Source organism: Streptomyces sp. NPDC058872, from assembly GCF_042743065.1.
In the GTDB taxonomy this organism is placed as follows: Bacteria; Actinomycetota; Actinomycetes; order Streptomycetales; family Streptomycetaceae; genus Streptomyces.
In genome coordinates this window covers 1-54,907 of sequence record NZ_JBHYMK010000037.1, presented here as the reverse complement: position 1 = coordinate 54,907, position 54,907 = coordinate 1, and the positions used below count along the sequence as shown (strand labels likewise).

Below are 54,907 nucleotides of genomic sequence, written 5' to 3'. Positions count from 1 at the left end.
GAACCAATGTAGTTGGCGGGCGAGGTGCCCGTGGCGAGGGCGAAGCGGCCGGCGATCTGCTCGCCGAGCGCGCGCGAGGGGGCGACGATCTCCGCCGTGTCGGCGGAGCCGCCCCGCACCCGTGCGGGCAGGATCACATGGAATCCGCGGTTCCCGACGGCCGAGCCGTCCGCGTGGACGGAGACGACGGCGTCGGCGCGGGCCGCATTGCCGATCCTGGCCCGTTCGTCGATGCAGGGGCCCCACGGGCGGTCGCCGTCGTGGGTGAGGACCACCTCGGCGCCGCGTGCGGCGAGGAGGTCCCGCAGGCGGTGGGAGACGTCGAGGGTGAAGGAGGCTTCGGTGTAGTCCGCTCCGGTGGAGGTGCCGGTGGTGTCGCACTCCTTGCGGTTCGTGCCGATGTCGACCTTCTGGTTGATTTCCTTGGTGTGCTGGAAATTGCCGGAATTGTGACCCGGGTCGATGACGACGGTCCGTCCGGCCAGGGAGTCGCTCGACGGCGTGCCGCTGGTGGCGTCGGCGGGGAGGGGCGGCCGGGACCGCGTCCCGCTCTCGGTCCGGGGCGTCGGGTCCGCGCTCGACGACCGGAGGGAGGTCTCGGACTTCCCGTCCGGGGGTGCGGAGGCCTGGGAGGCCGCGCAGCCGGTGAGCGCGGCGCAGCAGCCCATGGCGGCGAGGGCGAGGGCACGGCGGGAGGTGTTCCGGTGGTGGTACGGCACCCCGCGACTTTAGGCCCTGTGCGGGGCGAAACGTCGCAGGGGTGCGTCGCAGGTCCGTCACCGTTCTGGAACGGCGACCTGCACCGCGTGCGTCAGCGGCGGCGCAGGACCCGCAAGGAGTCGGTGACCGAGACCTCCTCGAAGTCGCCCGACTCCAGGGCGCGGAGGTAGATCCGGTAGGGGGCCTGACCGCCGTCCTCCGGGTGGGGGAAGACGTCGTGGATGACGAGCAGTCCCCCGGGGGCGACCTTCGGCGCCCAGCCCTCGTAGTCACGGGTGGCGTGCTCGTCGGTGTGCCCGCCGTCGACGAACACCAGGCCGAGCTGCCCGCCCCAGGTCTTCGCGACCAGCGGCGAGCGGCCCACGACGGCGATGACGTGCTCCTCCAGGCCCGCGCCGTGGAGCGTCCGGCGGAAGGTGGGCAGCGTGTCCATGAGCCCCACCTCGGGATCCACCACGGTCGGGTCGTGGTACTCCCAGCCCGGTTGCTGTTCCTCGCTGCCCCGGTGGTGGTCCACGGTCACCGCGACCGTCCCCGCCCGCCGGGCGGCGTCGGCCAGCAGGATCGTGGACCGTCCGCAGTAGGTGCCGACCTCCAGGAGGGGCAGGCCCAGCCGGGCGGCCTCGGTGGCCGCGTCGTACAGCGCGAGCCCCTCCACGACGGGCATGAAGCCCTTGGCCGCCTCGAAGGCGGCAAGGACCTCGGGAGTGGGTTCGGCGGGCATGGCGGTTCCTCCTACTGGCGGGTACGCGGGTACGGGCGCCCATCGTGCCCTACCCCTCGCACCGGAACCACACCGTCCTCCCCTCCGAGTGCCCTCTCGGTGCTATGCGCCCGAAAGCACCGCGCGCAGTCGCTGCACGCCCGCCTTCCACTCGCCCACCGCACGGGTCTCGCCCCACAACTCCAGCAGCTCCGAGGGCTCGGTGAGTATCCGGTCGAGGGCCTCCACCGCCACCGGGCGCAGTTCCACGGGGAGGGCGGGCAGCGGTTCCTTCGGCCCGTACGCGCTCGTCACCGGATCTCCGCCCGGACACTGTGCCGCGACGAGGGCCGCCGCGGCGACCGCTTGCACGGCCTCGTCCGAGTCGAGGTACTCCTCGCCGACCCCGGTGACCGTCCGGAAGGACGCGAGCAGGACGCCGGCGCGCTCCTCGGCCGGCGTCCCGTCGACTGCGGCCGAGAAGTCGGCTGCGGTGTCGTTGTCGAAGTGTCCGATGTCCCACGTGCCCATGAGGTGCTCGCTCTCCCCGTGCGTCGGTCGTGCGGGGGAGCCGTGCACCGGTGCGGGGCGCCCCCTCGTGCCGACAGCTTGGCAGCAACCTCTGACAACGCCCCGGCCCCGAGCGGGCGGTAGCTGCTCCGGGCCGCTGTCCCGACGGCCGTCCCGACCGCCGGGAGCCGAGGACGGAGGGGGACCCGCCGCCAGGCGCTCCGCCGGCGCCGCCGCCCTCGATGACGGTGCCCTCGATGGCGGCGGGGCCCGCCGGACGGTGCGGGTGGGGCCGCACTCCCCGAGCGTGCCGTCCGTGACGCGGGCGAGGGCTTCGGCGGTGCGGTCGAGCAGACGGCCGACGGGTTCGGGCTCCCTGCGGGACTCTTCCGGGCGGCGAGGGTTCCGCCCGGTGTCTTCGGCGTCCGGCTCCGAGGGCGGGCCCCCTTCCGCCTCCCGGGGGCCTCCTGCGCCCCGCGGGCTTTTCCGGGGTTTCTGACCTTCCGTCAGAATGAAACGTGTTCTAGTCTGCGGCCCATGGGCATCGCCATCACGCACGAACAGCGGGAGCTGGCCCGATCGGTTCGAGGCTGGCTCGCCCGCGTCGTACCCCCCGAGGAAGTCCGCAAGCACCTGGACGTCCCCGACACCGCCACCGGTCGCCCCGTCTATTGGGACGCAGCCGCCGAGCAGGGACTCCTGGGGCTGCACCTGCCCGAGGAGCACGGCGGCGGTGGCGGCGACCTCGGAGACCTCGCCGTCGTGGTGGAAGAGGCGGCCCGGGCCCTGCTCCCCGGGCCGTACCTCCCCTCCGTGCTCGCCGCCGAGGTCCTCCACCGGGTCGGGCAGCACGAGTCGGCGTCCGCGCTCGCGGCCGGTGAGCGGATCGGAGCCGTCGCGCTCGGCGGCACCGGCGGCCTCACCGCCGTCCGCACCGCGAGCGGGTACCTGCTCGACGGCACCCCACCCCCCGTCCTCGGCGGAGCCCAGGCCGACCTGCTGCTCCTCCGCGCCGCCACCGCCGACGGTTCCGTCTGGCTCGCCGTCGACGCCGAGACCCTTGCCGTCAGGCCCCACGAGAGCGCCGACCCGACGCGGCCCACCGCCGCGATCACCGCCCGCGCCGTCCACGTCCCGGCAGAACGCGAACTCACCGCAGCCTCCACCACCGCCCTCGTCCGGGACCTGGCCGCCGTCCTCTTCGCCGCCGACGCCTGCGGCACCGCGGCCCGCGCCGTCGAGACCGCCGCCGCACACGCCCGCACCCGCGAACAGTTCGGCCGCCCCATCGGACACTTCCAAGGCGTCAAGCACCTCTGCGCCGACATGCTCGTACGGCTCGAACAGTCCCGCGCCCTCACCTGGGACGCCGTCCGCGCCAGCCACGACGAGGCCCGTTCCCTCACCGCGGCGCTCGCCGCCGCCACCGCCCTCGACAGCGCCTACGGCTGCGCCAAGGACTGCATCCAGATCCTCGGCGGCACCGGCTTCACCTGGGAACACCACGCCCATCTGCTGCTCCGCCGGGCCCTCGTCGCCCGCCAACTCCTCGGCACCGGCGACCACCACCGGCTCGCCGCCCTCCGGTACGCCGCCGACGGCGTCCGGCGCGCCCTCCGGACGGACCTGCCGCCCGAGGCCGCTGCGTACCGGAGGGCCGCCCGCGCGGCCGTCGCCCCCGCCGTCGGGCTCGACCCGGCCGCCGCCCGGCGCGCCCTCGCCCCCACCGGCTACGCGGCCCCGCACCTCCCGGAGCCGTACGGGCTCGGCGCGGGCCCGCTCCAACAGCTCGCCGTCCAGAGGGAGCTGGACGAGGCCGGAATCACCGTCGCCGGACTCGGCATCGCCACCTGGGTCGTCCCCTCGCTGCTCGCCCACGGCAGCCCCGAGCAACAGGCCGAGCACCTCGGCCCCACCCTGCGGGGCGAACGCCTCTGGTGCCAGCTCTTCTCCGAACCGGGCGCCGGCTCCGACCTCGCCTCCCTCCGCACCCGTGCCGAGCGCACGGAGGACGGACGCTGGCGGATCAACGGACAGAAGGTGTGGACGAGCGCCGCCCAAGGAGCCCACCACGGCATCCTGCTCGCCCGCACCGACCCCGCCGCCCCCAAGCACCGGGGGCTCACCTACTTCCTCGTCGACATGCGGAACACCCCGGGGATCGAGATCCGACCGCTGAAGGAGATCACCGGGGACTCCCTCTTCAACGAGGTCTGGTTCGACGACGCGATCCTGCCCGCCGACGCCGTCGTCGGCGAGGTCGACGACGGTTGGCGGGTCGCCCGCAACACCCTCGGCAACGAGCGCGTCCACATGGCCGACCAGGTCGCCTTCGACACCGGCCTCGAAGCGCTCATCGAGGCGTCCGGACCGCAGGACGACGCCGTGCGCGCGCGGATCGGAGCGCTCCTCGCCGAGGCGCACGCGCTCGCGTGCATCGGCCTGCGCACCACCCTGCTCCAGGTGTCCGGGCTCGAACCCGGCGCCGGCGCCAGCGTCCGCAAACTCGTCCAGACGGTCCACCAGCAGAAGCTCGCCGAGCTCGGCCTCGAACTGCACGGCCCCGAAGGCGCCGTGCGCGAAGGCCCCGCCGAGCGGGCCGTCCACGGACTGCTCATGTCCCGCTGCCTCACCATCGCGGGCGGCACCACGCAAGTCCAGCTCAACGTCGTGGCCGAGCGCCTGCTCGGCCTGCCGAAAGACTGAGACCGAGAGACCGAGGGGTACTCGCGATGACCACCAAGGCGTACATCATCGGCGTCGGCATGACGGCGTTCGAGAAGCCGGAGACCCGGGACTGGCCGTACTGGGACATGGCCCGCGAGGCGGGCACGGCCGCGCTCGCCGACGCGGGCGTCCCCTACGCGCGCGTGGAACAGGCCGCCGTCGGCTACTGCTTCCAGCCCTCCACCGCCGGTCAGCGCGCCGTCTACGAACTCGGCCTCACCGGCATCCCCGTCTACAACCTCAACAACAACTGCGCCACCGGCTCCACCGCCCTCATGACCGCACGACAGTTCGTCGAGGGCGGCACCGCCGACTGCGTCCTCGCCCTCGGCTTCGAGAAGATGACGCGGGGCGCGCTCGGCGGCGGAGCCGGGGCCGGCGACTTCACGACCTCTCCCGTCGCCCGCCACTACGGCGTCATGGCCGCCGCCCACGGCTTCGAGGCGTCCCCGCCCACCGTCCAGATCTTCGGCAACGCCGCCCGCGAGCACATGGAGCGGTACGGGACGACCGAGGTCCAGCTCGCGGCCGTCGGCGCCAAGAACCACCAGCACTCGGCGAACAACCCCAACGCCCAGTTCCAGGACGTCCACACGGTCGACGAGGTCCTCGCCGCGAAGACCGTCCACCGGCCGCTCACCAAGCTCCAGTGCTCGCCCACCTCCGACGGCGCGGCCGCCGCCGTCGTCGTCTCCGAACGCTTCGTCGACGAACACGGACTGCGGGGGAGGGCCGTGGAGATCGCCGGCCAGGCGATGACCACCGACACCGAGGAGTCCTTCGCCTCCGGCTCCTGCATCGACGCCGTCGGCCGCCCGATGTCCCGGGCCGCCGCCCGGCTGGCCTACGAACGCTCCGGCCTCGGCATCGAGGACGTCGACGTCATCGAACTCCACGACTGCTTCTCGATCAACGAGCTGCTCACCTACGAGGCCCTCGGCATGTGCGCGGAGGGAGCCTCCGGGAAGCTCGTCGAATCGGGCGCCACCACCCACGGCGGGCGCTGGGTGGTGAACCCCTCCGGCGGCCTCATCTCCAAGGGGCATCCGCTCGGCGCGACCGGGCTCGCCCAGGCGGCCGAACTGGTCTGGCAACTGCGCGGCGAGGCGGGGGCCCGCCAGGTGGCCGGGGCCCGGGTGGGGCTGGCCCACAACATCGGCCTGGGCGGGGCGGCCGTGGTGACGCTGCTGCGGAAGTCCTAGAGCCACCCCTGCTGCCGCGCCGCCCGCACCGCCTCCATCCTGTTGCGGGTGCCCGTCTTGCCGATCGCGGAGGACAGGTAGTTGCGGACGGTGGACTCCGAGAGGTGGAGGGCGGCGGCGATGTCCGCGATCGTCGCGCCGTCCACCGAGGCCGCCAGGGCGTCCCGTTCCCGGTTCGTCAGCGGGTTCGGGCCGGCGCTGAGGGCCGCCGCGGCGAGGGCCGGATCGATGACGGTCTCGCCCCGCAGCACCTGGCGGACCGCCTCGGCCAGTTCCTCCACGGGGCCGTCCTTCACCAGGAAGCCCACCGCGCCCGCCTCCATCGCCCGCCTCAGGTACCCCGGTCGGCCGAAGGTCGTGAGGATCAGCACCCGGCACTCAGGGACCTCGGTCCGCAGCTCCGCCGCCGCGTCCAGGCCCGAACGACCGGGCAGTTCGATGTCGAGCAGCGCCACGTCCGGGCGGGCGAGGAGCGCCGCGTCCACGATCCCGTCCCCCCGCCCGACCTGTGCCACGACCTCCATGTCGTGCTCCATGCCGAGCAGCAGGGCCAGCGCCCCGCGCATCATGCCCTGGTCCTCGGCGAGCAGCAGCCTGATCATTCCGTGGGCTCCCCCTGGTGCTGTACGGGGGTCTCCGCGGGGAGTTCCACGGTGACCCGGAACCCGCCCCGCGGGGCCGGTCCCGAGTCCAGGGTGCCCCCTGCGGCTGCGAGCCGCTCGCGCAGACCGCGCAGACCGCTCCCCGGCGGCCCCGCCGCGGGCCCCCGACCGTCGTCGGTGACCGTGAGGCGGACCCGCTCGGCGGAGCCGGAGAGGTCGATCACGCAGCAGGACGCGCCGCTGTGCCGTACGGCGTTGGTCGTGGATTCCCGCACCGCCCAGCTCAGCAGCGCCTCGGTCCCCGGCTCCAGCAGCGGGCCCGAGCGGCGCACCACCGGTTCGATGCCCGCGGAGGCCAGTGCGTCACGGGCCCGGTCCAGCTCGGTGCCGAGACTTCCCTCCCGGTAGCCGGTCACCGCCTCCCGGATCTCGACCAGCGCCTGCCGGCCCACCGACTCGATGTCCGCGACCTGGGTCAGGGCCGCGTCCAGGTCGCGCGGGGCGAGCCGGCGGGCGGCCTCCGACTTCACCACGATCACCGACATCGTGTGGCCGAGGAGGTCGTGCAGGTCGCGCGAGAACCGCAGCCGTTCCTTCTCGACCGCCGAGCGGGCCAGTTCCCCGCGGGTCTCGTGCAGCTTCCGGACCGTCTCGTCCAGGGAGATGATGGCCGACGTCACCATGACGGAGATGAGCGTGCCGTACACGACGCTGAAGGAGTCCCAGCCGTCGCGCCAGACGGTCACCACGCCCACGGCCACGACCAGCGGCGGGACGATGAACCGCAGCCGCTCCCGGCCCCGCACCGCCGCTCCGACCGCGAGGCCGACGAGGGGGAAGAGGAGCAGCCATTCGCGGCCGTAGCCGACGGCGAGGGCGAAGGTCAGCGCCCCGAAGACGACCAGCAGCGTCCGGGTGGCGAGGGATTCGCGCCGCCGTCGGTCGAAGGCGCGGAGGACGATCGCGACGTAGAGGGCGTTGAAGGCGAGCAGGCCGAGCCCGCCCAGCCAGGGGTGGGGGGCCGCGCCGCTGGTGAGGTGGGAGAGCGCACCGAGGCTCATGAGCACCCAGGGGATGAGGCTCAGACCGCTCGGCCCCCGTTGCCACAGGCAGCGGACCCGCTCCCCGGCCCACCGCCTCGCCCCTCCCCCGGCTCTTCCCCGGACGTCCTGCATCCCCGTGTCCCCGTTCCTGCCTGTCTATGCGGTCCGTGCCGAACGACGGTACGAGATCGCCGCGTACCCGCCGAACAGGGCCGCCCAGGCCGCGAGGACCAGAAGTGCCGCCGCGCCCGGAGCGTGTCCGCCGGAGACCGAGACGCCGAGCTCGGCGAAGCGATTGGTCGGGGTGTACGAGGAGAGGGAGCGCAGCCAGCCGGGGAAGAGCTCGACCGGGAACCAGAGGCCGCCCAGCACCGCGAGGCCCAGGTTGCAGGCGACGTTCACGACGCCCGTCGTCTGTGCGGTGAGCCGGTAACCGTTGCCGATGCCGAGGAGGGCGAAGGGGAGGGAACCGAGCCAGAGCACGCCGGCCACCGCGGCCCACTGCCAGACCGCCAGCCTGACCCCGTTGAGCAGGCCGCCGGCGAGGAGCACGGCGACGATCGCGGGGAGCACCACCACCGAGCCGGTGAGGGCCCGGCCGGTGACGACCTGGCGCGGGGTCATCGGTGTGATCCGCAGTTGGCGCAGCCAGCCGGACGACTTGTCCTCGGCGACGCCGGTGCCGACCGACAGGGCCGCGCCGAGCGCGCCGTAGGCCGCCATCCCGACCATGGCGGTCGCCTTCCAGGCGCCCCCGTCCTGGCCGCCGAGATTGGTGAAGAGCAGGTACATCATCACCGGGATGCCGACGCTGGTGAGGGCGAAGCCGGTGTCGCGCAGGGTGCGGCGGACTTCGAGGCGCACGTACTCGGTGGTCATCGGGTCGTCTCCGGGGTGCGGGCGGCGGGCGAGGTGAGGGCGAGGAAGGTGTCGTTGAGGGAGACGGGGGCGACTTCGAGGGAGCGGATCGCGTCGCGTGCGGCGAGTGCGCGGACGGTCGCGTCGGAGTCGTCGCTGCGGAGCCGGGCGCGGTCGCCGCGGATTTCGACGGACGTCACCCCGGGGAGCCGGAAGAGGTCCTCGCTGCGGGCGCCGGCCAGGTCGAAGCAGACGAGGCTGCCGCCGGCCGCGCGCTTGAGCTCCTCGCCGGTCCCGTCCGCGACGACGCGGCCCGAGTCGATGACGACGATCCGGTCGGCGTTCGCATCGGCCTCCTCCAGGTAGTGCGTGGAGAAGAGGATCGTGTTGCCGCGCCGGGCGTAGCTGCGCATCGAGTCCCAGAACGTCTGGCGGGCTTCGACGTCGAGGGCGGCCGTCGGCTCGTCCAGGACGAGCAGCTCCGGGTTCCCGACGAGGGCGACGGCGAACCGGGCCCGTTGGACCTGGCCGCCGGAGAGCCGGTCGACCCGGCGGTCCGCGAGTTCGGTCAGGTCGGCGAGGGCCAGGGCCTCGTCGACCGGCAGCGGCGCGGGGTAGGTCCGGGCGACGAAGGCGACGAGTTCGCGGACGGTGACCCGGGTGACCGCGTGGCCCTCCTGGAGCATCGCGCCGATGCGGCCGGCGGCGACGGCGCGGGCGGGGTCGCCGCCGAAGAGCCGCACCTCGCCGCCGTCCGGCTCGTCGAGGCCGAGCAGCAGGCCGATGGTGGTGGACTTGCCGGCGCCGTTGCGGCCGAGCAGGGCGACGGTCTCGCCGCGCCGGAGCGTGAGGTCGATGCCGTCGACGGCGCGGACCGGTCCGAAGGACCGGGTGACTCCGGTGCAGGCGACCACTGTCTCGTTCTTCATGGCCACGACGCTACGGAGCGGGGCCCCGGTCCGGCAGGCGCGGACGTACGGACCCGGCCGTGACAAATGTCCCGGCCGCCTTGTCTGACGTATCGTCAGTTGCGGCTCTCCCGGAGGGTTCACAACTCTTCCCGGCTGGGCTATACATGGGGTCCACCGACCTAGAACGCGTTCTAGAACGGCCGCGTACGGGACGGTCCCCGCACGGCCTCGGTGCGGCCGACGGTGCGGACGGCCGCACCGGGGTCTCCACCGCCACGAGGAGCAGCAGCCCGATGCCCATCGACCCCGCAAAGGCCGTCGAGGCCGAACCCCGGAGCGCCGAGATCTCCTGGAGCCACAAGGACGTCCAGCTCTACCACCTGGGTCTCGGGGCCGGCGTGCCCGCGACCGACCCCGACGAGCTCCGCTACACCCTGGAGTCCCGGCTCCACGTCCTGCCCAGCTTCGCCACCGTCGCGGGCGCCGGCATGGGAGTGGTCGGCGGACTCTCCGCCCCCGGCATCGACGTCGACCTCGCCGCCGTGCTGCACGGTGGCCAGTCGATCACCCTGCACCGCCCCCTCCCCACCGGTGGCCGGGCGGTCTCCACCTCCCGCGTCGCCGCCGTCTACGACAAGGGCAAGGCCGCCGTGCTCGTCCTGCGCGCCGAGGCCGCCGACGAGGACGGCCCGCTGTGGACGAGCGACGCCTCGATCTTCGTACGGGGAGAGGGCGGTTGGGGCGGCGACCGCGGTCCCTCCGAGCGCCTCGCGCTGCCGGACCGGGAGCCCGACGTCACCGTCGAGCGGCCGATCCGCGAGGAGCAGGCCCTGCTCTACCGGCTCTCCGGGGACTGGAACCCCCTCCACGCCGACCCGGAGTTCGCCGGGCTCGCCGGCTTCGACCGGCCGATCCTGCACGGACTCTGCTCGTACGGCATGACCCTCAAGGCGGTCGTCGACACGGCGCTCGGCGGTGACGTCACCCGGGTCCGCTCGTACCGCACCCGCTTCACCGGAGTGGTCTTCCCCGGCGAGACCCTGCGCATCCGGATGTGGACCGGGGACGACCGCGTCCAAGTGGCGGTGACGGCGGTGGAGCGCGACGACGCCCCGGTGCTCGCCGACACCCTCGTCGAACACTCGTAGATCCCGTCCATCCGTCCCGGAGGGAGCCGCACCATGCGCGCAGCCGTACTGCACGAGATCGGCCAGGACAAACTCGAAGTCCTCGATGACGTCGAGGCGGTGGGCTTCGGCCCCGGCAAGGTGCGGATCCGGGTGAGGGCCACCGGTCTGTGCCACTCCGACGTCTCCGCGATGAGCGGAGTCCTGCCGCAGCCCGCCCCCTTCGTGCCCGGCCACGAGGGCGCGGGCGAGGTGCTCGACGTCGGCGACGGGGTCACCGGACTCGCCCCGGGACAGCGGGTGCTGCTCTGCTGGCTGCCCGCCTGCGGCGCTTGCCCGGCCTGCAAGCGGGGCCAGACCCAGCTCTGCCTCGCCGGCTTCATGAACGCCGGCACGCCCAACTTCAAGCGCCCCGGTGGCGACGTCTTCGGTTTCGCCGGCACCGGCACCTTCGCCGAGGAGGTCGTCGTCGACGCGGGCTGCGCCGTCCCCATCCCCGACGACGTGCCCTTCGACGTCGCCGCCCTCATCGGCTGCGGCGTCACGACCGGACTCGGTGCCGCCGTCAACACGGCCAAGGTGGAGGCGGGTGCGTCGGTCGCCGTGCTCGGCTGCGGCGGCGTCGGCATCTCCGCGATCCAGGGGGCCAGGCTCCAGGGCGCCGCCCAGATCGTCGCCGTCGACCCGGTGGAGTCCCGACGCGAGGCCGCCCTCCGCTTCGGCGCCACCGAGGCGGTCGCCCCGGACGCCCTCGCCGACGCCAAGCAGCGGATCACCGGCGGCGAGGGCTTCGACTACGTCTTCGAGGTCGTCGGCAAGTCCGCCACCGCCCGCACCGCCTACGAGACAACCCGGCGCGGCGGCACCCTCTGCGTCGTCGGCGCGGGCGCCCTCGACGACTTCCTCCAGCTGAACATGTTCGAGCTGTTCTTCGACGAGAAGCGGATCCTGCCGTCCATGTACGGGGGCGGGGACGTGCTCCGCTCGTACGAGCGGGCCATCGCCCTCTGGCGGGCGGGCCGCATCGACCTGGAGTCGCTGATCACCCACCGGGTGCCCCTGGCGGGCATCAACGAAGCCCTGGAGCAGATGCGCACGGGCGCCGCCCTCCGCACCTGCATCGAGATCTGAGGAGAGCCGCGATGTCCCGTCCGCTCGAAGGACTGAGCGCGATCGTCACCGGTGCCGGGCGCGGTCTCGGCCGCGCCGAGGCCCTGGAACTGGCCCGGCTGGGCGCTTCCGTCGTGGTCAACGACTACGGGCAGCCCGGCCGCGACGGCTCGGGCGAGGCTTCCGCCGCACCCGCCGAGGAGGTCGCGGCGGAGATCCGGGCCGCGGGCGGCCGGGCGGTGGCGCACCTGGGCGACGTCTCCGACTTCGAGACGGCGGGGGCCCTGGTCGACCTGGCGGTGACCGAGTTCGGGAAGCTCGACGTGCTGGTCAACAACGCGGGCATCCTGCGCGACCGGATGGTCTTCTCGATGAGCGAGGACGAGTGGGACTCGGTCGTGCGCGTCCACCTCAAGGGCCACTTCAACACCACCCACTTCGCAGCGGTGCACTGGAGGGGGCGCGCCAAGGCGGGGGAGCCCGGGGTCTACGGACGGATCGTCAACACCTCGTCGGAGGCCTTCCTCGCAGGCTCCGCGGGCCAGCCCAACTATGCGGCCGCGAAGGGCGGCATCGTCGGTCTGACGACCTCGACGGCGGCTGCGCTGGCCCGGTACGGGGTGACGGCCAATGCGATCTGCCCGCGGGCCAGGACCCGGATGACCGAGGACGTCTTCGCCGGCTTCGGGGAGCCGGCGACGGGGGAGCTCGACCCGCTGTCCCCGGACCACGTGGCGCCGCTGGTCGGCTACCTGGCGTCCCCGGCGGCGTCCGGGGTCAACGGGCAACTGCTCGTCGTGCACGGCGGGATGGTGGCGGTCGTGGACCGGCCGAAGGTGTCGGCCAAGTTCGACGCGGCCAAGGAGGCCTTCACCTACGAGGAGTTGGACTCCCTCCTCACCCCGCACTACGCGTCCCGCCCGGCGGGCGAGACCTTTGCGGCGACGGAGGTGCTGGGCCTGAAGAAGGGGTGAGCCGGGGGAACGGTGGGGAAGGAGCAGGGCCCCGGGGACGTCCCCGGGGCCCTGCTCCTGTCCTCGTTCACCGCGCGGGGGCATCGCCCTCGCGACGGTGCCGGCCGTGCGGCGAGGACGTGGACTCCTCCGCGGGCGACGCCTCTCCACGGTGCTTTCCGGTGCCGCGCGGCTCCGTGCCTTCCGTGCTGATTTCCGACATGGTGGAACTCACCCCGTACATATCGCTCTTGCTGTGCGGCCAGTGAGTCTAACCAGCGGGCTTACTGTCCGTCAGCGGAGCCTGCTGCAAAGGCACCGGGCGGCACACCCGGGGCTCCTCCGCAGCAGCAGCAGCAGTCGGCGGCTCCGGCTCCTGGCCGGTTTCCGGTTCGGGCTCCCGGGGGACCTCCAGGCCGGCCAGCCCGCACGGCACCTCGGCCGTCGCATACGGAAGCCGCAGCACCCCCTCGGGCGTCCAGAGCCCGGATCCGGCCAGCCACCCCTGGGGCGCGGCCTGCTGGACCATCCGGCGGGACGAGGGCCGCCAGGTGCCCACCCAGCTGCCACCGGCGGCGTCGATCCGCAGCGCCACCGCGCAGCCCTCCGGCACCAGCACCTGATCCGGCTGCACCGCGAACGGCGTCACCGTCGCGTCGTCGAGCCGGAGGCAGTCCGGGAAGCGCACCGGCAGCAGGCTTCCCAGTACGCCCCAGCCGAGCCGGTCGTGCCCCGCCGACGGCGCGTCGGAGCGGATCAGGAGCAGTCCGCTGTCCGGGTCCGCGAGCAGCAGCCGGTCGTTGCTCTCCTCGGTGATCTGCAGCAGCGGCGTCACCTCACCGCCCCGCTCCAGATCGACGGCCACGGCCTTCACCGGGCCCTCGTCGAGCCGTCGGTCCAGCGCGAGCATCCGACCCGTGCGGTCGAGCCACACCCCGCCCGTGCAGCGACCCTTCACCTCCGCGATCCGCTCCGGGCCGAAGGCGCCGCCCGCGACCAGCCACAGCGTCGTCGTGTCGGGACCGACGCACATCGCATAGGCGCAGATGCCGTCCGGCGAAGGGGGGAGCAGCACCAGGTGCTCGGAGCCGGGCGCCTCCACCGCGCCGAGCGGGAGTTCACCGGTGGCCGGTCCGGTGGGGTAGAGCAGCGAAAAGGTGGTGCGCCGTCCGTCCACGCGGCGGGCGACGAGCACCCGGCCGTCGGCCAGGGGCAGCAGCTGGGCGCCGGACTCCTCCGGCTGGTCGAGGGGGAGCGGCACGGCGTACGGCTCCGGACCGTCGAGGGTCCACCTCTCCACGTACAGGGCGTCCCCGGCGCCCGCGAGCCGGGCCGCGTACGCGCCGTTCGCCGTGATCGTCAACCCCGTCGGCCGGCCGGCGTCCCCGCCGGGCTGCCCGGCGCGGTCGTCGTCCTCGGCCGTGGTCTCGATGGCACACGCTGTCATCGACTCGTCACCTCCGGCCACGAAGCTAGTTTTCGCACTTCCAGCCGAACAACACGAGCAGGGCCACTTCACACATAAGGGTGGCCCTGCGGCAGTTCGACTGAGGGGGAACGAGCAGGTGTGCTGGAGTGATCCGCGAGGGTAAGGCAAGGCGAACCTAAGGGAAGTCCGGCGCTCGGGTCGATCACGGGCGCCTCGGTCCCGGCGAGGGGCCCTCCGCTCCCTCCACCGGCGAGGACTCCACTGCCGCTCGCCGCGCGAACGCCCCCGAGGGGCCGGGGGTGGCGGCGCCCCCGTCGTGGCGCCCCGGAGGCGGTCCGCCGGCTTCGGACGCGCCGGCACTCCCCTCCCAGGGGCCTCGTCGTGCGCCGTCGGGGTTGTAGGCCGAATGGCCCCGGCAGGAGGCGCGGAAAGGCGCTGAAGGGGCCCGGGCCGGCCGCCCCGGACCCTTTTCGGACGCTTCCGGAGGGCGCGCGCTCCCCCGTGGAGGGGCTCCGGGGCCTTGCGGAGCCCCTGCGGCGGCATCGCTTCCGCTTCCCGGGGCGGCGCCCGTGCGTCGTTCCGGGGCGGTGTCCGCGCGTCGGCTCCGTGCGGATCCGCGCGCGGGGCGGTGGGGGAGGGCCGCCGGGGCGACGCCCGGCCCCGGCAGCCGGGTTATCCACAGGCCAGGACGGTGGGGCGCAGCGGGCAGGTAGCCTTTCCCCCGTGCCCCGTCTGTCTGAAGTCATCGCCGAGCTCGACGCCCTCTGGCCACCAGAGCGAGCCGAGTCGTGGGACGCCGTCGGCACCGTCTGCGGCGACCCCGACGCCGAGGTCACCCGCGTCCTCTTCGCGGTCGACCCCGTCCAGGAGATCGCCGACGAGGCCGTCGCCCTCGGCGCCGACCTGATCGTCACCCACCATCCGCTCTATCTGCGCGGCACGACGACGGTCGCCGCCGGCCACTTCAAGGGCCGGGTCGTGCACACCCTCATCAAGCAGGACATCGCCCTCCACGTGGCGCACACCAATGCCGACACGGCCGAGCCCGGAGTCTCCGACGCCCTCGCCGGCGCGCTCGACCTCCGGGTCGTCGGCCCCCTCGTCCCCGAGAACAACCTCGGTCGGATCTGCGAACTCGACCGTCCCGAGACCCTCGCTGACTTCGCCGCCCGCGCCGCGAAGCGCTTGCCGGCGACCGCACAGGGCATCCGGGTGGCCGGAGATCCGGGCATGACGGTCCGGCGCGTCGCCGTCAGCGGCGGCTCCGGCGACAGCCTCTTCGACGCCGCACGGGCCGCGGGCGTGGACGCCTTCCTCACTGCCGACCTGCGGCACCACCCGGTCTCCGAGGCCGTCCAGCGCTCTTCGCTGGGGCTGGTCGACGCCGCCCACTGGGCCACCGAATGGCCCTGGTGCGAGCAGGCCGCCGCGCAGCTCGACGAGATTTCCGACCGCCACGGCTGGGACCTCCGCGTCCACGTCTCGAAGACGGTCACCGACCCCTGGTCCTTCCACCACACCTCTCCTGGAGCCCCCAACTGAACGCCGCGCCCGCCGACCAGATCCGCCTCCTCGACGTCCAGGCCCTGGACGTCCGCTTCCAGCAGCTCGCCCACAAGCGCAAGGCCCTGCCCGAGCACGCCGAGATCGAGTCGCTCACCAAGGACCTCAGCCAGCTGCGCGACCTGCTCGTCGCCGCGCAGACCGAGGAGAGCGACTGCGGCCGCGAGCAGACCAAGGCCGAGCAGGACGTCGACCAGGTCCGCCAGCGCGCCGCGCGCGACCAGCAGCGGCTCGACTCGGGCTCCGTCTCCTCCCCTAAGGACCTGGAGAACCTCCAGCGCGAGATCGTCTCCCTCGCCAAGCGCCAGGGCGACCTGGAGGAGGTCGTCCTGGAGGTCATGGAGCGCCGCGAAGCGGTCCAGGAGCGCCTCGCCGAGCTGACCGAGCGGGTCTCCGCCGTGCAGGCCAAGGCCGACGACGCCGCCGCCCGCCGCGACGCCGCCCAGGCCGAGCTGGACGTCGAGGCCGCCTCCGTCGCCAAGGAGCGGGAGCTCGTCGCGGGTTCCGTCCCCGCCGACCTGATCAAGCTCTACGAGAAGCTGCGCGAGCAACAGGGCGGCGTCGGCGCGGCCCGGCTCTACCAGCGCAAGTGCGAGGGCTGCCACATCGAGCTCAACATCACCGAGCTGAACGAGGTCCGGGCCGCGGCCAAGGACGCGGTCGTGCGCTGCGAGAACTGCCGTCGGATCCTGGTCCGCACCGCGGAGTCCGGCCTGTAATGCGCGAACTCGTGGTCGAGGCCGACGGAGGTTCCCGGGGCAATCCGGGACCTGCCGGGTACGGGGCGGTGGTCCTCGACCCGGCGACGGGCGAGACGCTCGCGGAGGCCGCCGAGTACATCGGAGTGGCCACGAACAACGTCGCCGAGTACAAGGGGCTGGTGGCCGGTCTCAAGGCGGCGCGGGAGCTGTTCCCGGACGCCGCCGTCCACGTCCGGATGGACTCCAAGCTGGTCGTCGAGCAGATGTCCGGCCGCTGGAAGATCAAGCATCCGGACATGAAGCCGCTCGCGGCCGAGGCCGCACGGGTCTTCCCGGCCGGCCGGGTCCGCTACGAGTGGATCCCGCGTGAGCGCAACAAGCACGCGGACCGGCTCGCGAACGAAGCCATGGACGCGGGCAAGCGCGGCCGCCAGTGGGAACCGTCCGCCTCCACGGCCGCCCTGGACTCCTCCGCCGCCCGCAACGCCGCGGCCCTGCCCCCGGCGGGCCCTCCGGGCGATGCGACCGCGGGCGCGGCCCGCGCCCGCGCGGCCCTGGCCACGGCGGCCTCCGGTGCGGCGACGTCTCCGGACGGGACGGGCCGGCGCCCCGGCGGTACGGGCCCGGGCAGCTGGCCGGGCGCCGCGTCGGGACCGACGCCCCCGACCACCGATCAGGGCGAGGAACCGGACGGCGGCCCGTTCGCGGTCACGGAGACCGCCCCGATCCCGGCGGCAGGAGCCTCGGGGGACTTCGAGGCCGAGGCCGGCGTCCTGGCCCCGAAGGGGCACCCGTCCGTCGCACCGTCCGCCCGGCCCGGGGACACGGCCGCTCCCCGACAGGGCTGGAGCGGCCCCGACATGGGGGCTCCGGCGACCTTCGTGCTGCTGCGGCACGGGGAGACCGCGCTCACTCCCGAGAAGCGGTTCTCGGGGAGCGGGGGGAGCGACCCCGACCTGTCGGCCGCCGGGCTGCGCCAGGCCGAGGCCGTGGCGACGGCACTCGCCGCCCGCGGCACCGTCCAGGAGATCATCAGCTCGCCCCTCGCCCGCTGCCGCCAAACCGCCGCCGCCGTCGCCGCCCGGCTCGGCCTGGACGTGCGCGTCGAACAGGGCCTGCGGGAGACCGACTTCGGCGCCTGGGAGGGCCTCACCTTCGGCGAGGTCAGGGAGCGCTACCCGGAGGACCTGGACGCCTGGCTGGCCTCGCCGAAGGCCACCCCGACCGGTGGCGGCGAGAGCTTCGCCACCGTGGCCCGCCGCGTTGCTGCGACCCGGGACCGGCTGACCGCCGGGTACGCGGGCCGCACCGTCCTCCTCGTCACCCATGTCACGCCGATCAAGACCCTGGTCCGGCTCGCGCTCGGGGCCCCGCCGGAGTCGCTGTTCCGGATGGAGCTGTCGGCCGCCTCGATCTCCGCCGTGGCCTACTACGCCGACGGCAACGCCTCCGTGCGGCTCCTCAACGACACCTCGCACCTGCGGGGTTGAGGGGCTGAGGGGGCGAAAGGAGTGGCGAGCCGCCCCCGGTCCGTACCACCATGCCGCCATGACATGGCACTTCACCGGGGAATCCGTGGTGTTCCGCAGGGCGGCGGCACGGCACCTCGCGACGGAGGCGGTCCGTAACACCGCCGTCCTGAGCCTGTTGGACCGGCCGGGCCGGTTCGGCTGGTGGGTCGAGCCGGACGGTCGGGTCACCGGCGTGCTCGCGGTTTCGCCGTCCGGGGTCCTCGACCTCGGCGCGACGACGGAAGGGGCCGCCGGAGCCCTCCTCTTCCCGACGGGGGAGGAGCCGACGACGGTGCGCGGCGAGACGGCCGCGGTGCGGGCGTACGCGGAGGCCTCCGGCGGCCCCTGGGAGCCGGCCACCCGGATGCGTCTCTTCCGGCTCGACGGGCTGACCCCGCCGGACCCGGCCCCGGTGGGCCGGGCCAGGGTCGCTTCCGCGGCGGACGCCCCGCTGGTCACCGCCTGGACGGCGGAGTTCGCGTCGGCCATCGGTGAGCAGCCCGCGGCGGACTACACCGACTTCGTCGCCGAGCGGATCGCCGAAGGGCGGTTGTGGCTCTGGACGGAGCCGGAAGGCGGGCCGGTCTCGATGGCCGCCGTCTCCCGCACGATCGAGGGCCAGGCCCGGGTCCACCTCGTCTACACCCCGCCCGCCGAGCGCGGCAGGGGCTACGCGGCGGGGGCCACCGAGGCGGTCAGCCGCGCCGCGCTCGACGGGGGCGTCGCCCGGGTCCTGCTCTTCACGGACCTGGCCAATCCCACCAGCAACGCCCTTTACCAGCGGCTCGGCTACCGTCCGGTGACCGACCACCTCGTCGTGGAACGGTCCGCCGTGCCCGCGTGACCGGAGCGGGCGGGCAGGGCGGACCGGAGCACCGACGGGCGCGGCGTCGCCCCGTCGCCCACCGGGCTACGGGCGCAGCCCCGCGGCCCCGCGCGCGAGGGACTCCACCCGGGCCCAGTCGCGGGCCGCGAGCGCATCGGGCGGCAGCATCCACGTACCGCCGACGCAGCCCACGTTCGGCAGGGACAGATAGGCGGGGGCCGAGGTGGGGGAGACGCCGCCCGTGGGGCAGAAACGGGCTCCGGGGAGCGGTCCCGCCAAGGACTTCAGGTACGGGACGCCACCCGCCGCCTCGGCCGGGAAGAACTTCATGTCCGTCACGCCCCGTTCGAGGAGGGCCACCACCTCGGAGGCCGTCGAGACCCCCGGCAGGAACGGCACGCCCGAATGGTGCATCGCATCGAGCAACCGCCCGGTCCACCCCGGGCTCACCAGGAACCGCGCCCCGGCGGCGACCGCGTCCGCGACCCCCGTCGCCGATACCACGGTCCCCGCGCCGACGACCGCGTCCGGCACCTCGGCCGCGATCGCCCGGACGGCGTCGAGCGCCGCCGGGGTGCGCAGGGTGACCTCGATCAGCGGCAGTCCACCGGCCACCAGGGCACGGGCCAGGGGTACGGCGTCGTCGGGGTCCTCGACCACGACGACCGGGATGACGGGAACGGAGGAACGGCCGGAGGGGCTTTCCGGGGCAAGGCCGAACACGCTCGTCATGGGCGTCATCCTGCCCACCACGAGCGTCAACCGCAACGAGCGTTGCACATGTTGCAAAGCCCCTGGTGGGGATTAGTGGATCTCGTCCACCAGGAGGTCCAGGGCCCCCGCCTTGCCGCCTTCCTCCACCACGTACCCCAGGTCCCGCAGCGCCACGGCCAACTCCACCGGCGTCCCCGGCTCCGCCCCCGCCTCCAGGAGGCTCCGCACGATCCGCCCCTTCGTCGCCTTGTTGAAGTGGCTGACCACCTTCCGGGTCGGTGCGTGCAAGACCCGCACCGTCGCCGTCCGGGACGCCACCTCCCCCTTCGGCTTCCACGCCGAGGCGTACGCCGACGACCGCAGGTCCAGCACCAGCCCGTCCCCGGCGGCCTCCGGCAGCACCGACGCCATCGCCCCCCGCCAGTGCGCGCCGAGCGCACCGAGCCCCGGCAGCTTGACCCCCATCGAGCAGCGGTACGAAGGGATCCGGTCCGTCACCCTCACGGCACCCCACAGGCCCGAGAACACCAGCAGGGAGTCCCCCGCCCGCTTGCGGGCCGCCGCGTCCAGACCGGCCAGACCCAGGGCGTCGTACAGCACGCCCGTGTAGACCTCCCCGGCCGGACGCGCGCCCGCCGTCCGCAGCCCGGTGTTCTTCGCTACCTCGCCGCGCAGGCCCTCGCTCAGGCCGAGCACCTCGCGCGCCTTCTCCTCGTCGGCGACGCACAGCTCGACCAACTCGTCCAACACCGCCGCCCGTGCCCCCGCGAGCCCCGGCAGGGACAGCGACTCCGGCTTGAGCGGCGCTCCGCCCCCCGAGGGGGCCTTGCCTTCGGAGGGCGGCAACAGCACGAGCACGGTGGTTCTCCTTCGTCCGTACGGGGGTGGGGGTGCGGCCCCGGCCGTCCAGCCTACAAAGTGCCGGGCCCCCCTCCGCGCCCTACGCTCGGTCCATGCCCCGCCGCCACATCCACGTGACCGGCGCAGCCGAGGCTCCGCTGCGGGCCGCCCTGCGCGCACTCCGTACCGAGCTCGCGGTCCCCGGGGACTTCCCGCCCGCGGTCCTCGCCGAGGCCGAAGCCGCCGCGAAGGCGCCCAGGCTCCCGCCGCACGACGCCACCGACCTCCCGCTCTTCACCGTCGACCCGCCCACCTCCACCGACCTCGACCAGGCCATGCACCTGGCCCGGCGGGCCGACGGCGGCTACCGCGTCCACTACGCCATCGCCGACGTCGCCGCCTTCGTCACCCCCGGCGGTGCGATCGACGCCGAGGCCCACCGTCGCGTCCTCACCCTCTACTTCCCCGACGGCAAGGTCCCCCTCCATCCGGCCGTCCTCTCCGAGGACACCGCCAGCCTCCTTCCCGGCGAACCCCGCCCCGCCCTGCTCTGGCGCATCGACCTCGACGCCGAAGGCCGCCGCGTCGCCACCGACGTCCGCCGCGCCCTCGTCCGCAGCCGGGCCAAGTTCGCCTACGCGGACGTGCAGCGCCGGATCGACGACGGCACGGCGGAAGAGCCCCTCGCCCTGCTCCGTGCCATCGGCCGGCTCCGCGAAGCCCTTGAGGTCGAGCGCGGCGGGATCTCCCTCGACGTCCCCGAGCAGGAGATCGTCGAACGGGACCACACGTACTCCCTCGCCTACCGGGCCCCGCTCCCCGCCGAGAGCTGGAACGCCCAGATCTCCCTGCTCACGGGCATGGCCGCCGCCGACCTCATGACCGCTGCCGGCACCGGGATCCTGCGCACCCTCCCCACCGCTCCCGACGGCGCCGTCGCCCAGCTGCGCCGTTCCGCCCGGGCCCTCGGCGTCGACTGGCCGCACCACGTCTCGTACGCCGACGTCGTCCGCTCCGCCGACCCCACGAACCCGCGTCACGCCGCCTTCCTCCAGGAGTGCACCAGCCTCCTGCGCGGCGCCGGGTACACCGTCTTCACCGACGGCCACGTCCCCACCCCGGCCGTTCACGCCGCCGTCGCCGACGAGTACACCCACTGCACCGCCCCGCTGCGCCGGCTCGTCGACCGGTACGCGGGCGAACTGTGCGTGGCGGCGGTGGCCGGGAACGAGCCGCCCGAGTGGGTGAGGGCCGCGCTGCCGGCCCTGCCCGAGGAAATGGCCACCGGCGCCCGCCGCGCCAACACCGTCGAACGCGAGAGCGTCGACATCGTCGAAGCGGCGCTCCTGAAGGACCGGATCGGGGAGATCTTCGACGCGTACGTCATCGACGTGAAGGAGCGCGAGCCGTCCGTCGGCACCGTGCACCTGGAGGACCCGGCGGTCGTCGCCCGCATCGCGGGCGGGCAGACCGAACTGCCGCTGGGGGAGCGGCTCCGGGTCAAGCTGACCGAGGCGGACCCGGGGAGGGTCAAGGCGCTGTTCGCGCCTGCGTGAGCGCCCGGTACAGGGCCTTCGGATCGTCGGCGTGCACCCGGAGGACGCTCACGGCACGGGGCGCGCCGAGCAGCCGCGGTGCGTCGACCGGCTCGGCCAGTTCGATCGTGACGGAGGTCTGCGAGCCCACGGCGAGGTTCAGCTCGCCCTCCCGCTTCTCGTGCGAGAACAGGGGCTCCCGCCGGACGGTGGCGATCTGGTCGAGCGGGACGCGCACGTCGACGTGGGCGGCCTGCCGCACGCGCAGGACGCCTCCGGAGAGCGTGTGCGGGCGGGTCGCCGAGGCGGCGTGCAGACCGAGCACGAAGAACACGGTGTAGAGGTCCAGGACGAGGAGGACGGCGTGCGCGACGGGCCACTCGGCGAGCATGTACGACACGCCGATGGTCTCGACCACGCACACGAAGGCGAAGCCGTACATCAGCGCGGCCTGGTCCCGGGCGTGCGGGAACACCGCATCGGCGCCCTCGACCCCGTGCGCCCGCCGCCCGGCCCACCGCACCAGGCTGCCCAGGAGCCGCACCTCGTGGGCGAGGAGCCGCAGCACCGGCTCCGGCACCAGCACGCCGAGGGCTTCCCGGGCGGAGTGCCCCGTGCGGCGGAGCCGCAGGAAGGCGAGCCCTTCGACGGCGAACAGCGTCACCAGCAGGAGCTCGGCGGCTCCGAGGACGATGCCCGGTATCCGTACGCCGGCCACCAGGCACACGACGAGCACCGCCTCGGCGGGCAGCGCCGCGTACGCGACCCCCCGCACGACCCGCAGGGGGCGTCCGGGGCGGTCGGCCCCACCGGCCGCGCCGCGCGCCGTGCGGCCGGCGGAGGGTCCACCGACCGGGCCGCCGTGGTCGCTCGCACCGGTCACGTCGCCCGACGTGCTCATTCCGCATCCTCCCCGCGTTCCGCGACCATCCGCAGCGCGAGCCGTACGGCCGCGGCCTGGGCCGGCGCCAACTCGTCGAAGACGGTCCGGGCGAGACCGTCGTTCAGCTCGGCGTCCGACACCCGCTCGCCCAACCCGTCCGGCAGGCAGGCGGCGAGCGCCCGGGCCGCCTCTGCCACCCCGGGCGCGTCGGGCGCCGCGTCGGCGAGTCCGTCGAGCAGGGCGTACACCGCATGGGCGTCCGCCGCCACCGTGCCCATCAGCTCCATCAGACCCGCCCGTTCCGCCTCGGGTACGACGGCGTCCAGCAGGGAGAGGATCTCCCGGTCCTTCGCCGCCATCGGTGACCCGGACACCTCGCCCAACCCCGCGAGCAGCGCCGTGAGCTCCGGTGACACCGGGCCCTCGGCGGGCAGCCGGCCGGCCCGAGCGACGGCAAGGAGCGGAGCGAGGCGCTCCCTGCGTTCCCGGATCACCGCTTCCTGCCGCGCCAGGTCGTCCGCCAGTTCTTCCAGCACGTCCACGAGCCCGCGCCCCTCGTCGTCCGCGAGCGCGTCCCGCACCTCGTCGAGCCCGAGCCCCAGTTCGGTCAGCCGCCGGATCCGGGCGAGGAGTACGGCGTCCCGGACGCCGTACTCCCGGTACCCGTTGGCGCGCCGCACGGGCTCGGGCAGCAGCCCCGACTGGTGGTAGTGCCGCACGGCCCGGGGGGTGACCCCGACGAGCGCGGCGATCTCGCCGATACGCATGGCCCCAGTAGAAACCCTGACGCTGCGGCAAGGTCAAGAGGCTGTTCTCGGACTGCGGCCCCGACCGTCGGTGCGGGGAACGGGAGGGTGCCGGACGCGCCCGCATCGGCAGGTAGCATGGTCGACACGGCAGACGAGCCGGGCGGACGGCCGCGTGGAGATCTTCGGATCTTCCCGAGGAACGTCCGGGCTCCACAGAGCAGGGTGGTGGCTAACGGCCACCCGGGGTGACCCGCGGGACAGTGCCACAGAAAACAGACCGCCGGGGACCTCGGTCCTCGGTAAGGGTGAAACGGTGGTGTAAGAGACCACCAGCGCCTGAGGTGACTCAGGCGGCTAGGTAAACCCCACTCGGAGCAAGGTCAAGAGGGGACGCCCCGGCGTCCCTGCGCGGATGTTCGAGGGCTGCTCGCCCGAGTCCGCGGGTAGACCGCAGGAGGCCGGCGGCAACGCCGGTCCTAGATGGATGGCCGTCGCCCCGACGACCGCGAGGTCCCGGGGCACAGAACCCGGCGTACAGCCCGACTCGTCTGCCCCCCTCTCCTTGAACAGGGCCCCGGCCGGGTTCCCCCGTGGGCCCTCGCTGCTGCGGGGGCGTCCCCCTGCGGATCCGTGTTCTGCCGGTGCGTTCCTCCGGGTTTCGGTACGGTCGCCGGGGAAGTCCTCGCGGAGGGAACAGAGGGAGCAGCTCCATGAGTCGTCGTTTCCAGGTCACGTTCGACGCCCGTGACCCCCGGGCCCTGTCGTCCTTCTGGCGTGATGCGCTGGGCTACGTCCACCCCGGGCCGCCCGGTGTCGAACTGCCGGAGGGTGCCGACCCGTTGGCGGCCTGGGACGACTTCCTCGCGCGGGTCGGCGTGCCCGAGGACCAGCGCAACACCAGGTCGGCCATCGAGGATCCGGAAGGGCTGGGGCCCCGCGTGTTCTTCCAGCGGGTGCCGGAGGACAAGGTAGTCAAGAACCGGGTCCACCTGGACGTCCGGGCCGCGCCCGGGCTCCAGGGGGAGGAGCGGATGGCGGCCCTGGAGGCCGCGTGTGACCGGCTCGTCGGGCTGGGGGCGAAGCGACGGGAACGCTTCGAGCCCGCCCCGCCGTTCGACGCCGGCCACATCGTGATGGCCGACCCCGAGGGCAACGAGTTCTGTCTGGACTGAGCCGGTCGGTCGCGCGGCAGGGGCGGTGCGGTGCGGTGCCGGTTCCCGGTGCGCCGGGCATCCGCCCCGGCCGCTGTCCGCCCCGGCGGCCGGTCCCGGCCCGCCCGAACCGCTGTCGGAGGGACCCCACGGCCCGGGCGTCCGCCGTGAAGGCGCGCGCGGGTGTACGGGTGGGGCATGACCGTTTCCGTGAACCAGCTCAGCGACCCGGCCGTGCGCGCCTTCGTCACGGCCCTCAACGCCCAGGACGAGTCGGCCCTCTTCGACGTCCTGACGCCCGACGCGACCATGGCCGACGACGGCTCCGAGCGCGACCTGCGGCAGTGGCTCGACCGGGAGGTGTTCGCCTCGCGCGGGCACATGGACGTCGAGTCCGAGAAGGACGACGGGCGGTCGCTCGTCGCCCGCTACCGCAACGACACCTGGGGCGAGATGCGGACCGCATGGCGCTTCACCGTCCAGGACGGCAAGGTGTCCCGCTTCGAGACCGGGCAGGCCTGAGGCCGGTCGTGTCGTCGCCCCTCCGGCCGGGGGCGACGGCACGGCTCACCCCCGGCCGATGTACGGCATCGCCGTCGCCATCACCGTTGCGAACTGGACGTTGGCCTCCAGGGGCAGACCCGCCATGTGGACCACCGTCGCCGCCACGTCCGCCGCGTCCATCACCGGCTCCACCGCCAGCTCGCCGTTGGCCTGGAGGATGCCGGTCTGCATGCGGGCGGTCATCTCCGTGGCGGCGTTCCCGATGTCGAGCTGGCCGCAGGCGATCCGGTACGGGCGGCCGTCCAACGAGAGGGACTTCGTCAGACCCGTCATCGCGTGCTTCGTCGCCGTGTACGCGATCGAGTGCGGGCGCGGCACGTGTGCGGAGATCGAGCCGTTGTTGATGATCCGGCCGCCCTGCGGGTCCTGCTCCTTCATGGTCCGGAAGGCAGCCTGGGCGCAGAGGAACGCGCCCGTCAGATTGACGTCGACGACCGCCCGCCAGGTTTCCGGTGCCAGGTCCTCCACGGGAACCCCGCCGCCCGCGAACGTACCGGCGTTGTTGAAGAGGAGGTCGACCCGGCCGTGGCGGTCCCGCACCGCGGAGAAGAGGGAGGCGACTTCCCGCTCCGAGGTCACGTCCGTCGGGACGCACAGGAAGTCGCCGTCCGGGAGGGCCGCGGCCGTCTCCTCCAGGGCCCGTGCCCTGCGGCCCGCGAGGGCCACCGACCAGCCGGCCGCCGCGAGGGCCAGCGCGACGCTCCGGCCGATGCCCGAACCGGCGCCCGTCACCACTGCGATGCTCATGGGCGCGCAGCGTACGCGAGCGGTGCGCCCCGTGAACCCGTCCGTCCGATGGGTGGATGTCCTGTACTCGACAACGGGGGTCTCCGCGGCGTCCGGTGCCGCCGGGCCCGGCCGGCCCCACCGCCTCATCCCCGGGTGACGGCCGCCTCCTGCGGATAGCGGACGCCGATGCGGTCCCGCACCGCGTCGAGCGTCCGCATCACCGCGAGCGAACCGTCCAGCGGTACGAGCGGGGACTCGGTCGCGCCGCTGCGCAGGCAGCGCATCACCTCGGCGGCCTCGTGGCGGAAGGAGTGCGGGTCGTCCGTCGACGTGAACTCCTCCGGTTCGCGCCCGTGCCGGTGCAGGGTGAACCGCTCGGGGAAGAAGAAGCCGCGCGGGAGGTCGATCCGGCCCCGCGTGCCCGTCACCGAGGCCGTCAGCGGCGTGTCCGCGACGAGCGAGCAGGACAGCAGTGCGGAGGCGCCCGATTCCCAGCCCAGCAGCACGCCCGTGTTCAGGTCGACGCCCTCCGGGGAGAGCAGCGCGTGCGCCCGGACGACGGACGGCTCGCCGAGCAGCAGCTGGGCGAACGACACCGGATAGACCCCGAGGTCGAGCAGCGCCCCGCCGCCCACTGCCGGGTCCCGCAGCCGGTGACCGGCGTCGAAGGGGCCGGCGAGTCCGAAGTCCGCCTGGACCGTGCGCACCTCGCCGATCGCCCCGTCGCGCACCAGCTCCACGATCCGCCGGACCAGCGGATGGCAGTACGTCCACATGGCCTCCATCAGGAAGAGGCCGCGGTCCCGGGAGAGCGCGACCAACTCCTCGGCCTCACGGGCGTTGAGGGTGAAGGCCTTCTCGCAGAGCACCGCCTTGCCCGCCTCCAGGGCGAGGCCGGCCGCGGCGCGGTGCGCGTGGTGCGGGGTCGCCACGTACACCACGTCGACGTCCCCGTCGGCGAAGAGCCCGGCCCACTCCCCGTACGCCCGCGGGATCCCGAACCGTTCCGCGAAGGACGTCGCGGAGGCCCCGGTGCGGGACGCCACCGCGACGACCTCGGCACCGTCGAGCTCCAGCAGGTCCGTGGTGAACCGTTCCGCCACGCCGCCCGTCGCCAGGATCCCCCAGCGCACCGTGTCACCCATGTCCCCACCCGTTCCAGAGAGGTCTCGACCATCCCGGTCGAGCTGAGAGCATAGGCAAGGATTCAACGAAATGGAGCAGTCGATGCCGGAGAGCGGCCACAAGACCACACGAGGACACATACCCGAAAGCGCCCCGGTCGCCACCGCCGCCCGGCGGACGGGACTCCTCGTCACCCTCGTCCTGGGCGGCCTCACCGCCCTCCCCCCGCTCTCCATGGACATGTACCTCCCGGCGCTGCCGGAGGTCACCAGCGCGCTGGGGGCCCCCGCCGCCACCGTGCAGCTCACCCTCACCGCCTGCCTCGCCGGCATGGCCCTCGGCCAGCTCGTCGTCGGCCCCATGAGCGACAAGTGGGGACGCCGGCGCCCCCTGCTCATCGGCATGACCGTGTACGTCCTCGCCACCGCCGTCTGCGCACTCGCACCCAGCGTCGAACTGCTCGCCGGCTTCCGACTGCTCCAGGGCCTGGCCGGTGCCGCCGGCATCGTCATCGCCCGCGCCGTCGTCCGCGACCTGTACGACGGAGTGGAGATGGCCCGCTTCTTCTCCACCCTGATGCTGATCTCCGGTGCCGCCCCGATCGTCGCCCCCCTGATCGGCGGCCAGATCCTGCGGATCACCGACTGGCGGGGCGTCTTCCACGTCCTCACCGTCATCGGCGTGCTCCTCACCGTCGTCGTCTGGCGCTTCCTCCACGAGACGCTGCCCCCCGAGCGCCGCCACGAGGGCGGGGTCGGCCAGGCCCTGCGGACCATGCGGGGCCTCCTCGCCGACCGGACCTTCACCGGCTACGTGCTCACCGGCGGCTTCGCCTTCGCCGCCCTCTTCGCGTACATCTCGGCCTCTCCGTTCGTCATCCAGGAGATCTACGGGGCCTCACCGCAGACCTTCAGCCTGCTCTTCGGCCTCAACTCCGTCGGCCTCGTCATCGTCGGCCAGATCAACGGCAAGCTCCTCGTCGGCCGCGTCAGCCTCGACAAGGCACTCGGCTGGGGCATCGCCACCCTCCTGCTCGCCGCCCTGGCGCTGACCCTCATGACCGGCGGAGCCTTCGGCGAGGTCGGCCTCGCCCCCGTCGCCGCCGGCCTTTTCGTCCTCATGTCCGCGATGGGCCTCACCCTGCCCAACACCAATGCCCAAGCGCTCCTGCGCACCCCGCACGCCGCCGGATCCGCCTCCGCCCTCCTGGGCACCTCCTCCTTCCTCATCGGAGCCGTCGCCTCCCCGCTCGTGGGCATCGCCGGTGAGCACACGGCCGTCCCGATGGCGGTGGTCCAGCTCGGCTGCGCCGCCCTCGCCCTGGCCTGTTTCCTGGGCCTCTGCCGTCCCTGGCGGGCCGCCGAGCCCCCGGTCGACACGCCCTAGACTGTCTCGGTGAACGCCTCCGCTCCCTCCGCCGACTCCTTGCGCGCCGCCCTCGCCGCGCTCCTCGACGGGCTGCCGCCCAACCGGGCGGCGCAGGCCGTCGAGCGGCTGATCGCCAACTATCGGGGCACCACGCCGACGGACGCCCCCGTGCTGCGCGACCGCTCCGACGTCGCCGCGTACGCCGCGTACCGGATGCCCGCGACCTTCGAGGCGGTACGGCGAGCGCTCGGTGCACTGCGCGAGGCGGCGCCCGGGTGGCGGCCCGGCACGCACGTCGACGTCGGCGGCGGTACGGGCGCGGCGAGCTGGGCCGTCGCCGAGGCCTGGGAGGAGGAGCCGCCCCGCACCCTCGTCCTCGACTGGGCCGAACCCGCCCTGGCGCTCGGCCGGGAGCTGGCCGCCGGCGCCTTCGAGGCGGAGTGGCGGCGCGAGCGGATCGGCGCCGCCCTGCGCCTGGACGACACCGACCTGGTCACCGTCTCGTACGTCCTCAAGGAGCTGACCGGGGCCGATCGGACGGTGCTCGTCGGCGAGGCGGCCCGTGCCGCCCGCGCGGTGGTGATCGTCGAGCCCGGAACCCCCGACGGCTACGAGCGGATCCTGGAGGCCCGCACCCTGCTGGTGGAGGCCGGGTTCACCGTTGCCGCGCCCTGCCCGCACAGCGGGGCCTGTCCGATCGTGCCCGGCAGTGACTGGTGCCACTTCTCCGCCCGGGTGAGCCGCTCCTCGCTGCACCGGCAGGTGAAGGGCGGCTCGCTGCCGTACGAGGACGAGAAGTACGCGTACGTCGCGGCCGTCCGGGCCCCCGACGTACCGGTCGACCCGGTGCCGTCCCGCATCGTCCGCAAGCCGCAGATCCGCAAGGGCCAGGTCCTCCTGGAGCTCTGCGGGCCCGAGGGCCTCGGCCGGGACACGGTCACCAAGCGGCACGGGCCCCTCTACAAGCAGGCCCGTGACGCGGAGTGGGGCGACGCCTGGCCCCCGGAGGAGTCCTAGGGACAGTCCTAGGGACGCAGCTCCTGGGTGCAGCACTTCACGCTGCCACCGCCCTTGAGGAGTTCTCCCAGGTCCATGCCGATCGGCTCGAAGCCGCGGGCGCGGAGGGGGTCGAAGAGGCCGACCGCCGCCTGGGGGAGCAGGACGTGCCGGCCGTCGCTGACCGCATTGAGCCCGAGGGCCGCCGCGTCCTCGCCCGTTGCGACCAGGGCGTCGGGGAAGAGCCGGGCGAGCACCGCACGGCTGCCCGGGGAGAAGGCGTCGGGGTAGTACATGACCTCGTCCCCGGCGTCGTCCAGGACGCACAGCGCCGTGTCCAGGTGGTAGTAGCGCGGGTCCACCAGTTCCAGGCCGATCACCGGGCGGCCGAAGAACTCCTGCGCCTCGTCGTGGGAGAGCGGGCTGGAGCGGAAGCCCCGGCCGGCGAGGATCCAGGAAGCGGTGACGGCGAAGTCGCCCTCGCCCTCGTTCACGTGCTCCGGCTCCCGCACGGCGTCGTCCGCCCAACCGTTCCTGCGGAACCAGGAGAGATGGGCCCGGGCCTCGGCCGAGCGCTCCTGGTGGGCGAACTTCGCGCCGAGGACCCGGCCCTCGACGACGGTGGCGCCGTTCGCCGCGAAGACCATGTCCGGCAGCGCCGGGTCGGGCTCCAGCAGCTCCACGGTGTGGCCGAGGGTGCGGTAGCGGTCGCGCAGGTCCTCCCACTGGGTGAGGGCGAGCTGCAGGTCGACCGGTTTGCTGGGGTCCATCCAGGGGTTGATGGAGTACGTCACCGTGAAGTGCACGGGTGGGCACATCAGATAACGGCGGGGCGAGGGCGTGCGCGGAGCAGGGCGCAAAGAGGGCTCCTCACGGACGGGCGGACGGAACGGCCGATGACCGGTGGACCCCATGGTCCGCCCTCGACGGCCTCCGCGCTGTGGACCGTTCGGGTGGTTCCGGGCCGTCCGACAAGCGGGGGAGCACCCTCGTGCGAGCGCCGGACCGTCCCCGTGGGGAACGTGGGGACAGTGAGATCCGCGACACCGGATGTTCCGTCGTCGTTCACCGGCGGGTCCGGCGCGTCGGCGACGAGGAGTTGATCGTTTCACCGTCGGCGGGCCCCCGTCCGCCCCCACGCCTGCACCGACGGCCCCGCCCGGCGCGGTCCCGCTCCCGGGTCCCGCCTTCCGCAGGGTCCCGTCCCCGCTTGCCCGCCGACCACCCCGGTTCCGCACTCCGGTCACCCGGGGCGCAGGATGGTGGGACCATGGGCAGAGCCGAACGGGCGAGCATGAGGTGTGAGGGGATAGATGGGCGACGGCATCGGCCGCTACCGCGGCACGGAGAGCAAACTCGCACAGTGGCTGCGCAGGCGCCCCAAACGCACGACGGCCGGGGACGAGAACGACCGCGAGCAGCTCCTCCTGGCCGTCGCCGCCGCCGGGCTGCCCCTGGCCCCCGCCGCGTACCCCGTCGGCTACAGCTGCTCCTGTGAGCGGATCGGCTGTCCCACCCCCGCCCGGCACCCCGTCTCCTTCGCCTGGCAGACCCAGTCGACCACCGATCGCGGTCAGATCGAGCGCTGGGCGCGGAACGAGCCGCACGCGAACTTCATCACCGCCACCGGCATGGTCCACGACGTCCTCGACGTGCCGCTGTCCGCCGGTCGCGCCGCCCTGGAGCGCCTGCTCGCCGAGGGCGTCGAGGTGGGGCCCGTCGCCGAGTCCGCCGACGTCGACACGGTCGGAGGGCGGATGTTGTTCTTCACCGCCACCCGCGGCACCCCCGAGGACGAGGACGAGTGGTGGCCGTGCGAACTGGACTGCCACCCGGAGACGATGGACGAGCACCCGGGGCTGCGCTGGCACTGCCGCGGCAGCTACGTGCTCGTACCGCCCGCCCGGCTCCCCGGTGACGAGGAGGCCCATCCGGTCGTCGCCTGGGTCCGCGGCCCCGAGCACCCGCTGCCCGACCCGCTGAACCTCTTGGAGACCCTCCAGGACGCCTGCGCACGCCACGCCGCCGAGCGGCAGGCGGGCGGCGACGGAGGGCACGCCGCCCACGAGATCGCCTGGCCGCTGACCCGCTGACCCGCTGAATCGGTACGCCCGCCGTCGGCGGGTGCTAGGAGCCCTCCGCGCCCACCACGCCCTGGAGCCGGCCCGTGACCGTGACCCCGTTGCGGTCCGTGCCCGCCGGCTTCACCAGGACCGCCTGGCTGGAGACCCACTCCCGGGTGACGGTGCTCTTGATCTCGCCGTTCAGCAGTGCCTTCACATCGGGGCCGACCTTCGGCCGGTACCCCTTCGCCGCCGTCTGCCGCTCGAAGTACCGGGTCGCGAAGAACACGAGCGCGCCGCCGTCCCGGGTCCGCAGCCCGAGCGGCGCGAAGTCACCCCGGTCCGTGACCTGGTCGACGTACTGGGTGGCCATTCCCGGGCGTTGGGCGGCCTTCTGCCGCTGCGCCCGCCACTCCGTGGTGTGCGCGCCCGGCGCGAAGGTCGCCGGCTTTCCGTCCTTCAGATACCCGACGTACTCCCTGCCGAGGTCGCGGGGGGCGACCGCGAGCGCGTCGGTGTCCGCGGGGACCGGCACCGCGTACCCCTCCTCCTCGGCGAACTCCGGCACTTCGCTCCGGGGCAGGATCGTGAGGTACGCGACCTCCCAGAGCTGTTGGGGGCCGTTGCGCAGGAAGACCAGGAGCCAGCGCTGATCGCCGGAGCCCCGGTTGGAGGCGGTGTCCGCGACGAACCAGCGCGGCCAGCCCGCCTTCCGGGGGAGCACGAACCGTGCGTCGGTCAGTTCGAGCGGCTTGTGCTCGGGGTTGCCGCCGGGGGTGTTGATCGACCGCGCGCGCAGGCCCGCCTGGTTGATCTCGCCGAGCGGGCCGGTGACCCGACCCGCGTCCAGGCTCGGGTCGTAGGCCTTGTCGGCCCGGTTGTAGGCGGTGGTGAAGTCGGCGAGGGCCTGTGTGGCCTCGGCCTCCGTCGCCGGTGGCAACAGCGCCCGTTCGCCGTGCACGGTGACGCAACCGCTCGCCGTCAGCGACAGGACGGTTCCGGCCGCCGTCGCCATGAGGAACCTCGCCAGCGCGCGGCCCGCCCCGGGCGACCGCTGCTCAAGCGTTCGTCGTCCCGGCGCTCGCCTCAGCCTCAGCCTTCTCATCGGTCGTCTTCTGCCCCTTCACCCGCACGGACGAAGCCGACCCTATCGGGGCCAGGAAGAGCGCGAGCGTCGGGATCAGGTACAGCGCCCACACCGTGACCTGAAGGACCGTCGGATCCGGCTGGAAGTTGAACACGCCCTTGAGGAGCGTGCCGTACCAACTGTCCGGCGGGATCGTCGCCGAGACGTCGAAGGCCTTGTCGGAGAGGCCGCCGAGGAAGCGGGCCTCCTGGAGGTCGTGCACGCCGTAGGCGAGCACCCCGGCCGCCACCACGACCAGCATCCCGCCGGTCCAGGTGAAGAACTTCGCCAGGTTGATCTTCAGCGCGCCCCGGTAGAACAGCCAGCCGAGCAGCACTGCGGTGAGCAGGCCGAGGAGCACCCCGACCAGCGGGGCGTAGGTGCCGTCCGAGGAGGCCCGCACCGACGCCCAGACGAAGAGCGCGGTCTCCAGGCCCTCGCGGCCCACGGCCAGGAAGGCGGTGGCGACGAGCGCGCCCGTGCCCATCTGCAGGGCCGCGTCCAGCTTGCCGTGCAGTTCCGCCTTGAGGTGTCGGGCCGTGCGCCGCATCCAGAAGACCATCCAGGTCACCAGGACCACCGCGACGATCGACAGCGAACCGCCGAGCAGTTCCTGGGCCTCGAAGGTCAGCTCCTGGGAGCCGAACTCCAGGCCGGCGCCGAACGCCAGGGCCACGCCGACGGCGACCCCGATGCCGATCCAGATCGGCTTCAGTGCGTCCCGGCGCCCGGTCTTCACCAGGTACGCGATGAGGATGCAGACGACCAGGCTCGCTTCGAGGCCCTCGCGCAGGCCGATCAGATAGTTACCGAACACCTCGGTGTCCCTCCTCGGTTACGAGAACAGCGCCCGACCCCACCAGTCGTCCTTGTCCCGGACGCCCGGCGGGATCGCGAACAGCGCCGAACCCACGTGCTGGATGTACTCGTTGAGGGCGTCGGAGGCCAGCGAGGTCTGCACCGGGATGAAGCCGGTGCGGACGTCCTTCTGGTACGCCAGGAAGAACAGGCCGGCCTCCAGACGGCCGAGGCCGTCCGTGCCGTCGGTGAAGGAGTAGCCGCGGCGCAGCAGGGTCGCCCCGTTGTTGCTGTCCGGGTGCGCGAGCCGGACGTGCGAGTCCGGCTTCATCGCCTTCAGGAACGGCTCGTCGTGCTCCTTGGCCTTGCCGACCGGTGCGCCCTCGCGCTTGTCGCGGCCGAAGATGTCCTCCTGCTCGGCGAGCGGGGTGCGGTCCCAGGTCTCCACGTTCATCCGGATCCGGCGGGCCACCAGGTACGAGCCGCCGTCCATCCAGGCGGCACCGCCCTCGGCGTCCTTGCCGGAGACCCACACGTGCTTCGTCAGCCGCTCGGTCTCGGTGCCGGCGATGTTGCGGGTGCCGTCCTTGAAGCCGAAGAGGTTGCGCGGGGTCTGGGCGTCCGGGGTCGTCGACGAGGTCTTGCCGAAGCCCAGCTGCGACCAGCGCACCGCGACCTTGCCGAAGCCGATCCGGGCGAGGTTCCTGATGGCGTGGACGGCGACCTGCGGGTCGTCCGCGCACGCCTGCACGCAGATGTCGCCGCCGCTGCGCGCCGGGTCCAGGTTGTCGCCGGGGAACCTGGGCAGGTCCACCAGGGCTCCGGGCCGCCGGTCCTTCAGCCCGAAGCGCCCGTCGAAGAGCGAGGGGCCGAAGCCGATGGTGAGGGTGAGGCGGGAGGGCTTGAGGCCCAGGGCCTCGCCGGTGTCGTCCGGCGGGGCTTCCGGCAGGCCGCCGTAGGCGCCCTCGCCGACCTCGGCGCCCGCGGTCATCCGCTCGGCGGCCCGCGTCCAGTCCTTGAGGAGCTGGACCAGCTCCGCCCGGTCCTCCGTCTTGACGTCGAAGGAGGCGAAGTGCAGCCGGTCCTGCACCGCGGTGGCGATGCCCGCCTGGTGCGTGCCGTGGAAGGGAACGGCCCCGCCGCTCTCGGCGACCGGGGCGGTGGCGTCGCCGTCCCGGGCCAGTGCGGCGGCACCGCCGGCCGCGGCGGCACCGAGCGCCAGCCCGGCCCCGCCCCAGCCGATGACCGTGCGGCGGGAGGGCGCGCCCTGGGGCTCCTGCGCGGTCCGCGCGCCCTGCTCCTCGGTGTTCTCGGACATCTCGTGTTCCCGTCCCTGGTGGCTCGACGACTACTTGACGACGGCGGCGGCGAGCTTGGAGAGCGGCTCGGCCAGGGCGTTGACGCCGTCGGAGAGCTCCTTGCGCTCGGCCTTGTCGACCTTGTCGTACGAGGTGAAGACGTAGCCGTTCTTGTCCGTGCGGTACGCGTCGAGCAGCGTGTTCAGCGCGGCGAACTGCTTGTCGAGTTCGGCGACGAGCTTCGGGTCGTTCTTGGCGGCGACCGGCTTCAGCAGCTCGAAGGACTTCTGCGCGCCCTCGACGTTCGCCTTGAAGTCGACCAGGTCGGTGTGGGAGTAGCGCTCCTCCTCGCCGGTGACCTTGCCGCTGGCGACCTCGTCCAGGAGCTCCTTCGCGCCGTTGGCCATGGAGGTCGGGGTGATCTCGGCGGTGCCGACCCGCTTCGCCCAGTCGGCGAGGTCCTTGTCGAGGAGGTCGGCGAGCTGCTTCTCGCGGTCGCCGATCTTCTTGTCCTGCCAGAGGGCCTTCTCCAGGCGGTGCCAGCCGGTCCAGTCCGTGGCCGGGTCCTGGCCGTCCTCCAGGCCGTCCTCGCGGACGTCGACCTTGGGGTCGATGTCGCCGAAGGACTCGGCGACGGGCTCGGTCCGCTCCCAGCCGATGCGGGACTCGGCGTAGGCCTTCTTCGCGGCCTCGACGTCACCGGCGCGGACGGCGTCGGTGAAGACCTTCACCTTGGGCAGGGTCGTGTCGGCCTGCGCCTGGACGTACTGGCGGTAGGCGGCGACGGCGGCGTCCATCTCGGGGGAGCGCTTGGCGGTGCTGGCGCCCTCGCCGGTGGCCTTGACCGGCTGACGGATGCCGTCGCCCTTCATGCCGGGCTTGCAGGCGATGAGGTAGTCGCCGGCCTTGATCTCGGCGGTGAGCGTGGCCTTGGTGCCGGGGCCGATGTTCTCGCGCTCGGTGACGATCCGGTCGTCCGGGTAGAGGACGTAGACCTCGGTGACCTTGGAGCCGCGGTTCTCGACGGTCAGCTGCACGTGTCCGGCCGGGAACTCCTGCTTCGACACCTCGCAGGAGTCGTCCTTGGCGATGACGGTGACGACGTCGCCCCCCGCCTTGGCGTCGCTTTTCTCCGCACAGCCCGTGACGGCGGTCAGAGCTGCCGCGGTCGCGGCGGCGGTGACGACGGAGAGACGGACGGCTCGCATGAGGACTCCAGGAACGCGGGGACGGTGCTGAGGCGGACCTAACTTAACCGAGGCTTACCTGAGTAGTACCCACCCGTCCAGTGATTCAGCTCTCAGGCCGGGCGCGGGGGACACGGAGTGGTCACGGAGGGTCCATGGACTCCTCATGGATGGGTCAAGGGAGGGTCAAGCAGGGGGGATTGCGTGAGGATGGTGCTTTTTGCGCTGAAAAGTGCTGTAGTTCATGACTTTTCGGCAGTGCGGTGGAGGTGGCACCCTCCGTCCCGGTGTCGCGGTCGCCCTGCCCCCGGGGCGGGTGCGCGGTGTGAGGTCGGACCCCTGCCACTCCCTTCCGGATGGTTCAATTTCGGCATGAACACGACCGCCACTGACATCGACGTCCTGCGGGTCTTCTGCGCGGGCGACGGCCGGTACGGCAACCGCCTCGGAGTCGTGCGGGACGCCCGTACCCACCCCGACGAGTCCTCCCGGCAGGCGCTCGCCAAGGAGCTCGGTTTCAGTGAGACGGTGTTCGTGGACGACCCCGAGCGCGGGGTGGTCGACATCTACACACCGGGCGTACGGCTTCCGTTCGCCGGGCACCCGCTCGTCGGCGCCGCCTGGCTGCTCGATCTGGAGGTCGTCCAGCCGCCGGTCGGTGAGGTGTGGGTGCGCGGTGACGGGGAGTTCACCTGGATCGAGGCGCGCGCCGAATGGGCGCCGCCGCGCACCCTGCGCCAGTACGGCTCGGTCGCCGAGGTGGACGCCCTGGAGGTGCCCGAGCCGGGGGAGTGGATCTACGCCTGGGCCTGGGAGGAGGAGGCCGCGGGGCGCATCAGGGCACGCGCCTTCCCCGGACGCGGCGACGGCATCGACGAGGACGAGGCGACCGGAGCGGCGGCGCTGCTCCTCACGGCCGCATTGGGGCGGGCCCTGAACATCAGGCAGGGCCAGGGGTCGCAGCTGCTCACCGCCCCCGGCCCCGACGGCATCGTGGAACTCGGCGGACGCGTCCGCCTGGAAGGGATGCTCGCCCGCTGAGCCGAGCCTCGCCCGCCGGGCCGAGCCTCACGCGCTGAGCGGGAACTCCCCGCCCAGCTCGCGGAAGACCGCGCTGTTGAAGCGGAAGGCGCGCCGGCACTCGTCGACGATCCGCTGCTTCTCCAGGTCGTCGGCGTTCACCCCGTCCAACAGCTCCCGGTACGTCCGCTTGAACGCGGCCGGGTTCGGGATCCCTTCGAAGACGTAGAAGCGGACGCCGTCGCCCTTGCGGTCGAACCCCCAGGTGCGTTCCATCCGGTCGCGGATGATCTGGCCGCCCGACAGGTCGCCCAGGTAGCGCGTGTAGTGGTGGGCCACGTAGCCGGCCGGCCAGTCGCGGGCACACTCGGCGACCCGCTCGGCGTACGCGGCGGTGGCGGGCAGCGGGGAGACCCCGGCGCGCCAGCCGGGCCCGCGCAGATGGGCCAGGTCCCGCTCCAGGGCTGCCGTGCGGAACAGCTCGGACCGTATGAACGGCCCGGCCACCGGGTCCTCGCGCAGCTCTTCCGCGCCCTCCTCCAGGGCCCGGTACACGAACCAGAGCTGCTCCGTGTAGCGCGCGTACGCGGCGACGGCGAGGCGCCCGCCCAGGAGGTCCCCCATGAAGGACGAGGACTCCGCCTCCGTGTGCTGTTCGTGCGAGGCCGTGCGGATGAGCGTCGAGAACGGCGTGGTCAAGACATGCCTCCGGGACCGAATGGGACGGGAACCGGCGACGGTCCCGTCGAGCGGGGCGTGCCCGGCCGACCGGTTCCCGACGTCCTGTCGGTAAGACGCTACCCGTTTGTGGGGTCAGGGCAACGTCAGGATTTCCGCACCGCTCTCCGTCACCACGAGCGTGTGCTCGAACTGTGCGGTCCGCTTCCGGTCCTTGGTCACCACGGTCCAGCCGTCGTCCCACATGTCGTAGTCGTGGGTGCCGAGCGTCAGCATCGGCTCGATCGTGAACGTCATGCCGGCCTTGATCTCGGTGGTGTGGTGGGGCGAGTCGTAGTGCGGGACGATCAGGCCGGAGTGGAACGACGCGTTGATGCCGTGCCCGGTGAAGTCGCGCACGACGCCGTAGCCGAAGCGCTTGGCGTAGGACTCGATGACCCGTCCGATGATGTTGATCTGGCGGCCCGGCTTCACCGCCTTGATCGCCCGGTTCAGGGACTCCCGGGTGCGCTCCACGAGCAGCCTCGACTCCTCGTCGACGTCGCCGCAGAGGTAGGTGGCGTTGTTGTCGCCGTGGACGCCGTTGATGTAGGCGGTGACGTCCAGGTTGACGATGTCGCCGTCCCTCAGGACCGTGGAGTCGGGGATGCCGTGGCAGATGACTTCGTTGATCGAGGCGCACAACGACTTCGGGAAGCCGCGGTAGCCCAGCGTGGACGGATAGGCACCGTGGTCGCACATGTACTCGTGCGCGACCCGGTCGAGTTCGTCGGTGGTGACGCCCGGGGCGATGTGCTTGGCGGCCTCCTCCATCGCCCGGGCGGCGATGCGGCCGGCGATCCGCATCCGCTCGATGGTGTCGGAATCCTGCACCTCCGGTCCCGTGTACGGAGCCGGGGCGGGCTTTCCGACGTACTCGGGGCGACGGATGGAGCCCGGAACGGAGCGGTGGGGGGAGAGCTCCCCCGGAACGAGAAGCGACTGGCCAGACATGTCAGCGAGTCTAACGACCGGGTCTGGGGCAGCATGGTCACGAAGGAAGGAGCCGACGACGATGGCCCTGTTCAAGAAGCGCACCGTGGGCAAGCCGGGCGAGTGGTACTACTGCCTGGAGCACAAGAAGGTCGAGGAAGGGCCGGAGTGCCCGGCGAAGGACCGGTTCGGCCCGTACGCCAGCCGGGAGGAGGCCGCCCACGCCATGGAGACCGCACGCGAGCGGAACCTGGAGTGGGAGACCGACCCCCGCTGGCACGACGCCGCGGGAAAGGACCGGAACCCGGAGGGGTGACCGCGCGGCGCCGGGCAACACGCCGCAGGCCCGCCGGGACCGCTCAGGCGGTCCCGGCGGGCTGCTGCGGGGCGGACGGCTCCTGCCCGTCCCGGACCGCTTCCCCCGCCGCCCGCGCGGCTTCCCGCTGGGCCTTGCGGCGCAAGGAGTCCGGGTCGGTGGCCGAGTCGTACCCGAGGAGCTTCGGCAGCGCCAGGCAGAGCAGCCCCACCGAGGCCACGCACGCCACGCCGCCCGACCAGACGGCCGCCCGGGTACCGGTCCAGCCGGCCATCGCACCCGACCGGACCTGGCCCAGTTGGGGGCCCACGCTGTAGGAGAGCACCTCGATGCCGGCGAGCCGGCCGCGCAGCTCCTCCGGGATCGTCTGGTTCCAGATGGTGGCCCGCCCCAGACCGCTCACCATGTCGCCCGCGCCCGCGAGCGCCAGGCACAACAGCACCGCCCAGACGTTCCCGAACCAGCCCGCCGCCGCGATCGCCAGGCCCCAGCCGGCCGCGCCCCCGGCCACCAGCAGTCCGTGCCTCCGCACCCTGGACGTCCACCCGCTGGTCAGGCCCAGGACCAGTGAGCCGACCGCGCCCGCCGCGTACATCAGGCCGAGCGACCAGTCCGCGTCCAACTCGTCCGCCAGGAAAGGGAAGATCGCGTTCGGGAAGGCGAAGAACATCGCGGCCAGGTCGACCGCGTAGGTGCCGAGCAGCACCGGTCGCGACCAGGCGTACCGCGCGCCCGCCGCGATGCCCCGCAGCGAGGGCTTCTCCGCGTCGTGCGCGGCCGGTGCGGGGGAGAGCCGACGGCACATGAGCACCGAGACCGCGAACCCGGCGAGCGTCACCCCGTAGGCGGGGGCATGACCCGCGTACGCCACCACCAGACCCGCGAGCGCCGGGCCCGCGATCGAGCCCACCTGCCAGCGCAAGGAGTTCAGCGCCGCCGCCGCGGTCTGCTGCTCGTGCGGCACGATCCGGGCGAGCAGCGAATCCAGCGCCGGTCGCTGGAGCCCCGCCAGCGCCGAGACCCCGGCCGCGACCACGTACAGCGGCCAGAGCATCGGCTCCGGGAGCAGGGCGTTGAACAGCAGGAGCAGCGCCAGCGCTCCCAGCCCCGCCTCGGTCCAGACGATCACCCGCCTCCGGTCGACCGCGTCCGCGAGCGCTCCGCCGTAGAGGCCGAACACCACGAGCGGCACCAACTCGACCGCGCCCATCGCACCGACCGCCAGCGGCGAACCCGTCAGTTCCTTGATCTGCAGCGGCAGGGCGATCATCGCCATCGCACTGCTGAAGTACGTGACGAGCCCCTGCACCCACAGGAGCCGGAAGTCGCGGGACGAACGCCAGGGCGTCAGATCGGGCAGCACCGCGGCGAGCTTCGCCAGGGCGGAAGGAACGAGGGAGGTCACGAGGGGCCATGCTCCGGTCCCCGCACGACGGCGGGCAACCGAATATCCGCCGCCGGGGCTCCCTTACGGGTGGAACCTGCCCGATCCGCCGCGCGCGGACGCCTGCTCGGGCAGGATGCGGGCCCATGGATGCCGTACGGGTCGCGTTGCTGAGGGAAGTGCTCGCCGGGACGGAGTGGCCGAAGGCCGCGCGCCGGTTCGCGGGCGTGCTCCGGACCTCGGTCGCACCGCAGCGGGGAGGACTGCTCCTGGTGGGGACGGAGGAGTACGAACCCTGGCACCTGGCGGCCCACCTGGTCGACGAATCCGCCTGGTCGGGGCTGCCCGAGCTGGTGCCGACCCTGGTCCGGCACCGGGTGCGACCCGGCGCCCCGGCACACCTGGCGGTCGGGCTCGGCCGCCTGGAGGCCGCGGGCCGCGGGGCGACGCTGCTGCTGGTGGCACCGGAGCGGCCGGACGCGGGGCTGCTGCAACGGGTGCACGACGCGCGGCGGGCGGGGGCGACGGTCCTCTCCCTCGACGGCGGCGACGAGGAACTGGCGGGCCTGGCGCACGAGGAGCTCACGGTGGCACCGGGCGCCGGGGTCGACCTGGACACCGTGCAGCACCTGGTCAGTGCGGCGGCCGGGGAGAACAGCCTGCCCTCCCCACGGGGCAGCCGCCGCTTCCGCGACCGGCTCTCGGGCCTCGCGGACCGGTTGACGGCCCCGCCGCCGGCCCGCTGGTAGCGCTCGGTCGTCCCGGACCACCCGACCCGTCGGTAATGTCGGGGCCATGACTACGACTGAGAGCAAGCCCGCCCCCAAGGACCCGTGGGACCTCCCCGACGTCTCCGGCCTCGTCGTCGGCGTCCTCGGCGGGACCGGCGACCAGGGCCGCGGCCTCGCCTACCGGCTCGCCAAGGCCGGCCAGAAGGTGATCATCGGCTCCCGCGCGGCCGACCGCGCGCAGGCCGTGGCCGCGGAGATCGGCCACGGCGTCGAGGGCGCCGACAACGCCGAGACCGCCCGCCGCAGCGACGTCGTGATCGTCGCCGTGCCGTGGGACGGGCACGCCAAGACCCTGGAGTCCCTCCGCGAGGAGCTCACCGGCAAGCTGGTGGTGGACTGCGTCAACCCGCTGGGCTTCGACAAGAAGGGCGCCTACGCCCTCAAGCCCGAGGAGGGGTCCGCCGCCGAGCAGGCCGCCGCGCTCCTCCCGGACTCCCGGGTCACCGCGGCCTTCCACCACCTCTCGGCCGTCCTCCTCAAGGACGCCTCCATCGAGGAGATCGACACGGACGTGATGGTCCTCGGCGAGGAGCGCGCCGACGTCGAGGTCGTCCAGGCCCTCGCCGGCCGCATCGCCGGCATGCGCGGGGTCTTCGCCGGCCGACTGCGCAACGCCCACCAGGTCGAGTCGCTCGTCGCCAACCTGATCTCCGTCAACCGCCGCTACAAGGCCCACGCGGGGCTCCGGGTCACCGACGTCTGAGCCGGTCCCCACACCACGGCGGGCATGGGGGACACTGGACGGGCACCATCAGCCGTACCCGGACAGGAGCCGCCCCCCATGCCCCGCCTCGCCCTCTACGCCCTCGTGGTCTGCGCCCTGGCCGTCACGGCGGCCGTCGTCTCCTTCGTCCAGGGCAGCTTCCTCGGCGTCGTCTGGGTCCTCCTCGCCGGCCTCTCCTCCAACATGGCCTGGTACTACCTGCGCCGAGCGAAGGCGGAGAAGGCCGCCGCCCGGGGCTAGACCCCGCAGAACTCCGGGCTCCCCTCCCAGAACCGGAACAGCTGCGAGCCGCAGTACCGGCTCAGCTCCGGCACGCCGAGCGAGCGCAACAGGGCGTCGATCGCGTCGAAGAAGGCGGTGTTGATCGCCGGCACGAACAACAGGGCGATCACGATGAAGAAGCCGTACGGCGCGTACGGCTCCACCTGCCGCTTCGCCTTGGAGGACAGCCAGGGCTCCACCACCCCGTAACCGTCCAGCCCCGGCACCGGCAGGAAGTTCAGGAGCGCCGCGGTCACCTGGAGGAACGCCAGGAACGCCAGCGCGTACCGGAAGGCGACCGGCACCCCGTCCAGCGCGTCCAACCAGAACGGAGCCGTGCAGACGAGCGCGAACAGGACGTTCGCCAGCGGGCCCGCCGCCGAGATCAGGCTGTGCTTCCAACGGCCCTTGATCCGGCCGTGCTCGATGAAGACCGCGCCGCCCGGCAGACCGATACCGCCCATGATCACGAACAGCACCGGCAGGACGACGCTCAGCACCGCGTGCGTGTACGCCAGCGGGTTGAGGGTCAGATAGCCCTTCGCACCCACCGTGATGTCCCCGCCGTGCAGGGCGGTCCGGGCGTGCGCGTACTCGTGCAGACAGAGCGACACCACCCAGGCCGAGGTCACGAAGAGGAAGACCGCCAGGCCCGTCGAGGCGGCGAAGTCCGTCCACACCGCCCAGCCGGTGACGGCCATGACGGCGAGGATCGCCAGGAAGACGGGGCTGATCCGCCGTTCGTGGCGCTGATGGGTGGCCGTGGTCATCGCGGGGCTCCCGGGGGACGGAGTGCTGGTGTGCGGGAAACGTACCGGGTGCCGGACCGGGTTCCACCCCTCGGGGAGGCCTCCGGCGGTCCGGTCCGCCCCCGGGAACGTCCTTCCGACGGGGCGCGAACCGTTCTCGCGGACAATGGGGGCGTGCGCTACTCCGTCCTCGGCCCGACCCTCGCCCACGCCCCCGACGGCACCGACGTGGCCGTCGGCGGCCCCCGGGTCCGTGCCCTGCTCTGCGCCCTCGCCCTGCGGGCCGGCCGGACCGTTCCGGTGGCCCGCCTCGTCGACGAGGTGTGGCACGGAGACGACCCGCCGGCCGACGCGGTCGCCGCCCTCCAGGCCCTCGTCGGCCGGCTCCGACGGGCCCTCGGCCGCGACCGGGTGGTCTCCGCCGAAGGCGGCTACCGGCTCGAAGCCCGGCCCGAGGACGTGGACGCCCGCCGCTTCGAGCGCCTCTCCGCCGAGGGCGGCGCAGCCCTCGCGGCCGGCGATCCCGCCCGCGCCGCCGCCCTCCTCGACGAGGCCCTCGGGCTCTGGCGCGGGCCCGCCCTCGCCGACCTGCCGGACCGGGACGCGGAAGCCGCCCGTTGGGAGGCCCGCCGGCTCGACGCCCGCCGCGCCCGGCTCGACGCCGCCCTCGCCCTCGGCGACGCGCCCGCCGTCCTCCCCGAGCTCACCGCCCTCTGCACGACCCACCCGCTGGACGAACCGCTCCAGGCCCTCAGGATCCGCGCCCTGCGGGACAGCGGACGGGCCGCCGAGGCGCTCGCCGCGTACGAGTCGGTCCGCCGCACCCTCACCACCCGCCTCGGTACGGACCCGTCGCCGGACCTGCGCGCCCTCCACGCCGAACTCCTCGCCCGGACCCCGGGACCGCCGGCCGCACCCGCGCGTCCGCGCACCCCCGCCCCCGTACCGGGAAACCTGCGGGCCCGGCTCACCAGCTTCGTCGGACGCGACGGGGAGATCGCCCTCGTCCGTGAGGACCTGAGGGGCGCGCGGCTCGTGACGCTGCTCGGGCCCGGAGGGGCCGGGAAGACCCGACTGTCGCAAGAGGCGGCCGAGCGCGGTGCCGGGGACTGGCCGGACGGCGTGTGGGTGGCGGAACTCGCCCCCGTGCGGGACCCGGAGGCCGTTCCCGAGGCGGTCCTGGTGGCGGTCGGCGCCCGCGAGACCGTGCTCCGCGGTGCCGGCGCCGAGGAGCTGAGGGGCGGGGGCGACCCGCTCGTCCGGCTCGTCGAGCACTGCGCCGGGCGCCGGATGCTCCTCCTCCTCGACAACTGCGAACACCTGATCGGTGCGGCGGCCGAACTCGCCGCGACGCTGCTCGCCCGCTGTCCGGAGCTCCGGGTGCTGGCGACCAGCCGGGAACCCCTGGGCGTCCCGGGGGAGGCGGTCCGACCGGTGGGCCCGCTGGCGACGGAGCCGGCGGTGCGCCTGCTCGGCGAGCGCGGCGCGGCGGTCCGGCCGGGGTTCCGGGTCGACGAGGACCCGGAGGCGGCGGCCGAGGTCGTGCGGCGCCTGGACGGGCTGCCGTTGGCGATCGAACTGGCCGCGGCCCGGTTGCGGATGCTGACCCTGCGGCAGGTCGCGGACCGGCTCGACGACCGCTTCCGGTTGCTCACCTCCGGCGCGCGGACGGTGCTGCCCCGCCAGCAGACCCTGCGCGCGGTCGTCGACTGGTCCTGGGACCTCCTCGACGGGGCCGAGCGGGCCGTCCTGCGCCGCCTCGCCGTCTTCACCGGCGGCTGCGACCTGGAAGCGGCCGAGGCGGTGTGTGCCGGACCACCCGCCGCAGCCGGGGAGGACGCCCCCGGCGAGCACGTCGGTGACGTCCTCGACGTCCTCGACGTCCTCGGCTCCCTGGTCGACAAGTCCCTCGTCGTCGCCGTGCCCGGCGAGGACGGCATGCGCTACCGACTCCTGGAAACCGTCGCCGAGTACGCCGGGGAACGCCTCGACGAGGCCGGGGAAAGGGCCGGCACGGAGCGCCGGCACCTCGCCCACTACCGCGAACTGGCCCGCCGCACCGACCCCGAACTGCGCGGCTCCGGCCAGTCCGCGGCCATCGCCCGCTTCGGCACCGAGTACGGGAACGTCCGCACCGCCATGCGCCGTGCCGTGGACGCCCGCGACGAGGACGAGGCGCTGGTCCTCGTCCACGCGCTGCTCTGGTACTGGCAGATGCGCGACCTGCGGGCCGACGCCCTGTACTGGTCCAGGGCCGCTGCCGCCCTCGGCCCCGACCCGTTCGCCCCGCCCGCCGCACCCGTCGTCCCGCTGCACGAGCCCTGCACGGCCGCGCCCCCGCCGCTCTCCGAAGAGCAGCGGTGGGAGGCCAGGCGCGGGGTGAGACTCGTCGAACTGCTCAACATGGACCACGAGACCGCGCGGTGGACCACCCCGGAAGGAGTGCGCCGACTGCGCGAGATGACCGCCGTCTACGAACCGGGTCTGCCCCAGACCTGCCGGCTGCCCGGGTCCTTCGCGGTCTTCGCCCTCCTCCTCATCGGTGAGGCCGGCCGGCTGCGCGAACTCCTCGACACGACCGTCGAGGCCTGCCGGCGCCACGGTTACGCCTGGGAGCTCGCCAACGCCCTCCAGATGCGGGCGAACATGTCCGCCAACCGGACCGATCTGGCCGCCGCCGCCATTGCCGACGCCGACGAGAGCCTGGAGCTCTTCACGCGGCTCGGTGACGCCTGGGGCGCTGCCGAGGCGCTCTCCGCCCGCGCGGAATCCCGTGAGCGACGGCTCGACTTCGAGGCGGCGGCCGAGGACTTCGCCGCCGCGATCGGCCATGCGGAGCGGATCGGCGCCCAGTCGCAGACGGCACTGCTGCGGGCCCGGTACGCCGGCACGCTCGTCGAGACCGGCCGGCTCGCCGAGGGGGAGGCGATCCTGCGCGAGATCGTGGACGGCGAGCACGGCCGGGGGCACGAACCCCTGCTCGGCGCCCGTGTCTTCCTCGCCCTGGCGCTGGGCCGCAGCGGTCGCACCGCCGAGGCGCGCGACCACCTGCACGCGCTGCGGAAGGAGTTCGGCCCCGAGACCCTCTCCGTCTTCGAGGGCTTCACCCTCGGCAGCCTGGGCTGGCTGGACAACCTCGACGGACGCCACGGCTCCGCGTTCTCCCTGGCCGCCGAGGCGTACGAGCGTTCCCTCGGGGCACTGTCGATGATGGTGGCCCCGCAGATGCCCGCGACGCACCTCGTCACGGCCGCCTGGGCCCTCGCGGGGCTCGGTGGTCCGGAGGCGAGGACCGGCGCGGTACTCCTCGGCGCACAGGAGGGGCTGGTCCCGCCGGGACACCTGTCGCCGCCCGTGGAACGGGAGAACCTGGCCCGGGCGACGGAGCTGTGCAGGTCCGTCCTCGGGGACCGTGACTTCGAGGCGGCACGTGCCGAGGGCGACGGCCTCTCCGTGGAGGAGGCCGCCGCCCTGCTCGGTCGCGCCGCGGACGCGATCGGTGGGCGCGCCGAGTCCTGATCCTGCGGTTCCGACTCAGGTCTTCTTGCGGAACTTGGCGATCGCGAGGGGCGCCGTGACCAGGGTGATCAGTGCTGCCCAGCCGAGGGTCATCCACACCGAGTGGGCCACCGGTCCGCCGTTGATCAGGTTGCGGGCCGCGTCGGCGAGGTTGGACAGCGGATTGTAGTCGGTGAAGGACTTCAACCAGCCGGGCATCGTGGTCGGCGGGGCGAAGATCGAGGACCCGAACTGGAGCGGCATCAGGACGAGCATGGCCATGCCCTGGACGGCCTGGGCCGTCTTCAGGGTGAGGCCGAGCAGGATGAAGATCCACATGAGCGAGGCCCCGAAGACCATCGACAGGCCGATGGCGCCGAAGAGGTGGAACACCGAGGTCTGGATCTCCAGGCCGAGCAGGAAGCCCATGCCGAGCAGGATCGCGGTGGCGATCAGCATCCTGCCGATCTCGACGACGATCTTCGCGATGAGGACCGAGGAGCGGGCGATCGGCATCGTCCGGAACCGGTCCATGACCCCCTTCTTGAAGTCGTCGTTGATGCCGACCCCGACGGCCATCGCGATGTTCATGCCCATCATCGCCATCAGGCCGGGCGTCACGTAGTTGACGTAGGCGTCGTTGTTCCCCTTGCCGGCGATGGCGCCGCCGAAGACGTACACGAAGAGCAGGATGAAGATGATCGGCATCAGCACGGCGTCGAACATCGACTCCGGGTCCTGCTTGATCTGGAGGGCGTTGCGCCGGGCCAGGGCGCCGATGTGGCGCAGATTGGCCCGCAGCCCGATCCGGCCCTCCGCGACCGGTGCGGTGCGTGCCGGGGAAGCACCCGAACCTCCGGTCCGGGGCGGGTTCTTGGTGACCGTGGTCGTGCTCATGCGGCGACCTCCTCGGTGAGCGCGTCGGAATCGGCGGTCTTCTGGCCGGTGATCGCGAGGAACACCTCGTCCAGGCTGGGCAGGTGGGTGCCGATGTGGGCGATGCCGAAACCGCGCGCCCCCAACAGGGCCACGACGGCGGTCAGCTGTTCGTCGGCGAGGATCGGCACGTACAGCGCGCCCTCGTCGGGCACGACGCTCGCGCCGGCGACCCCGTCGAGGCCGGTCTCCCGGAGCGCGGCGGCCATGGCGGGCAGCTGCGCCGGGTCCGTGGGGCGGACCTTCAGGGTCCGGCCGCCGACCTTCGCCTTGAGCTCGTCGACGCCGCCCTTGGCGATGACCCGGCCCCGGTCGATGACGGTCAGCTCGCTCGCGAGCTGCTCCGCCTCTTCCATGTACTGGGTGGTGAGCAGGACCGTCACGCCCTCGGAGACCATCCGCTGGACCTCGTCCCAGACCTCGTTGCGGGTGCGGGGGTCGAGTCCGGTGGTGGGCTCGTCCAGGTAGAGGACGGCCGGTCGTCCGATCATCGAGGCGGCGAGGTCGAGCCGGCGCCGCATGCCGCCGGAGTAGTTCATCGCGGGGCGCTTGGCCGCTTCGGTCAGCGAGAAGCGCTCCAGCATCTCGTCGGCGCGGCGCCGGGCGTCGGCGCGGGAGAGGTCGAGCAGTCGCCCGATCATGTACAGGTTCTCCCAGCCGGACAGCTTCTCGTCGACCGAGGCGTACTGGCCGGTGAGGCCGATGGTGCGGCGCAGCTGCCGGGGGTGCCGCACCACGTCGTAGCCGGCGACGGTGGCGGTCCCGGCATCCGGGACGAGGAGGGTGGACAGGCAGCGGACGAGCGTGGTCTTTCCGGCGCCGTTGGGCCCCAGGACCCCGAGGACGGTGCCCTCGCGGACGTCCAGGTCGACCCCGTCGAGGGCCCTCGTCTCGCCGAACCGCTTCACGAGGCCCCGGACCTCGACGGCGTTGGTGTGTGATCGCGTCATGTCCCCCATGGAACAGGCCGCCACCGACAATCCCCCGACAGATGACCGACAGCCCGCCGATGGGGGATGTCGGCGGGCTGTCGGAGGTGCCGCAGTGGTCTCAGGGGGTGGCTCCGCGCGGCCCGCTGCGGACCGCGCGGGGCTCCTCCCGGCTCAGTGGAAGGTGTGCTCCTCGGCGGGGAACGCCCCGCCGCTGACGTCCTCGGCGAAGGCGCGGGCGGCATCGCCGAGCGTTTCGCGGAGGTTGGCGTACTGCTTGGTGAAGCGCGGCACCTTGCCGCCGGTCAGCCCGGCCATGTCGGTCCACACGAGGACCTGTGCGTCGGTGTCGGGGCCGGCCCCGATCCCGATGGTCGGGATGTGCAGCGACCGGGTGACCTCGGCGGCCAGTTCGGCCGGCACCAGCTCCAGGACGACGGCGAAGGCGCCGGCGTCCTGCGCCGCCTTGGCGTCGCTGAGCAGCTGGTGGGCCGCTTCGTCGGAGCGCCCCTGCACCCGGTAGCCCATGGTGTTCACGGACTGTGGGGTGAGCCCCAGGTGGGACATGACGGGGATGCCCGCCTGGACGAGCAGCTCGGTCTGTGCCAGGGAGCGCTGGCCGCCCTCCAGCTTGACGGCGGTCACGCCGGCGTCCTTGATCAGCCGGGTGGCGTTGCGCAGGGCCTGGACGGGCCCTTCCTGGTACGAACCGAACGGGAGGTCGCCGACGACGAGGGCGCGCTTGGTGCCCCGGACGACGGCGGCGGACAGCAGGGCCATTTCGTCCATCGTGACGGGCACGGTGGTGTCGTAGCCGAGGTGACAGTTGCCCATCGAGTCGCCCACGAGGATCACCGGGATGCCGGCCTCGTCGAAGACGGAGGCGGTCATCGCGTCGTAGGCGGTGAGCATGGGCCACTTCTCGCCGCGCACCTTGGCGGCGGCGATGTCGTGGACGGTGATGCGGCGCGTGCCCTTTCCTCCGTACAGCGCCTTGCTGCTGTCGGCGGGCTGTTTCTGGGCAGCCTGAAGCGTCATGGTGAACGGCTCCTCTTGTCATCTCGAGGCGCCCTGTGGCGTCCCCGGACCACATCCATGGTGGCACTTCGGCGGGTGGGCGGGAAAGTGGGCCGGAGTGGCGCTGTTCACACCGCGACCGCGTAAAGACTTCCTCTTGGTTTTCGATACGAGACGGTCTCGTATCGAAAATGCCCTAGGGTGGTGGGCATGTCGCAGCCGTCCACCGCACCCGCCGGGCCCCGTGTCCCCGAGGCCGTCCACCGCCGCCGCTGGGTCGTCCTCGGCGTCCTGATGCTCAGCCTGCTGATCGTCGTCCTCGACAACTCGATCCTGAACGTCGCGGTCAAGACGATCGCGGTCCCCGCGCCCACTGGAATCGGCGCCACCCAGAGCGAGCTGGAGTGGGCCATCAACTCCTACACGCTCGTCTTCGCCGGCCTGCTCTTCACCTCCGGCCTGCTGGGCGACCGCCTCGGGCGGAAGAGGGTTCTGCTCTTCGGCATCACCGTCTTCGGCATCGGCTCCGCCCTCGCCGCGTTCTCCGGTTCCCCGGGCGAGCTCATCACCTACCGGGCCGTCATGGGCCTCGGCGCCGCCTTCGTGATGCCCGCGACGCTCGCCGTGCTCATGAACGTCTTCGAACGGGACGAGCAACCCAGGGCCATCGGCATCTGGGCCGGCAGCGTCGGCCTGGCCATCGCCATCGGCCCCATCACCGGAGGAGTCCTCCTCGAACACTTCTGGTGGGGCTCGATCTTCCTGGTCAACGTGCCCGTGGTGCTCCTCGCCCTCGTCCTGATGGCGTGGCTGGTGCCCGACTCCCGGGACCCGAACCCCGGCCGCATCGACCTGCCCGGCGTCCTGCTCTCCGTGGTCGGCCTCGTCCTCCTGGTGTACGGGATCATCCGCGGCGGCGAACTGGCGGATTTCACCGACGTCACAGTCCTCGCCCCGGCCCTCGGCGGCCTCGCGGTCCTCGTCCTCTTCGTCCTGCACGAGCGGCGCAGCGACCACCCGGCCATCGACATGCGCTACTTCAAGAAGCCGGCCTTCTCGGCGGCCGTCGCCGCGATCGCGCTCGTCTTCTTCGCCCTGATGGGCGTGACCTTCTTCTCCGCCTTCTACCTGCAGAGCGTGCGCGGCTACAGCGCACTGGAGTCAGGGCTCCTCATCCTGCCGCTGGCCGTGGCCCAGATGGTCTTCGCCCCCCGGGCCCGACTCGTCGTCGAACGCTTCGGCGCCCGCGCCGTCTGCACCGGCGGCATGCTCCTCGTCGCCCTCGGCCTCGCCGCCTTCGCCCTCTTCGACGAGACGACCCCGGTCTGGGTGCTGGAAGTCGTCTTCTTCGTCCAGGGCGCGGGCATGGCGCACATCATGCCGCCGGTCACCGTCGCGGTCATGCAGACGCTGCCCCGCGAGAAGGCCGGCTCCGGCTCCGCCCTGAACAACACCTTCCGGCAGGTCGGCGGCGCGCTCGGCGTGGCCGTCCTGGGGTCGGTGCTCTCCTCCACGTACCGGAGCGGCATCGAGGGGCACCTGGGCGGCGTCCCGGCGGCCCTGCGCGACACGGCGGGCGAGTCCATCGAGGCCACGCTCGCAGTCGCACAGCAGCTCGGCCCGGCGGGCGAGGACCTGATCGCCCCCGCGTACGCCGCCTTCCTGGACGCCATGCACATCACGGCGATCGCCTCCGCCGCCATCGGCCTGGCCGGCGCGGTCGTGGTCGCGGCCTTCCTCCCGGGGCGCCCGCCCCGGGACGGACGACCGGACGGGGGTGCGGCCGAGGGAACGGCCCCGGGGGCGGTAGCGGCGTCCGGGCCGGTCTCGACCGAGGCCTGAGCAACCACGGCGACGGGCGTCGGGGCGCGTCGCCCGAGGGCCTCCCGGGGCGTTCAAGGGAGTTCAAGGGCGTTCCAGGGAGTTCAGGGGCGTCAGGGGCCTCCCGGGGCGTCGGGACCGGGCTCCGTGCTCCCCACGGGCGCCCGGAACCGACGGCGCGGGAGAATCGGGGGGACGGCAAGCAGTACCCGGACGAGAGACGGAGCGCACGTGTCCTTGCAGGACGGCGGGACCCCCGAACCCCACGACGACCGGCCGGCTCCGGCGGACCGGGGCGGGCCGTCCGTCGCGCCCACCGGGCCCTGCCCCGGGCCCGGTGCCCCCTGCTCCGGGGCCGCAGCGGACGCCCCCAGACGGGGGAGACCGCGGTCGGAGGCGGCGGAGCAGGCCATCTTCGACGCGGTCGTCGGCCTCCTGGAGGAAGGCGTTCCGCTCACCGAGCTGTCCATCGAGCGGATCGCCCGCACCGCCGGGGTCGGCAAGGCCACCATCTACCGCCGCTGGCCCGGCAAGGAAGAGCTCTTCGTCGAGCTGCTCCGCTCCTTGGAGCCCCCGGACCCGGTGCTCACCGGCGCCTCGGTCCGGGACGACCTGGTGACGCTGCTGGAGATGCTGCGGCAGCGCGGACTCGCCAAGCGGTCCTCCGCCATGCTCCACAACGTGTTCTCGCAGATGCACCTCTACCCCAAGCTGTGGGAGGCCTATCAGAGCAACGTCGTCGAGCCCCGCCGCCGCCTCGGCCTGGACGCGGTGCGGCGCGGCATGGAGCGGGGCGAGATCCGCGACGACCTGGACGCCGAGTTCGTCAGCGACCTCTTCATCGGACCCCTCCTGCTGCGCACCGTCATCCGCCCCGGAGCCCCCCTGGACCCCGGCCTCGCCGAGCGGGTCGTCGACGCCGTCATGGAGGGGCTGCGCCCGCGGGCCTGACCGGCCCCGGCGACCGCCCCGTGCCGGTACGAATGTGCGCGTTCTGTCACAGCCTGCCCACCCGCGCCACCTGCAGGAACCCGCCGCACTTCCGGGTCGTCCCTGGGGGAGTACACCGGACCCGACATCGCCTAGTGTCGATGTCGGGTGACCGAGTGGGACGGCACGGCAGCAAGGTAGTGAGGACAGTGCGATGGCACGCGTGGACATGACGGAGACCGGACCCGGCGGCGAGGGGGGCGAGCACTCCCGGTCCCGGTTCCGGGCCGCACTCGACGGGCTCCGCCGCGATCCCGGGATCTGGCGCCGGGGCATCCTGCTCGCGCTCACCGCCGTGGTGCTCACCCTGTCGATGGTGTTCCACACGGACATTCCCAACCGCATCGGGAACGTGGGCAGTCTGACCGAGACCTTCCTGCCCTGGCTGGGCGTCTTCGTGCCGCTCCTCCTCGTGCTCGCCCTGGTGCGCCGCTCCGCCACCGCACTGATCGCCCTGCTGCTGCCGGCCGTGGTCTGGCTCAACCTCTTCGGCGGTCTCGTCGCCGACAAGTCGGTCGAGGGCGGTGACCTGACCGTCGCCACCCACAACGTGAACGCCGACAACCCCGACCCCGAGGGCACGGCCCGTCAACTCGTCGCCTCCGACGCCGACGTCCTCGCCCTGGAGGAACTCAAGGGCGACATGGTCCCGGTCTACGAGAAGGGCCTCGCCGAGGCCTATCCGCACCACTCCGTCCAGGGCACGGTCGGGCTCTGGAGCAAGTTCCCCCTGCGCGCCGCCCAGCCCGTCGACATCCGCCTGGGCTGGACCCGTGCCATGCGCGCCTCCGTCGTGACGCCGAAGGGCGAGGTGGCGGTGTACGTCGCCCACCTGCCGTCCGTGCGGGTCAAGTTGAACGCCGGCTTCACCGCCAACCAGCGGGACACCAGCGCCAATGCGCTCGGCGAGGCGATCGCCGACGACCAGCACGAGCGGATCGTCCTCCTCGGCGACCTCAACGGCACCATGAACGACCGCGCGCTCCGGGCCGTCACCTCGCAACTGCGCTCCACCCAGGGCGCCGCCGGTGACGGCTTCGGCTTCAGCTGGCCGGCCTCGTTCCCGATGGCGCGCATCGACCAGATCATGGTCAAGGGCATGGAGCCGATGTCGTCCTGGGCGCTGCCGGAGACCCGGAGCGACCACCTGCCGATCGCCGCCCGGGTGAAGTTCTGACCCGCGGGGCACACCCCGGTGCCCTCCGGGAGGTCCGGTGCGGGCGGAGACCGCGGCTCCACCCGCGACCGCGGTGCGGACGGGGCCTTTCACGCCTCGCCGGAAGGCCCCGGACCCCCTGCGGCGGGGTCAGCCCGACGGCGCCTCCCGCCACCGGTTGGTGATCGGCAGCCGTCGGTCCTTGCCGAAGCCCTTCGCCGAGATCTTCGTCCCCGGCGGGTACTGGCGCCGCTTGTACTCCGCGGTGTCCACCATCCGCAGCGTCCGCGTCACCAACTCCCCGTCGAAACCGGCCGCCACGATGGCGTCCCGCCCCTGGTCCTGGTCCACGTAGAGCGCGAGGACCGCGTCCAACACGTCGTAGTCCGGCAGCGAGTCCGTGTCGACCTGCCCCGGGCGCAACTCGGCACTGGGCGGCTTGCTGATCGAGCTCTCCGGGATCGGCGGGGTCTGGCCGCGTTCCTCGGCCGCCCGGTTCCGCCACCGCGCGAGCCGGAAGACGGTCGTCTTGTAGACGTCCTTGATGGGCCCGAACGCGCCGACCGAGTCGCCGTACAGCGTCGAGTACCCCACCGCGAGCTCCGACTTGTTGCCCGGCGCGAGGACGATGTGCCCCTCCTGGTTGGAGAGCGCCATCAACATCGTGCCGCGCAACCGCGACTGGAGGTTCTCCTCGGCCAGACCGCTGAGGCCGAGCGCCCCCATGTACGCGTCGAACATCGGCTCGATCGACACGGTGCGGAAGTTCAGTCCGGTCCGGCGGGCCAGTTCGGCCGCGTCGCCGCGCGAGTGGTGGGAGGAGTACTTCGAGGGCATCGACACCCCGTACACGTTCTCCGCACCGAGCGCGTCGCAGGCGATCGAGGCGACGAGCGCCGAGTCGATGCCGCCGGACAGGCCGATCAGGACCGAACGGAAGCCGTTCTTCGCGACGTACGCCCGCAGTCCGATCACCAGCGCCGAGTACACCTCCTCGTCGTCGTCGAGCCGATGGGCGTGGCCCCCCGTCAACTCCGGCTCGTACCCGGGCACCGGCTCCTCGGAGAGGACCACCCGGTCGATCCGCAGCCCGTCGTCCACCGAGCCGTCGGGAGCATCCGGATCCGCAGCCGGCAGCTCCAGGTCGAGGATCACACTGCCCTCGACGAACTGCGGTGCGCGCGCGATGACTTCGCCGGCCGCGTCCACGACGATCGAGTCGCCGTCGAAGACCAGCTCGTCCTGGCCTCCCGTGCTCGCCAGGTACGCGGTGACGCACCCGGCCTCCTGGGCCCGCTTGCGGACCAGCTCCAGCCGCGAATCGTCCTTGTTCCGCTCGTACGGCGAGGCGTTGACCGAGAGCAGCAGGCCCGCCCGGGCGTTGCGCGCCGCCGGCACCCTGCCGCCCTCCTGCCAGAGGTCCTCGCAGATGGCCAGGGCCACGTCGACGCCGTGGATCCGGACGACCGGCAGGGTGTCGCCCTGTACGAAGTAGCGGTACTCGTCGAAGACGCCGTAGTTCGGCAGGTGGTGCTTGGCGAAGCGCAGCACGACCTCGCCGCCGTGCAGGACGGCGGCGGCGTTCTCCGGGGACCCGGCGGGCCGGCCGAGCCTCGGTGCGGCCCGCTCGGAACGGTCCAGGTAGCCGACGACCACCGGCACCCCTCCGAACCCCTCGTCGGCGAGCCGCCGGGCGAGCCCGTGCAGGGCCGTCCGGGACGCCTCGACGAAGGAGGAGCGCAGCGCGAGGTCCTCGACGGGATATCCGGTCAGCGCCATCTCGGGGAACGCGACGAGGTGCGCACCCTGCCCGACGGCGTGCCGGGTCCAGTGGACGATCGTCTCGGCGTTGCCGGCGACGTCTCCGACGGTCGAGTCGATCTGATTCAGGGCGAGGCGTAGTTGAGGCACCCGCCCAGTGTAATCGTCAGTCCGACGCTATGTCCTGGGAAGTGGCGGGGGAACCGCGCCCCACCATCCCGGCCCCGCTCGAGGACGGCAGACAGGCCCCGGGGGTCCGGACGCCCGGCGCGGGGCGTCCGT

Annotated in this window: 51 protein-coding genes and 1 other RNA gene (1 of these 52 cut by a window edge); 25 read left to right on the top strand and 27 right to left on the bottom strand. The window is 73.1% G+C overall.

The features are described 5' to 3' along the window. The 3 genes from ACFW22_RS23010 to ACFW22_RS23000 all read right to left on the bottom strand — a co-directional run. A protein-coding gene (locus tag ACFW22_RS23010) for an N-acetylmuramoyl-L-alanine amidase (RefSeq protein WP_386407767.1) crosses the window boundary here: on the bottom strand, positions 1-719 show its 5' portion. 184 nt of this gene lie to the left of the window's left edge; 719 of the gene's 903 nt are visible here — the first part of the coding sequence; the start codon lies at positions 717-719; its stop codon lies beyond the left edge, outside the window. A gap of 92 nt (positions 720-811) precedes the next feature. Beyond that, a complete protein-coding gene (locus ACFW22_RS23005; protein WP_386407764.1) occupies positions 812-1,444 on the bottom strand; it encodes a class I SAM-dependent methyltransferase in 633 nt (210 codons plus the stop codon). Between the two features lie 102 nt (positions 1,445-1,546). Then, complete coding sequence (locus ACFW22_RS23000; protein WP_386407761.1) at positions 1,547-1,954, bottom strand: DUF4259 domain-containing protein; 408 nt, start codon at positions 1,952-1,954, stop codon at positions 1,547-1,549. Positions 1,955-2,470: 516 nt separating this feature from the next. Here ACFW22_RS23000 and ACFW22_RS22995 point away from each other — a divergent pair. Together ACFW22_RS22995 and ACFW22_RS22990 are read left to right on the top strand one after the other, a co-directional pair. Continuing rightward, on the top strand, positions 2,471-4,639 hold the full coding sequence (locus tag ACFW22_RS22995; protein WP_386407758.1) for an acyl-CoA dehydrogenase: 2,169 nt from the start codon (positions 2,471-2,473) through the stop codon (positions 4,637-4,639). 26 nt (positions 4,640-4,665) lie between these two features. Then, positions 4,666-5,862 carry a lipid-transfer protein gene (locus ACFW22_RS22990; protein ID WP_386407755.1) on the top strand — a complete coding sequence of 399 codons (1,197 nt, stop codon included), beginning with the start codon at positions 4,666-4,668 and terminating at the stop codon, positions 5,860-5,862. Here the strand turns inward: ACFW22_RS22990 and ACFW22_RS22985 are convergent. From ACFW22_RS22985 to ACFW22_RS22970, 4 genes are read right to left on the bottom strand one after another with little or no spacing between them, the layout of a single operon-like run. Then, positions 5,859-6,464 (bottom strand): response regulator, encoded by a 606-nt coding sequence (locus ACFW22_RS22985; protein WP_386407752.1) that lies wholly within the window; start codon positions 6,462-6,464, stop codon positions 5,859-5,861. The genes ACFW22_RS22990 and ACFW22_RS22985 overlap by 4 nt on opposite strands. Further along, positions 6,461-7,639: a sensor histidine kinase gene (locus tag ACFW22_RS22980; RefSeq protein WP_386407750.1), complete on the bottom strand. Its 1,179-nt coding sequence runs from the start codon at positions 7,637-7,639 to the stop codon at positions 6,461-6,463. Before ACFW22_RS22980 ends, ACFW22_RS22985 begins: the two co-directional genes overlap by 4 nt. Before the next feature lie 24 nt (positions 7,640-7,663). Beyond that, positions 7,664-8,386: an ABC transporter permease gene (locus ACFW22_RS22975; RefSeq protein WP_386407747.1), complete on the bottom strand. Its 723-nt coding sequence runs from the start codon at positions 8,384-8,386 to the stop codon at positions 7,664-7,666. After that, complete coding sequence (locus ACFW22_RS22970) at positions 8,383-9,294, bottom strand: ATP-binding cassette domain-containing protein (protein ID WP_386407744.1); 912 nt, start codon at positions 9,292-9,294, stop codon at positions 8,383-8,385. Before ACFW22_RS22970 ends, ACFW22_RS22975 begins: the two co-directional genes overlap by 4 nt. Before the next feature lie 275 nt (positions 9,295-9,569). Between ACFW22_RS22970 and ACFW22_RS22965 the strand changes: the two genes are divergently transcribed. Genes ACFW22_RS22965 through ACFW22_RS22955 form a run of 3 tightly spaced genes read left to right on the top strand, consistent with a single transcriptional unit; the run spans position 9,570 to position 12,487 of the window. After that, positions 9,570-10,424 (top strand): MaoC/PaaZ C-terminal domain-containing protein, encoded by an 855-nt coding sequence (locus ACFW22_RS22965; RefSeq protein WP_386407741.1) that lies wholly within the window; start codon positions 9,570-9,572, stop codon positions 10,422-10,424. 33 nt (positions 10,425-10,457) lie between these two features. Then, positions 10,458-11,534, top strand: coding sequence for a Zn-dependent alcohol dehydrogenase (locus ACFW22_RS22960; protein ID WP_386407738.1), 1,077 nt, complete (start codon positions 10,458-10,460; stop codon positions 11,532-11,534). A gap of 11 nt (positions 11,535-11,545) precedes the next feature. After that, positions 11,546-12,487, top strand: coding sequence for a 3-oxoacyl-ACP reductase (locus ACFW22_RS22955; protein ID WP_386407735.1), 942 nt, complete (start codon positions 11,546-11,548; stop codon positions 12,485-12,487). Positions 12,488-12,737: 250 nt separating this feature from the next. Here ACFW22_RS22955 and ACFW22_RS22950 read toward each other — a convergent pair whose 3' ends face one another. Then, positions 12,738-13,913, bottom strand: coding sequence for a hypothetical protein (locus tag ACFW22_RS22950; protein WP_386407732.1), 1,176 nt, complete (start codon positions 13,911-13,913; stop codon positions 12,738-12,740). Positions 13,914-14,618: 705 nt separating this feature from the next. On the opposite strand from ACFW22_RS22950, the gene ACFW22_RS22945 reads away from it, so the two are divergent. From ACFW22_RS22945 to ACFW22_RS22930, 4 genes are read left to right on the top strand one after another with little or no spacing between them, the layout of a single operon-like run. Continuing rightward, positions 14,619-15,437 carry a Nif3-like dinuclear metal center hexameric protein gene (locus tag ACFW22_RS22945; protein ID WP_386407729.1) on the top strand — a complete coding sequence of 273 codons (819 nt, stop codon included), beginning with the start codon at positions 14,619-14,621 and terminating at the stop codon, positions 15,435-15,437. Continuing rightward, positions 15,434-16,177 (top strand): zinc ribbon domain-containing protein, encoded by a 744-nt coding sequence (locus tag ACFW22_RS22940; RefSeq protein ID WP_386407823.1) that lies wholly within the window; start codon positions 15,434-15,436, stop codon positions 16,175-16,177. Before ACFW22_RS22945 ends, ACFW22_RS22940 begins: the two co-directional genes overlap by 4 nt. After that, on the top strand, positions 16,177-17,649 hold the full coding sequence (locus tag ACFW22_RS22935) for a bifunctional RNase H/acid phosphatase (protein ID WP_386407726.1): 1,473 nt from the start codon (positions 16,177-16,179) through the stop codon (positions 17,647-17,649). The genes ACFW22_RS22940 and ACFW22_RS22935 overlap by 1 nt, the downstream gene beginning before the upstream one ends. 58 nt (positions 17,650-17,707) lie before the next feature. Continuing rightward, on the top strand, positions 17,708-18,514 hold the full coding sequence (locus ACFW22_RS22930; protein ID WP_386407723.1) for a GNAT family N-acetyltransferase: 807 nt from the start codon (positions 17,708-17,710) through the stop codon (positions 18,512-18,514). A 66-nt stretch (positions 18,515-18,580) separates the two neighbouring features. Here the strand turns inward: ACFW22_RS22930 and eda are convergent, their stop codons facing one another. Beyond that, complete coding sequence (gene eda, locus ACFW22_RS22925; RefSeq protein WP_386407720.1) at positions 18,581-19,228, bottom strand: bifunctional 4-hydroxy-2-oxoglutarate aldolase/2-dehydro-3-deoxy-phosphogluconate aldolase; 648 nt, start codon at positions 19,226-19,228, stop codon at positions 18,581-18,583. A 72-nt stretch (positions 19,229-19,300) separates the two neighbouring features. Beyond that, positions 19,301-20,068 (bottom strand): peroxide stress protein YaaA, encoded by a 768-nt coding sequence (yaaA, locus tag ACFW22_RS22920; protein WP_386407717.1) that lies wholly within the window; start codon positions 20,066-20,068, stop codon positions 19,301-19,303. 95 nt (positions 20,069-20,163) lie between these two features. Here yaaA and ACFW22_RS22915 point away from each other — a divergent pair, with 95 nt between their 5' ends. Continuing rightward, positions 20,164-21,606, top strand: coding sequence for an RNB domain-containing ribonuclease (locus ACFW22_RS22915; RefSeq protein ID WP_386407714.1), 1,443 nt, complete (start codon positions 20,164-20,166; stop codon positions 21,604-21,606). Here ACFW22_RS22915 and ACFW22_RS22910 read toward each other — a convergent pair. Then, positions 21,581-22,486, bottom strand: a complete 906-nt coding sequence (locus ACFW22_RS22910) for a hypothetical protein (protein ID WP_386407711.1) — start codon at positions 22,484-22,486, stop codon at positions 21,581-21,583. The two genes, ACFW22_RS22915 and ACFW22_RS22910, sit on opposite strands and share 26 nt — an antisense overlap. Then, positions 22,483-23,235 (bottom strand): MerR family transcriptional regulator, encoded by a 753-nt coding sequence (locus tag ACFW22_RS22905; protein ID WP_386407708.1) that lies wholly within the window; start codon positions 23,233-23,235, stop codon positions 22,483-22,485. The genes ACFW22_RS22910 and ACFW22_RS22905 overlap by 4 nt, the downstream gene beginning before the upstream one ends. 134 nt (positions 23,236-23,369) lie before the next feature. Here ACFW22_RS22905 and rnpB point away from each other — a divergent pair. The 3 genes from rnpB (at position 23,370) to ACFW22_RS22890 (ending at position 24,890) form a co-directional block, all read left to right on the top strand. Continuing rightward, an RNA gene (rnpB, locus tag ACFW22_RS22900) (RNase P RNA component class A) lies at positions 23,370-23,768 on the top strand. 159 nt (positions 23,769-23,927) lie between these two features. Then, positions 23,928-24,389: a VOC family protein gene (locus tag ACFW22_RS22895; protein ID WP_386407705.1), complete on the top strand. Its 462-nt coding sequence runs from the start codon at positions 23,928-23,930 to the stop codon at positions 24,387-24,389. A gap of 177 nt (positions 24,390-24,566) precedes the next feature. After that, positions 24,567-24,890: a nuclear transport factor 2 family protein gene (locus ACFW22_RS22890; RefSeq protein WP_386407702.1), complete on the top strand. Its 324-nt coding sequence runs from the start codon at positions 24,567-24,569 to the stop codon at positions 24,888-24,890. A gap of 45 nt (positions 24,891-24,935) precedes the next feature. Here ACFW22_RS22890 and ACFW22_RS22885 read toward each other — a convergent pair whose 3' ends face one another. Next, positions 24,936-25,679 (bottom strand): SDR family oxidoreductase, encoded by a 744-nt coding sequence (locus ACFW22_RS22885; RefSeq protein WP_386407699.1) that lies wholly within the window; start codon positions 25,677-25,679, stop codon positions 24,936-24,938. 125 nt (positions 25,680-25,804) lie between these two features. Continuing rightward, positions 25,805-26,806, bottom strand: coding sequence for a Gfo/Idh/MocA family protein (locus ACFW22_RS22880; RefSeq protein WP_386407696.1), 1,002 nt, complete (start codon positions 26,804-26,806; stop codon positions 25,805-25,807). Between the two features lie 70 nt (positions 26,807-26,876). Between ACFW22_RS22880 and ACFW22_RS22875 the strand changes: the two genes are divergently transcribed. Both ACFW22_RS22875 and ACFW22_RS22870 read left to right on the top strand, forming a co-directional pair. Then, positions 26,877-28,172, top strand: coding sequence for a Bcr/CflA family multidrug efflux MFS transporter (locus ACFW22_RS22875; RefSeq protein WP_386407693.1), 1,296 nt, complete (start codon positions 26,877-26,879; stop codon positions 28,170-28,172). 9 nt (positions 28,173-28,181) lie between these two features. Continuing rightward, positions 28,182-29,171 carry a small ribosomal subunit Rsm22 family protein gene (locus ACFW22_RS22870; RefSeq protein WP_386407690.1) on the top strand — a complete coding sequence of 330 codons (990 nt, stop codon included), beginning with the start codon at positions 28,182-28,184 and terminating at the stop codon, positions 29,169-29,171. An 8-nt stretch (positions 29,172-29,179) separates the two neighbouring features. Here ACFW22_RS22870 and ddaH read toward each other — a convergent pair whose 3' ends face one another. Next, positions 29,180-30,010 carry a dimethylargininase gene (ddaH, locus tag ACFW22_RS22865; protein ID WP_386407687.1) on the bottom strand — a complete coding sequence of 277 codons (831 nt, stop codon included), beginning with the start codon at positions 30,008-30,010 and terminating at the stop codon, positions 29,180-29,182. A 453-nt stretch (positions 30,011-30,463) separates the two neighbouring features. Here ddaH and ACFW22_RS22860 point away from each other — a divergent pair, with 453 nt between their 5' ends. Continuing rightward, complete coding sequence (locus ACFW22_RS22860) at positions 30,464-31,243, top strand: bifunctional DNA primase/polymerase (RefSeq protein ID WP_386407684.1); 780 nt, start codon at positions 30,464-30,466, stop codon at positions 31,241-31,243. Positions 31,244-31,277: 34 nt separating this feature from the next. Here ACFW22_RS22860 and ACFW22_RS22855 read toward each other — a convergent pair whose 3' ends face one another. The 4 genes from ACFW22_RS22855 to efeO are packed head-to-tail and all read right to left on the bottom strand — an operon-like array spanning position 31,278 to position 35,643. Next, positions 31,278-32,228, bottom strand: a complete 951-nt coding sequence (locus tag ACFW22_RS22855) for a hypothetical protein (protein ID WP_386407681.1) — start codon at positions 32,226-32,228, stop codon at positions 31,278-31,280. Positions 32,229-32,271: 43 nt separating this feature from the next. Continuing rightward, on the bottom strand, positions 32,272-33,156 hold the full coding sequence (efeU, locus tag ACFW22_RS22850) for an iron uptake transporter permease EfeU (protein WP_386407678.1): 885 nt from the start codon (positions 33,154-33,156) through the stop codon (positions 32,272-32,274). Positions 33,157-33,174: 18 nt separating this feature from the next. After that, entirely contained in the window at positions 33,175-34,455 is a 1,281-nt protein-coding gene (efeB, locus tag ACFW22_RS22845) for an iron uptake transporter deferrochelatase/peroxidase subunit (RefSeq protein ID WP_386407675.1), read from the bottom strand. Between the two features lie 30 nt (positions 34,456-34,485). Continuing rightward, positions 34,486-35,643: an iron uptake system protein EfeO gene (gene efeO / locus ACFW22_RS22840; RefSeq protein WP_386407672.1), complete on the bottom strand. Its 1,158-nt coding sequence runs from the start codon at positions 35,641-35,643 to the stop codon at positions 34,486-34,488. Positions 35,644-35,994: 351 nt separating this feature from the next. Between efeO and ACFW22_RS22835 the strand changes: the two genes are divergently transcribed. After that, entirely contained in the window at positions 35,995-36,663 is a 669-nt protein-coding gene (locus ACFW22_RS22835) for a PhzF family phenazine biosynthesis protein (protein WP_386407669.1), read from the top strand. 27 nt (positions 36,664-36,690) lie between these two features. Here ACFW22_RS22835 and ACFW22_RS22830 read toward each other — a convergent pair whose 3' ends face one another. Both ACFW22_RS22830 and map read right to left on the bottom strand, forming a co-directional pair. Beyond that, the gene (locus tag ACFW22_RS22830; RefSeq protein WP_386407666.1) at positions 36,691-37,341 is read right to left on the bottom strand and encodes a heme oxygenase (biliverdin-producing); all 651 of its coding nucleotides are present in this window, start codon (positions 37,339-37,341) and stop codon (positions 36,691-36,693) included. A gap of 114 nt (positions 37,342-37,455) precedes the next feature. Then, the gene (map, locus tag ACFW22_RS22825; protein ID WP_386407663.1) at positions 37,456-38,313 is read right to left on the bottom strand and encodes a type I methionyl aminopeptidase; all 858 of its coding nucleotides are present in this window, start codon (positions 38,311-38,313) and stop codon (positions 37,456-37,458) included. A 61-nt stretch (positions 38,314-38,374) separates the two neighbouring features. Here map and ACFW22_RS22820 point away from each other — a divergent pair, with 61 nt between their 5' ends. Further along, positions 38,375-38,608, top strand: coding sequence for a hypothetical protein (locus tag ACFW22_RS22820; protein ID WP_386407660.1), 234 nt, complete (start codon positions 38,375-38,377; stop codon positions 38,606-38,608). Between the two features lie 43 nt (positions 38,609-38,651). Here ACFW22_RS22820 and ACFW22_RS22815 read toward each other — a convergent pair whose 3' ends face one another. Continuing rightward, positions 38,652-40,013, bottom strand: coding sequence for an MFS transporter (locus tag ACFW22_RS22815; protein WP_386407657.1), 1,362 nt, complete (start codon positions 40,011-40,013; stop codon positions 38,652-38,654). 125 nt (positions 40,014-40,138) lie between these two features. On the opposite strand from ACFW22_RS22815, the gene ACFW22_RS22810 reads away from it, so the two are divergent. From ACFW22_RS22810 to ACFW22_RS22800, 3 genes are read left to right on the top strand one after another with little or no spacing between them, the layout of a single operon-like run. Beyond that, complete coding sequence (locus ACFW22_RS22810) at positions 40,139-40,741, top strand: hypothetical protein (protein WP_386407654.1); 603 nt, start codon at positions 40,139-40,141, stop codon at positions 40,739-40,741. A 46-nt stretch (positions 40,742-40,787) separates the two neighbouring features. Then, positions 40,788-41,486, top strand: a complete 699-nt coding sequence (gene npdG / locus ACFW22_RS22805) for an NADPH-dependent F420 reductase (protein ID WP_386407651.1) — start codon at positions 40,788-40,790, stop codon at positions 41,484-41,486. A gap of 24 nt (positions 41,487-41,510) precedes the next feature. Next, complete coding sequence (locus ACFW22_RS22800; RefSeq protein WP_386407648.1) at positions 41,511-41,747, top strand: hypothetical protein; 237 nt, start codon at positions 41,511-41,513, stop codon at positions 41,745-41,747. Here ACFW22_RS22800 and ACFW22_RS22795 read toward each other — a convergent pair. Further along, positions 41,744-42,538 (bottom strand): site-2 protease family protein, encoded by a 795-nt coding sequence (locus ACFW22_RS22795; protein WP_386407645.1) that lies wholly within the window; start codon positions 42,536-42,538, stop codon positions 41,744-41,746. The genes ACFW22_RS22800 and ACFW22_RS22795 overlap by 4 nt on opposite strands. Before the next feature lie 153 nt (positions 42,539-42,691). On the opposite strand from ACFW22_RS22795, the gene ACFW22_RS22790 reads away from it, so the two are divergent. Beyond that, a complete protein-coding gene (locus tag ACFW22_RS22790) occupies positions 42,692-46,036 on the top strand; it encodes a BTAD domain-containing putative transcriptional regulator (RefSeq protein WP_386407642.1) in 3,345 nt (1,114 codons plus the stop codon). A gap of 15 nt (positions 46,037-46,051) precedes the next feature. On the opposite strand, the gene ACFW22_RS22785 is transcribed toward ACFW22_RS22790, so the two are convergent. The 3 genes from ACFW22_RS22785 to panB all read right to left on the bottom strand — a co-directional run bounded on the left by ACFW22_RS22785 (position 46,052) and on the right by panB (position 48,918). Further along, positions 46,052-46,912: an ABC transporter permease gene (locus ACFW22_RS22785; RefSeq protein ID WP_386407640.1), complete on the bottom strand. Its 861-nt coding sequence runs from the start codon at positions 46,910-46,912 to the stop codon at positions 46,052-46,054. After that, entirely contained in the window at positions 46,909-47,910 is a 1,002-nt protein-coding gene (locus ACFW22_RS22780) for an ATP-binding cassette domain-containing protein (RefSeq protein WP_386407637.1), read from the bottom strand. Before ACFW22_RS22780 ends, ACFW22_RS22785 begins: the two co-directional genes overlap by 4 nt. Positions 47,911-48,054: 144 nt before the next feature. Continuing rightward, the gene (panB, locus tag ACFW22_RS22775; protein WP_386407634.1) at positions 48,055-48,918 is read right to left on the bottom strand and encodes a 3-methyl-2-oxobutanoate hydroxymethyltransferase; all 864 of its coding nucleotides are present in this window, start codon (positions 48,916-48,918) and stop codon (positions 48,055-48,057) included. 189 nt (positions 48,919-49,107) lie between these two features. On the opposite strand from panB, the gene ACFW22_RS22770 reads away from it, so the two are divergent. From ACFW22_RS22770 to ACFW22_RS22760, 3 genes are all read left to right on the top strand, one after another. Next, on the top strand, positions 49,108-50,739 hold the full coding sequence (locus ACFW22_RS22770; RefSeq protein WP_386407631.1) for an MFS transporter: 1,632 nt from the start codon (positions 49,108-49,110) through the stop codon (positions 50,737-50,739). Positions 50,740-50,949: 210 nt separating this feature from the next. Next, positions 50,950-51,669, top strand: coding sequence for a TetR/AcrR family transcriptional regulator (locus tag ACFW22_RS22765; protein WP_386407628.1), 720 nt, complete (start codon positions 50,950-50,952; stop codon positions 51,667-51,669). Between the two features lie 193 nt (positions 51,670-51,862). Continuing rightward, on the top strand, positions 51,863-52,885 hold the full coding sequence (locus tag ACFW22_RS22760; protein ID WP_386407625.1) for an endonuclease/exonuclease/phosphatase family protein: 1,023 nt from the start codon (positions 51,863-51,865) through the stop codon (positions 52,883-52,885). A gap of 129 nt (positions 52,886-53,014) precedes the next feature. Here ACFW22_RS22760 and ACFW22_RS22755 read toward each other — a convergent pair whose 3' ends face one another. Beyond that, positions 53,015-54,775, bottom strand: a complete 1,761-nt coding sequence (locus ACFW22_RS22755) for an NAD+ synthase (RefSeq protein ID WP_386407622.1) — start codon at positions 54,773-54,775, stop codon at positions 53,015-53,017. Between the last annotated feature and the right edge of the window lie 132 nt (positions 54,776-54,907).

Bases quoted from the DNA above. Each gene is read 5' to 3' on its own strand.
- ACFW22_RS23000 (WP_386407761.1), bottom strand. From the start codon at position 1,954: ATGGGCACGTGGGACATCGGACACTTCGACAACGACACCGCAGCCGAC.
- ACFW22_RS22955 (WP_386407735.1), top strand. From the start codon at position 11,546: ATGTCCCGTCCGCTCGAAGGACTGAGCGCGATCGTCACCGGTGCCGGG.
- ACFW22_RS22875 (WP_386407693.1), top strand. From the start codon at position 26,877: ATGGAGCAGTCGATGCCGGAGAGCGGCCACAAGACCACACGAGGACAC.
- efeB (WP_386407675.1), bottom strand. From the start codon at position 34,455: ATGTCCGAGAACACCGAGGAGCAGGGCGCGCGGACCGCGCAGGAGCCC.
- ACFW22_RS22800 (WP_386407648.1), top strand. From the start codon at position 41,511: ATGGGGGACACTGGACGGGCACCATCAGCCGTACCCGGACAGGAGCCG.
- ACFW22_RS22835 (WP_386407669.1), top strand. From the start codon at position 35,995: ATGAACACGACCGCCACTGACATCGACGTCCTGCGGGTCTTCTGCGCG.
- ACFW22_RS22995 (WP_386407758.1), top strand. From the start codon at position 2,471: ATGGGCATCGCCATCACGCACGAACAGCGGGAGCTGGCCCGATCGGTT.
- eda (WP_386407720.1), bottom strand. From the start codon at position 19,228: ATGACGAGCGTGTTCGGCCTTGCCCCGGAAAGCCCCTCCGGCCGTTCC.
- panB (WP_386407634.1), bottom strand. From the start codon at position 48,918: ATGACGCTTCAGGCTGCCCAGAAACAGCCCGCCGACAGCAGCAAGGCG.
- ACFW22_RS23005 (WP_386407764.1), bottom strand. From the start codon at position 1,444: ATGCCCGCCGAACCCACTCCCGAGGTCCTTGCCGCCTTCGAGGCGGCC.
- ACFW22_RS22860 (WP_386407684.1), top strand. From the start codon at position 30,464: ATGGGCGACGGCATCGGCCGCTACCGCGGCACGGAGAGCAAACTCGCA.
- ACFW22_RS22890 (WP_386407702.1), top strand. From the start codon at position 24,567: ATGACCGTTTCCGTGAACCAGCTCAGCGACCCGGCCGTGCGCGCCTTC.
- ACFW22_RS22810 (WP_386407654.1), top strand. From the start codon at position 40,139: ATGGATGCCGTACGGGTCGCGTTGCTGAGGGAAGTGCTCGCCGGGACG.
- ACFW22_RS22780 (WP_386407637.1), bottom strand. From the start codon at position 47,910: ATGGGGGACATGACGCGATCACACACCAACGCCGTCGAGGTCCGGGGC.
- ACFW22_RS22965 (WP_386407741.1), top strand. From the start codon at position 9,570: ATGCCCATCGACCCCGCAAAGGCCGTCGAGGCCGAACCCCGGAGCGCC.
- ACFW22_RS22895 (WP_386407705.1), top strand. From the start codon at position 23,928: ATGAGTCGTCGTTTCCAGGTCACGTTCGACGCCCGTGACCCCCGGGCC.
- ACFW22_RS22990 (WP_386407755.1), top strand. From the start codon at position 4,666: ATGACCACCAAGGCGTACATCATCGGCGTCGGCATGACGGCGTTCGAG.
- ACFW22_RS22980 (WP_386407750.1), bottom strand. From the start codon at position 7,639: ATGCAGGACGTCCGGGGAAGAGCCGGGGGAGGGGCGAGGCGGTGGGCC.
- ACFW22_RS22855 (WP_386407681.1), bottom strand. From the start codon at position 32,228: ATGGCGACGGCGGCCGGAACCGTCCTGTCGCTGACGGCGAGCGGTTGC.
- ACFW22_RS22910 (WP_386407711.1), bottom strand. From the start codon at position 22,486: ATGAGCACGTCGGGCGACGTGACCGGTGCGAGCGACCACGGCGGCCCG.
- npdG (WP_386407651.1), top strand. From the start codon at position 40,788: ATGACTACGACTGAGAGCAAGCCCGCCCCCAAGGACCCGTGGGACCTC.
- ACFW22_RS22880 (WP_386407696.1), bottom strand. From the start codon at position 26,806: ATGGGTGACACGGTGCGCTGGGGGATCCTGGCGACGGGCGGCGTGGCG.
- ACFW22_RS22985 (WP_386407752.1), bottom strand. From the start codon at position 6,464: ATGATCAGGCTGCTGCTCGCCGAGGACCAGGGCATGATGCGCGGGGCG.
- ACFW22_RS22960 (WP_386407738.1), top strand. From the start codon at position 10,458: ATGCGCGCAGCCGTACTGCACGAGATCGGCCAGGACAAACTCGAAGTC.
- map (WP_386407663.1), bottom strand. From the start codon at position 38,313: ATGTCTGGCCAGTCGCTTCTCGTTCCGGGGGAGCTCTCCCCCCACCGC.
- ACFW22_RS22785 (WP_386407640.1), bottom strand. From the start codon at position 46,912: ATGAGCACGACCACGGTCACCAAGAACCCGCCCCGGACCGGAGGTTCG.
- ACFW22_RS22975 (WP_386407747.1), bottom strand. From the start codon at position 8,386: ATGACCACCGAGTACGTGCGCCTCGAAGTCCGCCGCACCCTGCGCGAC.
- ACFW22_RS22935 (WP_386407726.1), top strand. From the start codon at position 16,177: ATGCGCGAACTCGTGGTCGAGGCCGACGGAGGTTCCCGGGGCAATCCG.
- ACFW22_RS22795 (WP_386407645.1), bottom strand. From the start codon at position 42,538: ATGACCACGGCCACCCATCAGCGCCACGAACGGCGGATCAGCCCCGTC.
- ACFW22_RS22760 (WP_386407625.1), top strand. From the start codon at position 51,863: ATGGCACGCGTGGACATGACGGAGACCGGACCCGGCGGCGAGGGGGGC.
- efeO (WP_386407672.1), bottom strand. From the start codon at position 35,643: ATGCGAGCCGTCCGTCTCTCCGTCGTCACCGCCGCCGCGACCGCGGCA.
- ACFW22_RS22915 (WP_386407714.1), top strand. From the start codon at position 20,164: ATGCCCCGCCGCCACATCCACGTGACCGGCGCAGCCGAGGCTCCGCTG.
- ACFW22_RS22970 (WP_386407744.1), bottom strand. From the start codon at position 9,294: ATGAAGAACGAGACAGTGGTCGCCTGCACCGGAGTCACCCGGTCCTTC.
- ACFW22_RS22885 (WP_386407699.1), bottom strand. From the start codon at position 25,679: ATGAGCATCGCAGTGGTGACGGGCGCCGGTTCGGGCATCGGCCGGAGC.
- ACFW22_RS22770 (WP_386407631.1), top strand. From the start codon at position 49,108: ATGTCGCAGCCGTCCACCGCACCCGCCGGGCCCCGTGTCCCCGAGGCC.
- ACFW22_RS22905 (WP_386407708.1), bottom strand. From the start codon at position 23,235: ATGCGTATCGGCGAGATCGCCGCGCTCGTCGGGGTCACCCCCCGGGCC.
- ACFW22_RS22820 (WP_386407660.1), top strand. From the start codon at position 38,375: ATGGCCCTGTTCAAGAAGCGCACCGTGGGCAAGCCGGGCGAGTGGTAC.
- ACFW22_RS22930 (WP_386407723.1), top strand. From the start codon at position 17,708: ATGACATGGCACTTCACCGGGGAATCCGTGGTGTTCCGCAGGGCGGCG.
- ACFW22_RS22950 (WP_386407732.1), bottom strand. From the start codon at position 13,913: ATGACAGCGTGTGCCATCGAGACCACGGCCGAGGACGACGACCGCGCC.